This is a genomic window from Mesorhizobium sp. M0751 (assembly GCF_040320265.1).
GTDB lineage: Bacteria > Pseudomonadota > Alphaproteobacteria > Rhizobiales > Rhizobiaceae > Mesorhizobium.
Map to the genome: position 1 here is coordinate 1 of NZ_JAMYPH010000002.1, position 55,216 is coordinate 55,216.

At 63.4% G+C, this 55,216-nt stretch carries 57 protein-coding genes and 1 riboswitch (1 of these 58 cut by a window edge); of the genes, 31 read left to right on the forward strand and 26 right to left on the reverse strand.

The window, feature by feature from the left end; genetic code table 11:
• The first annotated feature begins 292 nt into the window (after nt 1–292).
• On the forward strand, nt 293–1,168 hold the full coding sequence (locus NKI19_RS02535; RefSeq protein ID WP_352489438.1) for a DMT family transporter: 876 nt from the start codon (nt 293–295) through the stop codon (nt 1,166–1,168).
• Between the two features lie 44 nt (nt 1,169–1,212).
• Here NKI19_RS02535 and NKI19_RS02540 read toward each other — a convergent pair whose 3' ends face one another.
• Nucleotides 1,213–2,064: a YihY/virulence factor BrkB family protein gene (locus NKI19_RS02540; protein ID WP_352489437.1), complete on the reverse strand. Its 852-nt coding sequence runs from the start codon at nt 2,062–2,064 to the stop codon at nt 1,213–1,215.
• A 57-nt stretch (nt 2,065–2,121) separates the two neighbouring features.
• Between NKI19_RS02540 and NKI19_RS02545 the strand changes: the two genes are divergently transcribed.
• The 7 genes from NKI19_RS02545 to NKI19_RS02575 all read left to right on the forward strand — a co-directional run bounded on the left by NKI19_RS02545 (nt 2,122) and on the right by NKI19_RS02575 (nt 7,680).
• Entirely contained in the window at nt 2,122–2,988 is an 867-nt protein-coding gene (locus tag NKI19_RS02545; RefSeq protein WP_352489436.1) for an SDR family oxidoreductase, read from the forward strand.
• 22 nt (nt 2,989–3,010) lie between these two features.
• Nucleotides 3,011–3,202 carry a twin transmembrane helix small protein gene (locus tag NKI19_RS02550; protein WP_023677950.1) on the forward strand — a complete coding sequence of 64 codons (192 nt, stop codon included), beginning with the start codon at nt 3,011–3,013 and terminating at the stop codon, nt 3,200–3,202.
• A 29-nt stretch (nt 3,203–3,231) separates the two neighbouring features.
• Complete coding sequence (locus NKI19_RS02555; protein WP_023677949.1) at nt 3,232–3,813, forward strand: cob(I)yrinic acid a,c-diamide adenosyltransferase; 582 nt, start codon at nt 3,232–3,234, stop codon at nt 3,811–3,813.
• A gap of 25 nt (nt 3,814–3,838) precedes the next feature.
• Entirely contained in the window at nt 3,839–4,642 is an 804-nt protein-coding gene (locus NKI19_RS02560) for a rhomboid family intramembrane serine protease (protein WP_352489435.1), read from the forward strand.
• Between the two features lie 208 nt (nt 4,643–4,850).
• Nucleotides 4,851–5,600, forward strand: a complete 750-nt coding sequence (locus NKI19_RS02565) for an electron transfer flavoprotein subunit beta/FixA family protein (RefSeq protein ID WP_023677947.1) — start codon at nt 4,851–4,853, stop codon at nt 5,598–5,600.
• Nucleotides 5,601–5,757: 157 nt separating this feature from the next.
• Nucleotides 5,758–6,687, forward strand: coding sequence for an electron transfer flavoprotein subunit alpha/FixB family protein (locus tag NKI19_RS02570; protein WP_352489434.1), 930 nt, complete (start codon nt 5,758–5,760; stop codon nt 6,685–6,687).
• A gap of 114 nt (nt 6,688–6,801) precedes the next feature.
• A complete protein-coding gene (locus NKI19_RS02575) occupies nt 6,802–7,680 on the forward strand; it encodes a 3-hydroxybutyryl-CoA dehydrogenase (protein WP_023677945.1) in 879 nt (292 codons plus the stop codon).
• A gap of 9 nt (nt 7,681–7,689) precedes the next feature.
• Here NKI19_RS02575 and NKI19_RS02580 read toward each other — a convergent pair whose 3' ends face one another.
• Nucleotides 7,690–8,328: an NrsF family protein gene (locus NKI19_RS02580; protein WP_352567366.1), complete on the reverse strand. Its 639-nt coding sequence runs from the start codon at nt 8,326–8,328 to the stop codon at nt 7,690–7,692.
• A gap of 1 nt (nt 8,329) precedes the next feature.
• Nucleotides 8,330–8,872 (reverse strand): sigma-70 family RNA polymerase sigma factor, encoded by a 543-nt coding sequence (locus NKI19_RS02585; protein WP_352567368.1) that lies wholly within the window; start codon nt 8,870–8,872, stop codon nt 8,330–8,332.
• 202 nt (nt 8,873–9,074) lie between these two features.
• Between NKI19_RS02585 and NKI19_RS02590 the strand changes: the two genes are divergently transcribed.
• The 3 genes from NKI19_RS02590 to NKI19_RS02600 all read left to right on the forward strand — a co-directional run bounded on the left by NKI19_RS02590 (nt 9,075) and on the right by NKI19_RS02600 (nt 12,914).
• Nucleotides 9,075–10,082, forward strand: a complete 1,008-nt coding sequence (locus tag NKI19_RS02590; RefSeq protein ID WP_352567370.1) for an iron ABC transporter substrate-binding protein — start codon at nt 9,075–9,077, stop codon at nt 10,080–10,082.
• A gap of 169 nt (nt 10,083–10,251) precedes the next feature.
• The gene (locus NKI19_RS02595) at nt 10,252–11,835 is read left to right on the forward strand and encodes an ABC transporter permease (protein WP_352567372.1); all 1,584 of its coding nucleotides are present in this window, start codon (nt 10,252–10,254) and stop codon (nt 11,833–11,835) included.
• On the forward strand, nt 11,832–12,914 hold the full coding sequence (locus NKI19_RS02600; protein ID WP_352567374.1) for an ABC transporter ATP-binding protein: 1,083 nt from the start codon (nt 11,832–11,834) through the stop codon (nt 12,912–12,914). The genes NKI19_RS02595 and NKI19_RS02600 overlap by 4 nt, the downstream gene beginning before the upstream one ends.
• Nucleotides 12,915–12,962: 48 nt before the next feature.
• On the opposite strand, the gene ugpC is transcribed toward NKI19_RS02600, so the two are convergent.
• The 4 genes from ugpC to ugpB form a co-directional block, all read right to left on the reverse strand.
• The gene (gene ugpC, locus NKI19_RS02605) at nt 12,963–14,030 is read right to left on the reverse strand and encodes a sn-glycerol-3-phosphate ABC transporter ATP-binding protein UgpC (protein ID WP_352567376.1); all 1,068 of its coding nucleotides are present in this window, start codon (nt 14,028–14,030) and stop codon (nt 12,963–12,965) included.
• Nucleotides 14,031–14,037: 7 nt separating this feature from the next.
• Entirely contained in the window at nt 14,038–14,886 is an 849-nt protein-coding gene (ugpE, locus tag NKI19_RS02610) for a sn-glycerol-3-phosphate ABC transporter permease UgpE (protein ID WP_352567378.1), read from the reverse strand.
• An 8-nt stretch (nt 14,887–14,894) separates the two neighbouring features.
• On the reverse strand, nt 14,895–15,779 hold the full coding sequence (ugpA, locus tag NKI19_RS02615) for a sn-glycerol-3-phosphate ABC transporter permease UgpA (RefSeq protein WP_352567396.1): 885 nt from the start codon (nt 15,777–15,779) through the stop codon (nt 14,895–14,897).
• Between the two features lie 81 nt (nt 15,780–15,860).
• Nucleotides 15,861–17,171, reverse strand: a complete 1,311-nt coding sequence (gene ugpB / locus NKI19_RS02620; RefSeq protein ID WP_352567380.1) for a sn-glycerol-3-phosphate ABC transporter substrate-binding protein UgpB — start codon at nt 17,169–17,171, stop codon at nt 15,861–15,863.
• Nucleotides 17,172–17,464: 293 nt separating this feature from the next.
• Here ugpB and NKI19_RS02625 point away from each other — a divergent pair, with 293 nt between their 5' ends.
• Nucleotides 17,465–19,897: a bifunctional diguanylate cyclase/phosphodiesterase gene (locus NKI19_RS02625; protein WP_352567382.1), complete on the forward strand. Its 2,433-nt coding sequence runs from the start codon at nt 17,465–17,467 to the stop codon at nt 19,895–19,897.
• Nucleotides 19,898–19,899: 2 nt separating this feature from the next.
• Here the strand turns inward: NKI19_RS02625 and tlpA are convergent, their stop codons facing one another.
• Nucleotides 19,900–20,580 carry a thiol:disulfide interchange protein TlpA gene (gene tlpA / locus NKI19_RS02630; RefSeq protein WP_352567384.1) on the reverse strand — a complete coding sequence of 227 codons (681 nt, stop codon included), beginning with the start codon at nt 20,578–20,580 and terminating at the stop codon, nt 19,900–19,902.
• 35 nt (nt 20,581–20,615) lie between these two features.
• Here tlpA and argH point away from each other — a divergent pair, with 35 nt between their 5' ends.
• From argH to lysA, 3 genes are all read left to right on the forward strand, one after another.
• Nucleotides 20,616–22,016, forward strand: a complete 1,401-nt coding sequence (argH, locus tag NKI19_RS02635) for an argininosuccinate lyase (RefSeq protein ID WP_352567386.1) — start codon at nt 20,616–20,618, stop codon at nt 22,014–22,016.
• Between the two features lie 71 nt (nt 22,017–22,087).
• Nucleotides 22,088–22,294 (forward strand): hypothetical protein, encoded by a 207-nt coding sequence (locus NKI19_RS02640; protein WP_023677931.1) that lies wholly within the window; start codon nt 22,088–22,090, stop codon nt 22,292–22,294.
• Between the two features lie 18 nt (nt 22,295–22,312).
• Nucleotides 22,313–23,581, forward strand: coding sequence for a diaminopimelate decarboxylase (lysA, locus tag NKI19_RS02645; protein ID WP_352567388.1), 1,269 nt, complete (start codon nt 22,313–22,315; stop codon nt 23,579–23,581).
• Nucleotides 23,582–23,591: 10 nt separating this feature from the next.
• Here the strand turns inward: lysA and NKI19_RS02650 are convergent, their stop codons facing one another.
• On the reverse strand, nt 23,592–23,894 hold the full coding sequence (locus tag NKI19_RS02650; RefSeq protein WP_023677929.1) for an ArsR/SmtB family transcription factor: 303 nt from the start codon (nt 23,892–23,894) through the stop codon (nt 23,592–23,594).
• Nucleotides 23,895–23,958: 64 nt separating this feature from the next.
• Between NKI19_RS02650 and NKI19_RS02655 the strand changes: the two genes are divergently transcribed.
• Both NKI19_RS02655 and NKI19_RS02660 read left to right on the forward strand, forming a co-directional pair.
• Complete coding sequence (locus NKI19_RS02655) at nt 23,959–24,900, forward strand: threonine/serine dehydratase (protein WP_352567389.1); 942 nt, start codon at nt 23,959–23,961, stop codon at nt 24,898–24,900.
• A gap of 212 nt (nt 24,901–25,112) precedes the next feature.
• Entirely contained in the window at nt 25,113–27,728 is a 2,616-nt protein-coding gene (locus NKI19_RS02660) for a TIGR02302 family protein (RefSeq protein ID WP_352567390.1), read from the forward strand.
• A gap of 71 nt (nt 27,729–27,799) precedes the next feature.
• On the opposite strand, the gene NKI19_RS02665 is transcribed toward NKI19_RS02660, so the two are convergent.
• Nucleotides 27,800–28,657 (reverse strand): LysR family transcriptional regulator, encoded by an 858-nt coding sequence (locus NKI19_RS02665; RefSeq protein ID WP_352489421.1) that lies wholly within the window; start codon nt 28,655–28,657, stop codon nt 27,800–27,802.
• Between the two features lie 223 nt (nt 28,658–28,880).
• Here NKI19_RS02665 and NKI19_RS02670 point away from each other — a divergent pair, with 223 nt between their 5' ends.
• Nucleotides 28,881–29,831 carry a DMT family transporter gene (locus NKI19_RS02670; protein WP_352489420.1) on the forward strand — a complete coding sequence of 317 codons (951 nt, stop codon included), beginning with the start codon at nt 28,881–28,883 and terminating at the stop codon, nt 29,829–29,831.
• 124 nt (nt 29,832–29,955) lie between these two features.
• Here the strand turns inward: NKI19_RS02670 and NKI19_RS02675 are convergent, their stop codons facing one another.
• The 3 genes from NKI19_RS02675 to NKI19_RS02685 all read right to left on the reverse strand — a co-directional run bounded on the left by NKI19_RS02675 (nt 29,956) and on the right by NKI19_RS02685 (nt 31,405).
• Nucleotides 29,956–30,327 (reverse strand): response regulator, encoded by a 372-nt coding sequence (locus NKI19_RS02675; protein WP_352467556.1) that lies wholly within the window; start codon nt 30,325–30,327, stop codon nt 29,956–29,958.
• Between the two features lie 61 nt (nt 30,328–30,388).
• Nucleotides 30,389–30,931 (reverse strand): hypoxanthine phosphoribosyltransferase, encoded by a 543-nt coding sequence (gene hpt, locus NKI19_RS02680; protein ID WP_254816654.1) that lies wholly within the window; start codon nt 30,929–30,931, stop codon nt 30,389–30,391.
• A 183-nt stretch (nt 30,932–31,114) separates the two neighbouring features.
• On the reverse strand, nt 31,115–31,405 hold the full coding sequence (locus NKI19_RS02685; RefSeq protein ID WP_352489419.1) for a hypothetical protein: 291 nt from the start codon (nt 31,403–31,405) through the stop codon (nt 31,115–31,117).
• 236 nt (nt 31,406–31,641) lie between these two features.
• Here NKI19_RS02685 and ftsE point away from each other — a divergent pair, with 236 nt between their 5' ends.
• The 3 genes from ftsE (at nt 31,642) to NKI19_RS02700 (ending at nt 34,127) form a co-directional block, all read left to right on the forward strand.
• Nucleotides 31,642–32,301, forward strand: a complete 660-nt coding sequence (ftsE, locus tag NKI19_RS02690) for a cell division ATP-binding protein FtsE (protein WP_023677923.1) — start codon at nt 31,642–31,644, stop codon at nt 32,299–32,301.
• Nucleotides 32,294–33,277: a cell division protein FtsX gene (locus NKI19_RS02695; protein WP_352567392.1), complete on the forward strand. Its 984-nt coding sequence runs from the start codon at nt 32,294–32,296 to the stop codon at nt 33,275–33,277. The genes ftsE and NKI19_RS02695 overlap by 8 nt, the downstream gene beginning before the upstream one ends.
• 88 nt (nt 33,278–33,365) lie before the next feature.
• Complete coding sequence (locus tag NKI19_RS02700; RefSeq protein ID WP_352489417.1) at nt 33,366–34,127, forward strand: YdcF family protein; 762 nt, start codon at nt 33,366–33,368, stop codon at nt 34,125–34,127.
• A 30-nt stretch (nt 34,128–34,157) separates the two neighbouring features.
• Here NKI19_RS02700 and NKI19_RS02705 read toward each other — a convergent pair whose 3' ends face one another.
• On the reverse strand, nt 34,158–34,778 hold the full coding sequence (locus tag NKI19_RS02705; protein WP_352489416.1) for a pyridoxamine 5'-phosphate oxidase family protein: 621 nt from the start codon (nt 34,776–34,778) through the stop codon (nt 34,158–34,160).
• A gap of 132 nt (nt 34,779–34,910) precedes the next feature.
• Between NKI19_RS02705 and NKI19_RS02710 the strand changes: the two genes are divergently transcribed.
• The gene (locus tag NKI19_RS02710; RefSeq protein ID WP_352489415.1) at nt 34,911–35,819 is read left to right on the forward strand and encodes a LysR family transcriptional regulator; all 909 of its coding nucleotides are present in this window, start codon (nt 34,911–34,913) and stop codon (nt 35,817–35,819) included.
• Nucleotides 35,820–35,926: 107 nt separating this feature from the next.
• Nucleotides 35,927–36,727 carry a lysophospholipid acyltransferase family protein gene (locus tag NKI19_RS02715; RefSeq protein WP_352489414.1) on the forward strand — a complete coding sequence of 267 codons (801 nt, stop codon included), beginning with the start codon at nt 35,927–35,929 and terminating at the stop codon, nt 36,725–36,727.
• Nucleotides 36,728–36,755: 28 nt separating this feature from the next.
• Here NKI19_RS02715 and NKI19_RS02720 read toward each other — a convergent pair whose 3' ends face one another.
• Nucleotides 36,756–37,376 (reverse strand): LysE family transporter, encoded by a 621-nt coding sequence (locus NKI19_RS02720; protein WP_352951082.1) that lies wholly within the window; start codon nt 37,374–37,376, stop codon nt 36,756–36,758.
• Nucleotides 37,377–37,454: 78 nt separating this feature from the next.
• On the reverse strand, nt 37,455–38,402 hold the full coding sequence (locus tag NKI19_RS02725) for an aldo/keto reductase (protein WP_352489412.1): 948 nt from the start codon (nt 38,400–38,402) through the stop codon (nt 37,455–37,457).
• Between the two features lie 324 nt (nt 38,403–38,726).
• On the opposite strand from NKI19_RS02725, the gene NKI19_RS02730 reads away from it, so the two are divergent.
• A complete protein-coding gene (locus NKI19_RS02730; RefSeq protein WP_352489411.1) occupies nt 38,727–39,704 on the forward strand; it encodes a quinone oxidoreductase family protein in 978 nt (325 codons plus the stop codon).
• 20 nt (nt 39,705–39,724) lie between these two features.
• Here NKI19_RS02730 and NKI19_RS02735 read toward each other — a convergent pair whose 3' ends face one another.
• The gene (locus NKI19_RS02735) at nt 39,725–40,258 is read right to left on the reverse strand and encodes a gamma-glutamylcyclotransferase (protein ID WP_352489410.1); all 534 of its coding nucleotides are present in this window, start codon (nt 40,256–40,258) and stop codon (nt 39,725–39,727) included.
• A gap of 114 nt (nt 40,259–40,372) precedes the next feature.
• Between NKI19_RS02735 and NKI19_RS02740 the strand changes: the two genes are divergently transcribed.
• Nucleotides 40,373–41,374 carry a DUF2125 domain-containing protein gene (locus NKI19_RS02740; protein ID WP_352489409.1) on the forward strand — a complete coding sequence of 334 codons (1,002 nt, stop codon included), beginning with the start codon at nt 40,373–40,375 and terminating at the stop codon, nt 41,372–41,374.
• A gap of 116 nt (nt 41,375–41,490) precedes the next feature.
• On the opposite strand, the gene NKI19_RS02745 is transcribed toward NKI19_RS02740, so the two are convergent.
• Both NKI19_RS02745 and hisC read right to left on the reverse strand, forming a co-directional pair.
• Nucleotides 41,491–42,426: a prephenate/arogenate dehydrogenase family protein gene (locus NKI19_RS02745; protein WP_352489408.1), complete on the reverse strand. Its 936-nt coding sequence runs from the start codon at nt 42,424–42,426 to the stop codon at nt 41,491–41,493.
• Between the two features lie 6 nt (nt 42,427–42,432).
• On the reverse strand, nt 42,433–43,542 hold the full coding sequence (gene hisC / locus NKI19_RS02750) for a histidinol-phosphate transaminase (protein WP_352489407.1): 1,110 nt from the start codon (nt 43,540–43,542) through the stop codon (nt 42,433–42,435).
• 138 nt (nt 43,543–43,680) lie between these two features.
• Nucleotides 43,681–43,758, forward strand: a riboswitch (SAM riboswitch).
• Nucleotides 43,759–43,850: 92 nt separating this feature from the next.
• On the opposite strand from hisC, the gene metX reads away from it, so the two are divergent.
• Together metX and metW are read left to right on the forward strand one after the other, a co-directional pair.
• Nucleotides 43,851–45,020, forward strand: coding sequence for a homoserine O-acetyltransferase MetX (gene metX, locus NKI19_RS02755; RefSeq protein WP_352467542.1), 1,170 nt, complete (start codon nt 43,851–43,853; stop codon nt 45,018–45,020).
• Between the two features lie 115 nt (nt 45,021–45,135).
• Nucleotides 45,136–45,750, forward strand: coding sequence for a methionine biosynthesis protein MetW (metW, locus tag NKI19_RS02760; RefSeq protein ID WP_352489406.1), 615 nt, complete (start codon nt 45,136–45,138; stop codon nt 45,748–45,750).
• Nucleotides 45,751–45,775: 25 nt separating this feature from the next.
• On the opposite strand, the gene NKI19_RS02765 is transcribed toward metW, so the two are convergent.
• Nucleotides 45,776–46,096: a DUF1330 domain-containing protein gene (locus tag NKI19_RS02765; protein ID WP_352489405.1), complete on the reverse strand. Its 321-nt coding sequence runs from the start codon at nt 46,094–46,096 to the stop codon at nt 45,776–45,778.
• A 236-nt stretch (nt 46,097–46,332) separates the two neighbouring features.
• Here NKI19_RS02765 and NKI19_RS02770 point away from each other — a divergent pair, with 236 nt between their 5' ends.
• Nucleotides 46,333–47,079, forward strand: coding sequence for an SDR family NAD(P)-dependent oxidoreductase (locus tag NKI19_RS02770; protein WP_352489404.1), 747 nt, complete (start codon nt 46,333–46,335; stop codon nt 47,077–47,079).
• 42 nt (nt 47,080–47,121) lie between these two features.
• Nucleotides 47,122–48,147, forward strand: a complete 1,026-nt coding sequence (locus tag NKI19_RS02775) for an RNA polymerase subunit sigma-70 (protein ID WP_352489403.1) — start codon at nt 47,122–47,124, stop codon at nt 48,145–48,147.
• Nucleotides 48,148–48,165: 18 nt separating this feature from the next.
• Here the strand turns inward: NKI19_RS02775 and NKI19_RS02780 are convergent, their stop codons facing one another.
• The 3 genes from NKI19_RS02780 to NKI19_RS02790 form a co-directional block, all read right to left on the reverse strand.
• Nucleotides 48,166–48,972, reverse strand: coding sequence for a DUF1194 domain-containing protein (locus NKI19_RS02780; RefSeq protein WP_352489402.1), 807 nt, complete (start codon nt 48,970–48,972; stop codon nt 48,166–48,168).
• 76 nt (nt 48,973–49,048) lie between these two features.
• Nucleotides 49,049–50,881, reverse strand: coding sequence for an ABC transporter ATP-binding protein/permease (locus NKI19_RS02785; protein WP_352489401.1), 1,833 nt, complete (start codon nt 50,879–50,881; stop codon nt 49,049–49,051).
• A gap of 130 nt (nt 50,882–51,011) precedes the next feature.
• Nucleotides 51,012–51,782, reverse strand: coding sequence for a class I SAM-dependent methyltransferase (locus tag NKI19_RS02790; RefSeq protein WP_352489400.1), 771 nt, complete (start codon nt 51,780–51,782; stop codon nt 51,012–51,014).
• A 98-nt stretch (nt 51,783–51,880) separates the two neighbouring features.
• Between NKI19_RS02790 and gloB the strand changes: the two genes are divergently transcribed.
• Both gloB and NKI19_RS02800 read left to right on the forward strand, forming a co-directional pair.
• Nucleotides 51,881–52,648 carry a hydroxyacylglutathione hydrolase gene (gloB, locus tag NKI19_RS02795; protein WP_254816635.1) on the forward strand — a complete coding sequence of 256 codons (768 nt, stop codon included), beginning with the start codon at nt 51,881–51,883 and terminating at the stop codon, nt 52,646–52,648.
• A 21-nt stretch (nt 52,649–52,669) separates the two neighbouring features.
• The gene (locus tag NKI19_RS02800) at nt 52,670–53,098 is read left to right on the forward strand and encodes a cupin domain-containing protein (protein WP_352483497.1); all 429 of its coding nucleotides are present in this window, start codon (nt 52,670–52,672) and stop codon (nt 53,096–53,098) included.
• A 111-nt stretch (nt 53,099–53,209) separates the two neighbouring features.
• Here the strand turns inward: NKI19_RS02800 and NKI19_RS02805 are convergent, their stop codons facing one another.
• The 3 genes in view from NKI19_RS02805 to NKI19_RS02815 are tightly spaced (at most 39 nt apart) and all read right to left on the reverse strand, a layout consistent with a single transcriptional unit that may run on beyond the window.
• Entirely contained in the window at nt 53,210–53,881 is a 672-nt protein-coding gene (locus NKI19_RS02805; protein WP_352489399.1) for a lysoplasmalogenase family protein, read from the reverse strand.
• On the reverse strand, nt 53,878–54,765 hold the full coding sequence (yddG, locus tag NKI19_RS02810; RefSeq protein WP_352489398.1) for an aromatic amino acid exporter YddG: 888 nt from the start codon (nt 54,763–54,765) through the stop codon (nt 53,878–53,880). Before yddG ends, NKI19_RS02805 begins: the two co-directional genes overlap by 4 nt.
• 39 nt (nt 54,766–54,804) lie before the next feature.
• Nucleotides 54,805–55,216, reverse strand: partial view of a DUF3108 domain-containing protein gene (locus NKI19_RS02815; protein ID WP_352564552.1) — the 3' portion only. Its footprint extends 377 nt past the window's final position; 412 of the gene's 789 nt are visible here — the last part of the coding sequence; its start codon lies beyond the right edge, outside the window; the stop codon is at nt 54,805–54,807.

Below are 55,216 nucleotides of genomic sequence, written 5' to 3' on the forward strand. Positions count from 1 at the left end.
GCGTGCGGCTGATAGTGCTGACCACGCTATCTTGTCGACGGTCAGCGCCCGTGATCCCATCCATCCCGTCGCTAAGGCGACCCAGCCTAGCATAAACCTCTGTAAACGCTGCGAAATACACGTGTTTGTGGACGGAAACTAGACTAGATCGGTGAGCTGACGGCCATCAACGGCGCTCCTTCAATTCAAATGACTCTATGGATCAACCGTTTGGTTTTGCTTGCCGGCCCGAACGGCATTAAGCAGTCGCCACAGTCGATCCCTCACCCGAATTCACCGCGGCCTCCGGAAAATGCACAGCCTCAAGCGGTTCATCCCCGCCTCTTTCGTCGTCCTGTGGGCGACCGGCTTCATCGGCGCACGCTATGCCATGCCGTGGGCGGAGCCTTTTGCGTTCCTGGCCGCGCGCTTTGTCCTGGCCGCAATCCTGCTTGTCGCTTTGATGGCCGCACTTGGTTCGAGCCGCGCCACCCGCGATGAGGCGCTGCACGCGACCGGTGCCGGCATCCTGATGCATGGCATCTATCTCGGCGGCGTGTTCTGGGCAATCCACAGGGGCATGCCCGCCGGGCTTTCAGCCTTGATCGTCGGCCTGCAGCCGCTGATCACGGCAGTGCTCGCCGGCCGGCTTCTGGGCGAGGCCATCCTGCCGCGCCACTGGGCCGGTCTCGGTCTCGGGTTGATCGGCGTGGTGATCGTGCTCTGGCCGAAGCTCGGCGCGCTCGGCGGCGGCGTGACGGCCGAAACGCTGGGCGCCTCGCTGGTCTCCGTACTCGGCATGAGCGCCGGCACGATCTGGCAGAAGCGATTCGCCTCCGGCGGCGATCTGGTGGCTGCCACGTTCTGGCAATATGTCGGCGGCGCATCGGTAATGGCTCTGGCCTCGCTCGCCTTCGAGACCCGAACGGTCATCGTCAATGGCGAACTGATCTTTGCTATGGCCTGGCTCGTGCTGGTGCTGTCGATCGGCGCCATCTTCCTGTTGATGGTGATGATCCGCGACGGCGAAATGTCGAAGGTCGCCTCGCTGTTTTACCTCGTGCCGGCCGTCACAGCGGTCATCGCCTGGGCATTGTTCGGTGAGCAATTGAGCCCGCTCCAGATCGCCGGCATGGCGATCGCGACGCTCGGCGTCGGGCTGGCGACGGCTCAGCCGCCAAAAGCATGATCCCGAAAAGTGGGAACCGGTTTTCGGAAAAGATCATGCTTTACTCAGCCGACTCTCGCACGTGCCTCTAAATAGCGGCTGATCGCGGCGTTGAGCTCGCCACCGAGGATGAAGATCGCCGAGACGATATAGAGGAAGACGACGGCGATCATGATCGAGGCGAGGCCGGCATAGGTCGTCACATAAGACGAGAAATGATCGAGATAGGCGGCGAAGATGGTCGACCCGATGAGCCAGCCGACCAGCGTGAAGATGATGCCAGGCACGATCGAAACGAAGCGGCGCTTGCCGGCCGGCAACCAGAAATGCACGGCGAACAGACCGCCGATGATGACGACCGAGGCGATGACGTAACGCCACAGCGTGATCGTGCCCATATAGGGTTTTATCCATTCAAAATGGGATTCAGCCAGCCGTGCCAGCAATGGCGCGAAGACCAGCAGCACGCTGATCGCCAAAAACCCGGCCGTCGCGATCAGCACGAAGATGATACTCTGCACCCGCCGGTAGATGATGCCGCGCGTTTCCGAGACACGATAGGCCCGGTTGAGCGAAGTGCGCAGCGCCTCGATGCCGTTCGAGGCGAAGTATCCGGCAAGCACGATACCGTAGGTCAACAGGTCGCTGCGACGGACGGTAAGCACGTTGAGCACTTCGCGCGCGATCGGTTTGGCGATCTGCTCGGGCCATGTGTCGAACACAAGGTGCACGGCGGTGTCGGCGAAAGCCTGTGCGCCGAAAAAACTCGCCAGCGTCGTGGCGAAGATCAGGAAAGGAAAAAGCGCCATAAGCGCGGTGATCGCCAGATGGCTGGCCATTGCCCAGCCGTCGTCGGTGTTGAAATGGCCGAGCGCGTCGTAGAGGACGCGTTTGAGGGCTACGATCTTCCGCAACAAGAACCGCGTTCCCTTCGATTGTCCCGACGCCGCGAATATGGGAAGGGTTTGCGGTAAATGACAACCCTAGGTCAAACCACCATTCCTCCCGGCGAAGAGTTGCGCACCATCATTGTCACAGGTGCCTCTTCCGGTATAGGCGCCTATTGCGCCCATGCTCTTAAGAAGGAAGGCTGGCGGGTGTTCGCAACGGCACGAAAGCCCGAAGATATCGCCGCCCTAGAGGCCGACGGCATCGAGGCCTTTTATCTGGACTACACCGAGCCCGGATCGATCGAGGCGCTGGTGACGTCGGTGCTGGAACGGACCGGCGGCCGGCTCGATGCGCTCTTCAACAACGGCGCCTACGGACAGCCCGGCGCCGTCGAGGACCTGCCGGTCGAGGCTTTACGGCAGCAGTTCGAGGCCAATGTCTTTGGCTGGCATGATCTCACTCGCCGTGTCGTACCGGTGATGCGCCGCCAGGGCCATGGTCGTCTCGTTCATTGCTCATCGATCCTCGGCCTCGCGCCGGTGCCTTTTCGCGGCGCCTACTCGGCATCGAAGCACGCTATCGAAGGGCTGATGCTGTCCCTCTATCAAGAGCTCCTCGGCAGCGGCATCCATGTTTCGCTGATTGAGCCGGGGCCGGTGAAATCGAAGATCGCTAGCAACAGCCTCGCATGGTTCCTGGCGAATATCGATCACGAGAATTCCGTTCATCGCCTCGCCTATGCGGCGCAACTCAAACGGCTGCGGGCCGGCGGCAGCACATCGCGGCTGAAGCCCGGGCCGGAGGTGGTTTATGCCGCCTTGCACCATGCGCTTCTGTCGCGGCGCCCGCGCCCGCATTATGTGGTAACGGTGCCGGCCAGGATCGGCGCCATCCTCAAACGCATCCTGCCGTCATCGGTACTCTATCGTCTGCTCGCCAAACGCGCCTGAACGCAATTCAACTGGACACACCATGGCAACCGTCTTCAATATCCTCGCCGTTCTCGTCATGGTCGCCGTGGTGATCGTGCTGATCCGCGGTCTCATCAACATGATGCGCGGCGGCTCCAGCATGACTTCCAACAAGCTGATGCAGACGCGCGTGCTATTGCAGTTCGTGGCCTTGGTGCTGATCATGCTGGCGGTGTATTTCACCCGTAAGTGACGCAGCAGCCACCAGCCGGGAGGTAACCCGTGGTCAAGCTCAATAAGATTTACACCCGCACCGGCGACGATGGCACCACCGGCCTCGGCTCTGGTGAGCGGCGGCTGAAATCCGACCTTCGCATCGACGCCTACGGCACGGTCGACGAGGCCAATGCCTGCATCGGCATGGCTCGCATTCATACAGCTGCGGTAAATCCGGCGATCGATGCGATGCTCGGCCGCATCCAGAACGACCTTTTCGATCTCGGCGCCGATCTGGCAGTCCCCGACAATGGCAAGCCTCTCGACTACGAGCCGCTGCGCATCATCGCTTCGCAGACCGACCGCATCGAACAGGATATCGACCTCCTCAACAAGGACCTTGAGCCGCTCAAATCCTTCGTGCTCAACGGCGGTACGCCGGCAGCGGCTGCCCTTCACCTCGCCCGTACGGTGGCCCGCCGCGCCGAGCGCATCATGGTGGCGCTGTCGCAAGACCCGGACGAGCACGTCAACCGCGAGGCGATAAGATACATCAACCGTGTCTCGGACTTTCTGTTCGTCGCCGCACGCGCGGTCAATGACAATGGAAATGCCGACGTGCTATGGGTTCCCGGCAAGAACCGCTGAATCCGCCGGAAGCGGGAGAGGCCCGATGTTCATCCCGCTTTACGACACCAACCGGCTGCGGCACATCAAGCTGCAATATGTGACGATCAGCCTGATCGCGCTAAACGTGCTGATCTACTTTGTCACAACGCTTGGCGGGGAGGACTTCGCCAACGCCGCGGTGCTGGGCCTCGGCTTCATCCCGTCGGTTGTGCATGACAGCGTCGAACTCGCTCCGCAATTTGTCATCATTCCGGAGAGCCTGAGCTATCTGACCTATTCCTTCCTGCACGCGGATATCTTCCACCTCGGCGGCAACATGCTGTTCCTGTGGGTGTTCGGCGACAATGTCGAGGATGCACTCGGCCACGTCCGCTACTTCGTCTTCTACCTGCTTTGCGCCATTGCCGGCGCTTTCTTCCAGGGTCTGGTTGCCTGGGATTCACCAGTGCCGCTGATCGGCGCGTCGGGCGCCATCGCCGGTGTGGTCGCTGCCTACCTGATCCTTTATCCGCGGGTGAAGGTATGGGTGCTGGTCTTCGCACGCATCCCGTTGCGCATCCCGGCCTTCATCCCGCTCATCCTGTGGATCCTGTTCCAGATATTCATGTTTGCCCAAGGGGGCGAGGATCAGGTTTCCTGGGCCTGCCATATCGGCGGCATCATCGCTGGAGCCGTGCTGGTGCTTGTCTTGCGCAGCCGCGGCGTACCGCTACTCGCCGGCGCAGACGAGGAGCCGGCCGTGGTCGCCGGCTCGGTGCCCGTAGCCGTGGAGCCGGCGCCAAGCGAGCCACAACCTGCGCAGCCGGCGCCGCGCTGGGGCCGGGGGACCGTTTCCGGTCCGGACTGAACCGATTTGAGTGCTTCGCCAAAGATCCGAGTGCGCCCCGGATATTGACGCGCGAGGTCGCCGCAACTACGGAAGCGCCACCCTACTGGCGTGGCGAAGACCAGAATTCCGTCCGGAATGTCGGCTTTCGACAACTCTGAAGAGGTGCACGCTGCTATAGCGCGCCCGACGAGCGTGAAGAGACTATCGTGAAAGAGGTGACAGGCAAATGAAGATCCTTGTGCCCGTGAAGCGGGTTGTGGATGCGAACGTCAAGGTCCGGGTGAAGGCGGACGGTTCGGCGGTGGAACTCGCCAACGTCAAGATGGCGATGAACCCGTTCGACGAGATCGCGGTGGAAGAGGCGATCCGGCTGAAGGAAGCTGGCAAGGCCGAAGAGATCATCGTCGTGTCGATCGGGCCGCAGCAGGCACAGGAGACCTTGCGCACGGCGCTCGCCATGGGCGCCGACCGCGCCATCCTGGTCAAGACCGACGAGCAGACCGAGCCGCTCGGCGTCGCCAAGGTGCTGAAGGGCGTCGTCGAGGCAGAACAGCCCGGCCTGGTCATTCTCGGCAAGCAGGCGATCGACGACGATTCCAACCAGACCGGCCAGATGCTGGCCGCACTTCTCGGCTGGGCGCAGGGCACCTTCGCCTCCAAGATCGTGCTCGACGGTGACAAGGCCACGGTGACGCGCGAGGTCGATGGCGGCCTGCAGACGCTGGAACTGAAGATGCCGGCAATCGTCACGGCCGATTTGCGGCTGAACCAGCCACGCTACGCGTCGCTGCCCAACATCATGAAGGCCAAGAAGAAGCCGCTCGACGAGAAGAGCCCTGCCGACTACGGCGCCGACGTCAAGCCGCGGCTCAAAGTAATCAAGACCGAGGAGCCGGGCGGCCGCAAGGCGGGCGTCAAGGTCAAGAGTGTCGCCGAACTGGTAGACAAGCTGAAGAACGAAGCCGGCGTGCTGTAGGAATTCAGGTGATGCCGGCCTGCAAACGGCAGGGTTCTCCGCTTCCGGTGCTCACGTACTGAAGTACGCTCCGCTCCGGTTCTCGAACCCAACCGTTTTCGACTCGGCCTGACATGAATTCGAACGTCGCCACTGAAGTGGATCAAGGAATAAAGAGATGACAATTCTTCTGATTGCCGAACACGACAACGCTGCGCTTTCCGACCAGACCGCCAAGGCGCTTTCGGCGGCGCTGCAGATCGGTTCGGACGTGCATGTGCTGGTTGCCGGCAAAGCTGCCAAGCCGGCAGCGGACGCCGCCGCCAAGCTCAAGGGCGTCACCAAGGTGCTGCTCGCCGACGCTGACGAACTGACCGAGCGTCTCGCCGAACCGCTGGCGGCACTCGTCGTTTCGCTTGCTGAGCCATACGAGACGATCATCGCGCCGGCGACCTCGTCGGGCAAGAACGTCGCGCCCCGCGTGGCGGCGCTGCTCGATGTCGCCCAGATATCGGAAATCATCGAAGTCGTGTCGCCCGACACCTTCAAGCGGCCGATCTATGCCGGCAACGCTATCCAGACGGTGCAGTCGAGTGACGCCAAGAAGGTGATCACGGTGCGCACTGCTTCCTTCCAGGCAGCACCCGACGGCGGTTCCGCACCGGTCGAGACGGTCCAGGCGGCGGCCAATCCCGGCCTGTCGAGCTTTGTCGAGAACAAGCTCTCCGAGACCGACCGTCCAGAGCTGACCTCGGCTAGGATCATCATCTCGGGCGGCCGTGCGCTGGGCTCCTCCGAGAAGTTCCAGGAGGTCATCCTGCCGGTCGCCGACAAGCTCGGTGCGGCGGTTGGCGCATCTCGCGCCGCCGTCGATGCCGGCTATGCGCCGAACGACTGGCAGGTCGGCCAGACCGGCAAGGTGGTAGCGCCCGACCTTTATATTGCCGTCGGCATCTCCGGTGCCATCCAGCACCTTGCCGGCATGAAGGATTCGAAGGTGATCGTTGCCATCAACAAGGACGAGGAAGCGCCGATCTTCCAGGTCGCCGACTACGGTCTCGTCGGCGATCTCTTCGTCATTCTGCCGGAACTGCAAAAGGCGCTTTGACGCCTTCTGCCAAAGCGTATTAAATTCTGAGGGGTGGGGTAGACGAAGTCGCCCCGCCCTTTTAGTTTGCACTGCACAAAAAACGGGCCGCAAAGGCCTCGACGGGATCGGGTAATGAGCAAGATCGAGACGATCGGCATCATCGGCGCGGGCCAGATGGGTGGCGGCATCGCCCATGTGTCGGCGCTGGCGGGCTATAAGGTGCTGGTTTACGATATTTCGCCCGACCGCATCGAAAAGGGCATCGCTACGATCAGCGGCAACATGGCCCGTCAGGTCGGCTCCGGCAAACTCGAGGAAAAGCTGCGCAATGAGGCCATGGCGCGCATTTCGGCGGCACCGGCCATGGCCGACCTTGCTGGCGCCGATCTGGTGATCGAAGCAGCGACAGAGGACGAGACGGTCAAGCGCAAGATCTATGCCCAGCTGTGCCCGCAGCTCAACCCCGAGGCTATCCTGGCGACGAACACGTCATCGATCTCGATCACGCGGCTGGCTTCGCAGACCGACCGCCCTGAACGCTTCATCGGCATACATTTCATGAATCCGGTTCCGGTGATGAAGCTGGTCGAACTGGTGCGCGGCATCGCCACCGAGGACCAGACCTTCGAAGCGGCAAAAACCTATGTGAAGCAGCTCGACAAGACGATCACCGTCTCGGAGGATTTCCCGGCCTTCATCGTCAACCGCATCCTGCTGCCGATGATCAACGAAGCGATCTACACGCTCTATGAAGGTGTCGGCTCGGTCGACGCCATCGATACCGCTATGAAGCTCGGCGCCAACCATCCGATGGGGCCGCTGCAGCTTGCCGATTTCATCGGGCTCGATACTTGCCTGTCGATCATGCAGGTGCTGCATGACGGGCTGTCGGATTCGAAATACCGCCCCTGCCCGCTGCTGGTCAAATATGTCGAGGCCGGCTGGCTCGGCCGCAAGACCGGGCGCGGCTTCTACGACTATCGCGGCGAGCACCCCGTTCCGACGCGTTGATCGGCGTCACTACCAGCGCACGAAAAGTCGTCCGCCGACCGCCCCGAGCACGGCAAGGCCGGCGATCGCGATCGTATACCAGGTGCCGACAAAAAGCGGCGAATCGTCGAAGCAATGCGCTGCATAGAAGGTCGCCGCCAGCCCGCCGGCAAGCAGGCCTGCCGCCGCACCGGCAAGCACCGGCCGTGTCGGCGCGCCATGACGCAGCACCGCGAGAAAGACGGCAAGCGGGCCGATGCCGATCAACGGAATAAAGGTCAGGCAGACGACCATGTTCGTCCCGACCAGGCGTGTGCCCCAGTCGGACGCAGGCACGGCGAAGAGTTCGAGAATCACGGCCACAATCACCAGCAGCGGCGCGGCGACCATCCAGCTCGCCACCCGGCCGGTCGATGCACCGGGCATCGACAGCGCACGCACCAGGGCAAAGGCGCTGGCGGCAAGAGCGATCGTGAAGACGAATTTGGACAGGAACCGCATCGTGTGCATGGCGATCGCAATGTCGGGGCGCGGGCCGATCGTCAGCCAGAAAACCGCGGCCGCGATCACGATGGCCGCGCCGGCGGCAACCCACCAGGCGGCGCCCAGCGGCAGCGCCTCGCTGCGGGCATCGGCGTCGAGCGCCTTGATGAGATCTTCGGTCCTCATGTTATTCCCGCCCCGCCCTGAACCGTTTGGCAATGGCGGCAAGCCCGCGGTGCAGTGACACCCGCACAGCCGTCTCGCTGATGCCGAATTTGGCTGCGGTCTCACCGATTGACCGGCCTTCGACCGATACGGCAGCGACGACGGAACGTTGTGCCGGCGAGAGGCTGTCGAGCGCCCGGTTGACGTCGCGCTCGCTCACCGTCTCTGATTCCGGCTCGGCAAAGGTCTCGGCGATTTCGTCGATCTCGACCTCGATCCGCCGGCCGCGCCGCCGGAACGCATCGATCAGCTTGAAACGGGCTATTGCATAGACCCAAGGCAGCACCGGCGCATCACGGCGCCAGGTGTGTCGTTTCACATGAATGGCCAGCAAGGTTTCCTGCACGACATCCTCGGGATCCACCCCGCCCTGCACGATCTTACGCCGGGCAAAGCCACGAACGAGCGCGGCGATCCGGTGCAGAAAGTCGGCATAGGCCCTTTCGTCTCCGGCGATCGCGGCCCGCAGCAGCCGTGAAAGCTCGGCCTCGTCCTTGCCGCTCACAAGAGTTCACTCCCCGATATTCGCGTCTCGGCGCTGATTTGTTACGGGGCCGGCGAAATAATGTCCAAGGCAAATTAGCTGAGCATCACGAAAGTTTGCTCCTTTTGAGCAATTGAGTGGGCCAGCAATGTTGACTGCGCTAGTCATGTATTGATAGGTGCAGCGTGCCAAGCCAAAGACCATCGAAATCGAGGACGACGCCATGAAGTATGCACTTTCCGCCCTTGCCAGTGCGACAGCACTTGCAATCAGCCTGATCGCCGGCCCGGCAATAGCAGAGGACGAGGGCATCGTCGTCTACAACGCCCAGCACGAAAACCTGACCAAGGCCTGGGCGGAGGGATTCACCAAGGAAACCGGCATCAAGGTCACCGTCCGCAATGGCGGCGACAGCGATTTCTCCAATCAGATCGTTGCGGAAGGCACCGCTTCGCCCGCCGATGTGTTCCTGACGGAGAATTCGCCGGCCATGGCGCTGGTCGAGGCGGCCGGCCTGTTCGCACCGGTCGACACCGAGACGCTGGCCCAGGTTCCGCAGGAGTACCAGCCGGCGAGCGGCAAATGGGTCGGCGTCGCCGCGCGCAGCACCGTCTTTGCCTACAACAAGACCAAGCTGACCGCCAACCAGCTGCCCAAATCGCTGCTCGATCTCGCCGATCCGAGCTGGAAGGGCCGTTGGGCCGCTTCGCCCTCCGGCGCCGATTTCCAGGCGATCGTCAGCGCGCTTCTGCAGCTCAAGGGTGAGGCAGCGACGGCCGAATGGCTGAAGGCGATGAAGGAGAATTTTACCGCCTATAAGGGCAACAGCACGGTGATGAAGGCGGTCAATGCCGGCGAGGTCGAAGGCGGCGTGATCTATCACTATTACTACTATGGCGATCAGGCCAAGACCGGCGAGAACAGCAAGAACGTCGAGTTGCACTATTTCAAGCACCAGGATCCCGGCGCTTTCGTCTCGGTTTCCGGCGGTGGCGTGCTGGCCTCGAGCAAGCACCCGAAGGAAGCGCAGGCTTTCCTGACATGGGTCACCGGCAAGGGCGGCCAGGACGTGCTGAAAACAGGCGATTCCTTCGAATACGCGGTCGGCAAGGGCGCCGAGTCCAATCCGAAGCTGGTGCCGTTGGCCGATCTGCAGGCGCCGAAAGTCGACGCGACGACGCTGAACTCGAAGAAGGTGACCGACCTGATGACGGCGGCCGGCTTGCTTTAGCCGGCGTTCGTCCTAAAAGGGCAACCGACTGCGCTCCTGTGGGAATTCGCTTTCCGCGGGAGCGCTCTGTTTTCAAGATGGCATTTGCCTATGACCACAAGCTACTCGCGAGATTATCCGCCGCCGATCGTTTCCGCCTCCGGGCGGAAACGGCACAACGTATGATCTGATGCAGTCGGCGATCGATCTCGCACCTTCAGGCTTGCCAGCCGACACCACGGCCGTGCGGGCACGTCGTTGGTCGGTCTCATGGATTTCGCTGGTCGCCGTCTTTGTCTCGCTTTTTGCGCTGCTGCCGCTTGCCTTCATCGTCTGGGTGGCCGTGCAGACCGGCTGGGAAACGGTGGCGGCGCTCGTGTTCAGGCCGCGCGTCGGCGAGCTTCTGGTCAACACCAGCCTGCTGGTGGTGCTGGCGGTGCCGATCTCGATCGTGCTGTCGGTGGCGCTGGCCTGGCTGACCGAGCGCAGCGATCTGCCGGGTGCCCGCTTATGGGCCTGGCTGTCGGTGGCGCCGCTCGCCATTCCCGCCTTCGTCCACAGTTACGCCTGGATCACCATGGTGCCCAGACTGCACGGCCTGTGGGCCGGCGTGCTTGTGTCGGTCATCGCCTATTTCCCGTTCCTCTATCTGCCGGTGGCGGCGGCATTGCGCCGGCTCGATCCCGCTCTCGAGGATGCAGCGGCAGCCCTTGGTCTCGGCCCGTGGCGTGTGTTCAGGCGTGTCGTGCTGCCGCAGCTCCGGCTCGCCATTTGCGGCGGCTCCCTGCTGGTCGGCCTGCATCTCCTGGCCGAATACGGGCTCTATGTCTTCATCCGCTTCGACACCTTCACCACCGCGATCGTCGACCAGTTTCAGTCGACCTTCAACGGTCCCGCCGCCAACATGCTGGCCGGCGTGCTGGTGACCTGCTGCCTTGTGCTGCTCGGGCTGGAGGTGCTGGTGCGTGGCGAGGAGCGCTATGCCCGCGTCGGCTCGGGTGCTGCGCGCCACCAGCAGCGCACGAACCTTGGGCGCGCCACCATTCCTTGCCTGCTGCTGCCCGCCATCACCACGCTGCTGGCGCTCGGCGTGCCGTTCGTCACTATCGGCCGCTGGCTCATCGCCGGCGGCGCCGACGTCTGGCGGTTCGACGAGATCGGCCTGGCGCTTGGCCAGACGCTGTTCCTGGCGATTGCCGGGGCGCTGCTTGCCACCGTCGCGGCAATGCCGATGGCGTGGATCTCGATTCGCTCGCCGGGAAGGCTGCAACGCGCCCTGGAGGGCTGCAACTATATCGTCGGCGCATTGCCCGGCGTCGTCATCGCGCTGGCGCTGGTCACCATCGCCGTGCGTATTGCCATGCCGCTCTACCAGACCCTGTTCACCATCCTGGTCGCCTATGCGCTGATGTTCCTGCCGCGCGCCCTGATTAGCCTCAGGGCGTCGATCGCACAGGCGCCGGTCGAGCTCGAACGCGCCGCCTCCAGCCTCGGCCGGTCGCCGCTCAAGGCGCTGTGGTCGACGACCATCCGCCTGTCGGCGCCGGGCGCCGCAGCCGGTATGGCGTTGGTCGCGCTCGGCATCATGAACGAATTGACCGCAACCCAGATGCTGGCGCCCAACGGCACCCGCACGCTGGCGATGGCGTTCTGGTCCTATAGCGGCGAGATCGACTATGCATCGGCGGCGCCTTATGCCCTGATCATGGTGGCGATGTCACTGCCTTTGACCTGGCTGCTCTATGTCCAGTCGAAGCGGATGGCCGGGCGATGAGCTTTCTCGAGCTGAGCGGCATCCACAAGCACTACGGGCCCGTCGCAGCACTTGCCGGCGTCGACCTCAGCGTGGCCAGCGGCAGCCGTACGGCAATCGTCGGGCCGTCCGGTTGCGGCAAGACCACGTTGCTGCGGCTGATCGCCGGCTTCGAGGCGCCGGACCAGGGCCGCATCGTGCTCGATGGCGAGGTGCTGGCCGATGGCGACACGGCCGTGCCGGCGCATCGCCGCGGCATCGGGCTGGTGGCGCAGGACGGCGCTCTATTCCCGCATCTGAGCATCGCCGCCAATATCGGCTTCGGCATGGGGCGTCACGAGGAAAAGCGCAGTGAGCGCATCGCCGAGCTCGCCTATGTCGTCGGGCTCGACAAAGGGATCCTGAAGCGCCGCCCGCACGAACTTTCGGGTGGCCAGCAGCAGCGCGTCGCGCTCGCCCGCGCCATGGCCATGAAGCCGCGGCTGATGCTGCTCGACGAGCCGTTCTCGGCGCTCGACACCGGCCTGCGCGCCTCGATGCGCAAGGCCGTGGCCGAGCTCCTTGAAACCGCCGGCATCACCACCATCCTGGTCACCCACGACCAGGCCGAGGCGCTGTCATTCGCCAGCCAGGTCGCGGTGATGCGCGACGGCAACTTCTCGCAGGTCGGCACGCCACGTGAGCTCTATTTCAAGCCGAAGGACAGGATGGTCGCCGAGTTCCTCGGCGACGCCATCGTCCTGCCGGCGAGGATCGCCGATGGCTTCGCCATCTCGCCGCTCGGCCGCATCGCCGTCGACAGCCCGGAGCGGCGCGACGTCGCCCGCATCATGCTGCGGCCGGAGCAGGTGTTGCTGAAACGCACATCGCGTGAAGGCATGTCCGGCACGCCGGACATGCTGTTCGGCGAGGTGACGGAATCGGAGTTCGCCGGCTCGATGTGCACCATCGCGGTGCGTCTGTTGAACAGCCCCGATCCGCCCGACGCCGCGGCCATCGGCAACACGCCGTTGATCCTGCGCAAGCCGGGCATGGACGCGCCGGCGATCGGCGAGATCGTCCGGCTGACCGTGTCGGGCAAGGCGCATGTGTTTGCCTGAACGATTTTGGGCACGCATAGCACCACTCGGCAGGATGAAAGACCAGTCTCAATCGACCCGTTTACCCGCCAGATCGAACCAATGCAGCTTTTCGGACCTGGCCACGACGCGCAATTGGTCGCCTGGCTTGGCGCTGGCGCGGCCTGAGACGCGCACCACGATGCGGCTGCCGGCTGCCACGCAATGGAGAAAGCTTTCGGCACCGACCGGTTCGACCGCTTCCACTGTCGCCGGCAGGGCGAGCGCGCCGGCCGGCGCCTCTGCCGCGAAGGTGATATCGGCGTCCTCCGGACGAAAGCCGAGTGTCACCGCCTTGCCCTGTCGAGGCGCCAAGCCAATCACAGTACCGTCCGCCAATACCAAGCTTGGGAAGGCCCCTGTGAGCGTCAGCAGATTCATCGGCGGTGCGCCTATGAACGAAGCGACGAAGGTCGAGGCCGGCTTCTCGTACACATCAAGCGGCGCGCCGGTCTGCTCGACCAGTCCGGCGTTCATGACGACGAGAATGTCGGCCAGCGTCATCGCCTCAAGCTGGTCGTGCGTGACATAAACCGAGGTTACGCCAAGCGAGCGCTGCAGATTCTTGATCTCGATGCGCATCTGCCCGCGCAATTTCGCATCGAGGTTGGACAGTGGTTCGTCGAACAGGAAGACCTTCGGGTTGCGCACGATGGCGCGACCCATGGCGACGCGCTGGCGCTGACCGCCGGAAAGCTCGCGCGGGCGCCGATCGAGCAGCGCGGACAGCTCCAGCACCTTGGCAGTCGAGCGTACCCTGCTGTCGATCTCGTCCTTCGGCGTGCCGCGGTTGCGCAGGCCATAGGCCATGTTGTCATAGACCTTCATATGCGGGTAGAGCGCATAGTTCTGGAACACCATGGCGATGTCACGTTCAGTCGGGCCAATGGCGTTGACCACCTTGCCGTCGATGGCGACTGTACCGGCCGAAATCGTCTCCAGCCCGGCGATCATCCTCAGCAGCGTGGACTTGCCGCAGCCGGAGGGGCCGACCAGCACGCAAAGCTCTTTGTCGGGAATGGCGATGGAGACGCCCTTCACGGCTTCGACGCCGCTGGGATAGACCTTCTTCACGTCCTTCAGATCGACGGTCGCCATCGGCTTCTCACTTTTCGGATTCGACCAGGCCGCGCACGAACCAGCGTTGCATCAGCACGACAACCAGGATCGGCGGTACGATGGCAAGCATCGCGGTGACCATGACCAGGTGCCATTGGGTGTCGGCATCGGCGAAGGAAACCATCTTTCTCAGCGCGATGACGATGGTGTTCATGTCGTTGCTGTTGGTGACGAGCAGCGGCCAAAGATACTGCGTCCAGCCATAGATGAAGAGGATCACGAACAGCGCGGCGATGTTTGTCCGCGACAGCGGTACCAGAATATCGAAAAAGAAGCGCCATGGCCCGGCACCGTCGACACGCGCCGCCTCGACCAATTCACCCGGTATGGTCATGAAGAACTGGCGAAATAGCAGCGTTGCGGTGGCCGAGGCGATCAGCGGGATGATCAGGCCGGCATAGGTGTCGATCATGCCGAGATCGACCATCACCTTGTAGGTCGGCAGGATGCGCACCTCGACTGGAAGCATCAAGGTGATGAAGATTAGCCAGAAGAAGGTCATGCGCAGCGGAAAGCGGAAGAACACGATCGCGTAGGCCGACAGGATCGAGATGAAGATCTTTCCCACCGCGACGCCGAGCGCCATGATTGTGGTGTTGAGGAGCAGCCTGCCGACGCTGACCCCGCCAATACGACCAATGCCGCCGAACAACGCCTCGCTGTAATTGTTCAATAGCTGGCCGCCGGGCAAGAGCGGCAGCGGCGGCCTGAGGATCGTTTGCAGCGTGTGTGTCGAGGCCACGAAGGTGTAGTAGATCGGAAAAGCCACGATCAATATGCCAAGGATGAGCACGGCATGGGCGATGAAGGTGCGGAGCGGGGACTGGCCGATCATCGCTGCCCTCAGCCGTAGTGGACTTTGCGTTCCACATAGCGGAACTGGATCGCTGTGAGCGCGATGACGATGGCCATCAGGATGACCGACTGCGCCGCCGAATCGCCCAGGATCAGATTGACGAAGCCGTCATTGTAGACCTTGTAGACCAGCGTCTCGGTCGTCTTGCCCGGCCCGCCGCCGGTGACGGCATGAACGATGCCGAACGTGTCGAACAGGGCATAGACGGTGTTGACGACCAGCAGGAAAAAGGTTGTCGGCGCAAGCAGCGGGAAGACGATGGTCCAGAAGCGCTTGGTTTCGCCGGCGCCGTCCATGGCCGCCGCCTCGATCAGCGTTTTCGGCACCGCCTGCAGGCCGGCGACGAAGAACAGGAAGTTGTAGCTGATCTGCTTCCAGGCAGCAGCCGACACCAGCAGGATCATGGCGTGGTTGCCGTTGAGCAGTGGGTCCCATGCGATGCCGAGGCTTCTCAGCAAATAGGCCAACGAGCCGATCGAAGGATTGAACAGAAAAAGCCAAAGCATGCCGGCAATCGCCGGCGCCACGGCATAAGGCCATATCAACAGTGTGCGGTAGAGGCCTTTGCCGCGCACGGCCTTCTCGGCCATGACCGCGAGAAGCAGGGCCACAACCATGGCAACGATCGCGGTCGCAAGCGAGAACACCACCGTGACCTTGATCGAGTTGAGGTAGGCCGGATCGGCCAGCACCTTCCGGAAATTGGCAAACCAGACGAACCTGCTCTTCAGCCCGAACGGGTCTTGCCTGAGCATCGACTGGTAAAGCGCCTGACCGGCCGGCCAGTAGAAGAAAACCAGGGTGATGGCGAGTTGTGGTGCCACCAGCAGGTAGGGCAGGATCTTGTTGGGAAAGACGATGCGTGCAGACAGGCTGAATTCCCTCGCTATCCAGGCATCGCCCACGCGCGCTCGCGTGGGCGATATTCCAACCGACTAACCGAAATGATCTCGTTAGTTGTCCAGGGCTTCCTTGATCGCGGCGTTGCCGCGCGCGACCGCATTGTCGAGCGCCTGCTGGGCGGTTTGCTGGCCGGCCAGCATCTTCTCCAGCTCCTCGTTCTGGATATCGCGCACCTGCGGCAGATTCGGCAGGCGCACGCCCTTCGAATTGTCCGTCGGCGACTTTCCGATCATCTGCAGGATAGGTGTCTCGCGGCCGGGGTTCTTGTCATAGAAGCCTGATTTCTTGGTCGCCTCGTACGCGGCGAGCGTCACAGGCAGGTATCCCGACTTCTGGTGCAGATATTCCTGCACATCGGTCTTGGACAGATAGGCAAAGAAGGCGGCAACGCCCTTGTATTCCTCGTCCGACTTGTTGCCGAATACCCACAGGCTGGCACCGCCCGGCGTCGTGTTCTGCGGGGCACCCTTGGCGTCACTGTCGTAAGGAAGCTGGCCGATGCCATAGTTCATGCCGGACTTGACGATATCGCCGAGGCCGCCCGAAGATTCGGTGAAGATGCCGCATTCGCCGGCGAGGAATATCTGCTTGGCTTCGGAGGTGCGTCCGCCATATTTGAATGTGCCGTCCTTGGCCAGGTCAGCGAGCGCCTGGAAGTGGTTGACGAAAATCGGCGCATTGATCTTGAGTTCGACGTCACCGCCGGCCAGGCCATTCTGTTGGCTGGCCCAAGGCACGTCATTCCACGCCGCGAAATTCTCCAGGTGGATCCAGGTCAGCCAGGTCGAGGTATAGCCGCAAGAGGCGGCGCCGCTCGTCTTGATCTTCTTGGCAGCCTCCCAAACCTCGTTCCAGGTCTTGGGCGGATTGTTCACGTCGAGGCCTGCCTTCTGGAAGATGTCCTTGTTGTAGTAAAGGATCGGCGAGGAGGAGTTGTAGGGGAACGACAGCATGGTGCCGTCCGGCTTCGAATAATAGCCGACGATGCCGGGCAGATACTGGCTCTTGTCGAAGGTCATCCCAGCACCGGTCATCACATCGGCCACCGGCTTGATCGCACCCTCGGCCGCCATCATCACGCCGGTGCCGACATCGAACACCTGGAGGATATCGGGCGCTTGGCCGGCGCGGAAGGCAGCGATGCCCGCATTCAGCGTCTCCGGATAGGTGCCCTTGAACACCGGAACGAGCTCATAGTCGCTCTGGCTGGCGTTGAAATCCTTGGAGATCTTGTCGACGACCTCGGCGTTGGCGCCGGTCATGGCGTGCCACCAGCTGATCTGCGTGACGGCGAAGGCGGAGGTGGTGGAAAGCAGGGTCAAGGTGGCGGCGATACCGGCCGCGAAGCCGAGGAACTTCATGTTTCATCTCCCGTTTGTCATTGGCGAAAGGGGCACTTCCGCAAAGCCAATATGTGGCGCTGATGACAATCGGACAACGGTTTTGTTGCGGATCAATGAACATCATTTCCTACTAAACTGCAGTCCCCGAAACGCGGCGTCAGAAACTACATCACCGCCTTTTCGGCGCAGCAGCGTCGGTTTTCCCCCGAAAAGACCCGCCTCATGGCCCGCGGGTTAACCATTCGTTAAAATCTCCAAGAGCTAATCAGTCACACCTCCCCTGTTAGTTTTGGCAGACCGAGTGAACCAGGATGCTGACGGTCTATAATTGTATTGTAAGTCAGCACGATCCGAGACTGGTTGCGCTTGCCGCACTCGTCTGTGGAATTTCTTGCTTCTCAGCGGTTAATCTCCTTAAGCATGTCGGCCGATCGACCGAGCGAAACCGGCTTGTCTGGCTGATGATTGCCGCTGCCTCGACCGGGTTCGGCATATGGGCGACGCATTTCATCGCCATGACCGCGTTTACGCCGGGAATACCGAACGCATACAACCCGGCATTATCCGCCTTTTCGCTTGCCGCCGCCGTCATCCTGACCGCGCTTGGGATGTGGGTCGCCACTTTGCGCCGCGGCATCGACCATTTCCTCGTCGGTGGCGCCATCCTGGGCGGCGCCATCGCGACGATGCACTACATCGGCATGGCCGCTTTCGAGGTCGAAGGCCGGGTCGTATGGAACCTGCTCCTTGTCGCGATATCGCTTCTGGCCGGCGTGACCCTTGCGGCACTGGCCCTTCTTGTAGTCTTGCGCCGCCCGTCAGCGCTCGCGACACTTGGCGGCGCCGCGCTTTTGACGCTGGCGATCTGCAGCTTGCATTTCATCGCGATGGCCGCGGTGTCGATCATTCCGGATTCCTCGATTGAAATATCGGCACATTCAATCGATCCCGTTTCCCAGGCCTTTGCCGCAGCGGTCGCCAGCCTGATAATCCTTGTGCTGTCGGGCACCGCCCTGTGGATCGACCTGCGCTTTCGCCGCCAGAAGCTCGAGGCCGATCGCATGCACGATCTCGCCAATGCGGCGGTGGAAGGTCTGATCGTTTGCGATGGCACCCGCATCGTCAGCGCCAATGACAGTATGGCGCAGCTGACCGGAACAGCGACAGCCACCCTCAACACGATGCAATTCGGCGAGCTTTTCGACGGACAGGGCGCAGCCGATATGTCCGGCTTCGGCGAACAGGCGCAGGAAGCGAAATTAAGGGGCAGCGACGGAGCGAGAATTCCTGTCGAACTGATCGCCAGGAAGATCACCTACTGCGGCAGGCCTCATACGGTGCTTGCCGTCCGCGACATCCGTGAGCGCAAGAAGGCGGAAGAGGAGATCCTCCGCCTCGCGCATTTCGACCCACTTACCGGGCTTGCGAATCGGCGGAGCTTTTCTTCCCGGCTGGAAGCAGAATTCGCCTCGATGGATCGTGGCGGCAAGGATGGATATCTGGCGCTCCTGCTGCTTGACCTCGACCGGTTCAAGCAGGTCAACGACCTCCACGGCCACGGCGCCGGCGACGCCATGTTGCAGAAGCTGGCGCACTGCATTGCCGGCATCCCGCGCCAAGGGCAGTTGCTCGCGCGTCTCGGCGGCGACGAATTTGCCATCATAGCGCCGAACCTCCCCGACCCCCTGGCCGCAGGTCGGATAGCCGAGGACTTGCTGGCGGCGATCCGGGAGGAAAACAGGGTTTCAGTCGGCTCCGGCCTTGTCTCGGCCAGCATCGGCATCGCTTTCTTTCCGCTGGATGCCGAAGACCAGGCCGGCCTGATCAGCCACGCCGACACGGCACTCCATCGCGCCAAAACCGAAGGCAGGGACACTTACCGGTTTTTCGAGATAGCCATGGGCACCGCGGCCCGCGACAAGCGCGTGATGGAGCATGAATTGCGCCAGGCGATCGCCCGCAAGGAGTTCCACCTCGTCTACCAGCCCCAGAAGGAGATCCGCGGCGGCAGGATGATCGGCTTCGAAGCCCTGGTCCGTTGGCAGCATCCGGAGCGGGGTGACATTTCTCCGGCCGTTTTCATCCCCGTGGCAGAGGACAGTGGCGCGATCGCCCAGATCGGCGACTGGGTGCTGACGACGGCCTGTAACGATGCTGCTCGCTGGACAAACCCGCTAATGGTCGCCGTCAACGTCTCCGCCGTGCAACTTCACAATCCGAACTTCAGCCGCAAGGTGCACGACGCATTGTCGAGATCCGGCCTGGCCCCCGGCAGACTCGAACTGGAGATCACCGAAACGGCCCTGGTGAAGGACATGCCGCGCGCGCTGGCAACCTTGAGGCAGGTCAAGGCGCTTGGCGTGCATGTGGCGATGGACGATTTTGGCACCGGCTATTCTTCGCTGTCCAACCTTAGCGCCTTTCCCTTCGACAAGATCAAGATCGACGGGTCGTTCATCAAATCGGTCGACAAGAACGCCCAGTTCGCGGCGATCGTTCGCGCCGTGCTGGGGCTTGGACGCGGTCTCGGCCTGCCAGTCCTTGCGGAGGGCATCGAGACGCCGGGTGAATTGCAGTTCCTGGACGCCGAGGCTTGCGAGATTGGGCAAGGCTATTACCTCGGCAAACCGGCTCCGATCGAAACATTCGGCGAACTGACGGGCGTGGCCGCTCCGGCAATCCGCACCGCCAGCCGACGCGGCGCAAGCATTGCCGTGCTCAAGCCGCGCCTGCGCACGGTCTGAGCCTATCCTGGCTGAAGCGCCGCCTCGACCAGACGCTTGGCATCCGGCCCCGACCATTCGGCCGGGCCGTTCATATGGGCGATCAGGCAGCCTTGCCCATCGATCAGCATGGTGACGGGCAGACCGAGCGCAAGGCCACGCGTCTTGACGTCGTTGAACACCGCCATGGTGGCGTCGCGATAGTAGCCGAGCGACTTGACGCCGGTGTCCTCCAGGAACTTCTTCGGTTTGGCATCGTCGCCGGCATCGACGTTGACGGCAACAACCTGAAACGCATCGCTGCCCATCTCCTTCTGCAGCGCATCGAGCGCCGGCATTTCGGCGCGGCAAGGTGCACACCATGTCGCCCACAGATTGAGCAGCACCGTCTTGCCGGCATGATCGGCGATCGTCGTCGGCTTGCCGTCGGGGCCGTTGAAGGCAAGGCTTTTCAGCGATTGCGGCGGATCCGCCGGCAAAAGCGCGGCAACTTGGCCGGTAGCAGCGGCGGCGATCATCTTGGCACGGTCGGTCTTGGCGGCGCAGGCGACGTCGTCCTTGCCGCCGGCGGCCACTTGCACGGGCGCCTTGTTGCCAGAACTGCTTTCCCTGACATATACCGCGACCGCGCCGGCCAGCACGCCCGCAACCAAAGCGGCGAGGATGAGACGCAAAGCCGGGAAAAATCTATTGCCGTCTGCCATTTTTGAAAAACTGCTCCGGAGCACGGGTTATAGCGATGAACGACAAGAAGGCCAGCAACCAGATGTGGGGCGGACGTTTTGCCTCGGGTCCGGCCGCAATCATGGAAGCGATCAACGCGTCGATCTCGTTCGACCGCAAGCTCTATGCGCAGGATATTCGCGGCTCGATCGCCCATAGCCAGATGCTGGCGCAAACGGGCATTATTTCGGCGGCCGATCAAGAAAAAATCACTCACGGGCTGAACACGATCCTGGCAGAGATCGAGGCCGGCACATTCGAGTTCTCGACCAGGCTGGAAGACATCCACATGAATGTCGAGGCCCGTCTGGCCGATTTGATCGGCCCCGCCGCCGGCCGCCTGCATACCGCCCGCTCGCGCAACGACCAGGTGGCGGTCGACCTCAGGCTGTGGGTCAAGGACGAGTGCTTTCGCGTCGCCGAGGCGCTGAAGGGCCTGATCACGGCGTTCCTGGAACGGGCCGAGGAGCATGCGGCAACGGTCATGCCGGGCTTCACCCACATGCAGGCAGCGCAGCCGGTGACCTTCGGCCACCACTGCATGGCCTATGTCGAGATGTTTGCGCGCGACCTGTCGCGTGTTCGCGACGCGATCGAGCGGATGGATGAAAGCCCGCTCGGCGCTGCCGCCCTCGCCGGCACCAGCTTTCCCATCGACCGGCACCAGACGGCGAAGGCGCTTGGCTTCCGCGAGCCGATGCGCAATTCGCTCGACAGCGTTTCGGACCGCGATTTTGCGCTCGAGTTCCTGGGCGTAGCAGCGATCTGCGCGACGCATCTGTCGCGGCTGGCCGAAGAGATCATCATCTGGTCGACGCCGCAATTCGGCTTCGTCAGGCTGTCGGATAGTTTCTCGACGGGTTCGTCGATCATGCCGCAGAAGAAGAACCCCGACGCTGCCGAACTGGTGCGCGGCAAGACCGGCCGCGTCACCGGCCATCTGGTCGGTCTGCTGACGGTGATGAAGGGCATGCCGCTGACCTATGGCAAGGACATGCAGGAAGACAAGGAATCCGTCTTCGACACGGCAGAGACGCTCGACCTGATGCTGGCGGCGATGACCGGCATGGTGCGCGACATGACAGTGAACACCGCGGCGATGAAGAAGGCGGCCGGCGCCGGCTATTCGACTGCGACCGACCTCGCCGACTGGCTGGTGCGCACGCTCGGCCTGCCGTTCCGCGAGGCGCACCATATCACTGGCCGGGCGGTGGCGCTGGCCGAGGACAGGAAGATCGGGCTCGACAGGCTTTCGCTGGAGGACCTGCAGTCCATTCACCCCGGTATCAGCGCCGACGTATTTTCGGTTCTCGCCGTGCAGAATTCTGTAATGAGCCGCACGAGCTTCGGCGGCACCGCGCCGTCCGAGGTGCGCAAGCAGATCCGCTACTGGAAAAAGCGGCTCGCCAAGGCGTAAGACGCGGGGTGCAATGGCCGCAAAACTCGGCTAGAAGCGGCTGCGGGCAACAGTTTCGGACGGATGGCACGATGACCGGAAGCAGGATTTTGGTGACGCTGACGCTGCTGGCAGCAATGGCCACCGTTGCGGCTTGCGGCAGGAAGGCTGCGCTCGATACGCCCTACGCGGCAGCCGTGCAGGCCCGCAAGGACGCCGAGAAGGCCAAGCAACCTTTGCCGCCGGAGCCGGAAAAACCTGTCGAGGACAAGAAATTCATCCTCGACCCGCTGCTCTGATTTTTCGGACCAAATCTCGTGAACCATTTCGACTACCGCGACGGCGCGCTGCATGCCGAGGACGTGGCGATATCAGACATCGCCGCCAGCGTCGGCACGCCGTTCTATTGTTATTCGACGGCGACGCTGACCAGGCATTTTCGCGTCTTCACAGAGGCCTTTGCCGGGCTCGACGCTCTCGTCTGCTATGCCATGAAGGCGAATTCCAACCAGGCCGTGCTGACGGTGCTGGCAAGGCTCGGCGCCGGCGCCGACGTGGTCTCGGAGGGCGAATTGCGCCGCGCTTTGGCGGCCGGCATCCCGGCAAGCAAGATCCTGTTTTCGGGCGTCGGCAAGACCGCGCGCGAAATGGATTTTGCGCTCTCGGCCGGCATTCTCTGTTTCAACGTCGAATCCGAACCGGAGCTGGAGCTGCTGTCGGCTCGCGCCACCGCGCTGGGCAAGATCGCGCCGATCTCGCTGCGCATCAATCCGGATGTCGACGCCAGGACGCACAAGAAGATTTCGACTGGGAAGGCCGAGAACAAGTTCGGCATTCCCTGGCAACAGGCGCGGAAGGTCTATTCCCGCGCGGCTGAGCTGCCGGGCATCAAGGTAACCGGCATAGACACCCATATCGGCAGTCAGATCACCGAATTGCAGCCCTTCGACGACGCCTTTGCGCTGCTGGTGGAGCTGGTCGGCGCCTTGCGCTCCGACGGTCATGCCATCGAGCACATCGATGTCGGCGGCGGCCTTGGCATTCCCTACCGCGTCGACAACAACCCGCCGCCTTTGCCCGATGCCTATGCCCAGATCGTCAGGAAGCATGTTGCCAAACTTGGGCTGAAAGTGATGTTCGAGCCAGGCCGGCTGATCGTCGGCAATGCCGGCATACTGGTCTCGCAGGTGATCTTCGTGAAGGACGGCGACGCCAAGAACTTCCTCGTCGTCGACGCTGCGATGAACGATCTGATCCGGCCGACGCTTTACGACGCTTTCCACGACATCAGGCCGGTGGCGCAGCAGCCGGCCGCAGCACCACGCATGAAGGTCGACGTCGTTGGCCCGGTCTGCGAGACCGGCGACTATCTCGGGCTCGACCGTGACCTGCCCCGGCTGAAATCCGGCGACCTGATCGCGGTCTCCACCGCCGGCGCCTATGGCGCCGTCCAGGCCGGCACCTACAATACCAGGCTGCTGGTACCGGAAGTGCTGGTCGACGGCGACCGCTTCCACGTTGTGCGCCCGCGCCAGACCTATGACGAGCTGATCGGACTGGATTCGGTGCCGGACTGGTTGAAGTAGAACTCTGCAGCTACAGCCGGTGCTGAATGAGCGCCCTGGTCTCGGCGATTCTGTCCTCGTTTCGGCGATAGAATATCCACTGCTTGATGCGCTTGCTGCGCAAAAGCCCTGCCTGGGTGAGCACGCGCATATGCTCGCTGAGCGTTGCCTGGGTGATCCCCAGCTTTTCCGCGATCAGCAGCGCGCAGACGCCGTCCTCGACCAGATCGCCGTCCGTCTGCGGCGGAAAATGCGCGCGCGGGTCCTTGAGCCAATCGAGGATCTGCAGCCTGCGCTCGTTGGCAATCGCTTTGAAGACGTCGACCTCTTGCATTTAGGTACTTTGCCAAGTTACTAAGTAATGTCAACTCTGAATGTCAGCTCTGGGGAGTGAAAGCATGCTGCACGGCCACACGATCACACGCGAGCGCATCGCTGCAATGGAGCCGCGCATCCGGCCCTACGTGCGCCACACGCCGGTGCTGCGCGTCGACATGGCCGATTTCGGCCGCCCGCCTCTACCTGTCGACCTGAAGCTTGAGTGCTTGCAGCATTCCGGCTCGTTCAAGGCGCGTGGTGCGTTCACCAATCTCCTCGAACGGCCGGTTCCTGCGGCCGGCGTCGTCGCCGCATCGGGCGGCAACCACGGCGCCGCCGTTGCCTATGCGGCCATGCGGCTCGGCCACAAGGCGACCATCTTTGTTCCCGACGTGAGCCCGCCGGCCAAGCTGGACCGCATCCGCGGTTACGGCGCCGAGCTGATCGTCGGCGGCGCCCGTTATGCCGAGGCGCTGGCCGCCAGCGAGAGCTTCGCCGAAAAATCCGGCGCGCTGCAGATCCACGCCTTCAACCAGGAGGAGACGCTGGTCGGGCAAGGCACGCTCGGCCTCGAGATCGAGGCCGACCTGCCGAAGCTCGACACCCTGCTGGTCGCCGTCGGTGGGGGCGGCCTGATCGGCGGCATCGCCGCCTGGTTTTCCGGCCGCATCAGGATCATCGCCGTCGAACCGGAGGGTGCGCCGACGCTTCATCGCGCCTTCGAGGCGGGCCGACCCGTCGACGCGCCGGCGGAGGGCATCGCCGCCGATTCGCTCGCGCCGAAACGTGTCGGCGAAATGATGTTTCCTATCGCCGAGGCATTCGTCGAGCGCTCGATCCTGGTCGGCGACGACGACATTATCGCCGCCCAGGCGGCGCTCTGGGACCGAGTGCGAATCATCTCCGAGCCGGGTGGTGCGGCCGCCTTCGCGGCGCTACTGTCCGGCCGCTACGCACCGGCTGCAGGCGAGCGCGTTGCCGTACTGGTCTGCGGCGCAAACGCCAATCCGGCGAAATTCTGACAATATCCGGGGCATTATTGTTCACGTTTTGGGGAACCGCCTCGCCTTCGCCGTGTTTGTTGGTATCCTTAGGACGATGTGCATCCGCTTGGACGCACGAAGTACGCGCTAAGATTTTAGGTCTTCGCATCGTGCTTCCCGAAAATCGACTTTTCGGGCCCGTGCGATAGACTCGTGAGGCCTGGGCTATCCCGCCCGGCCAGGAAGGGCCGATGACACAACGACCCATTTTCACCAGCGATCGCAGTCTGGCCAGGCGCCTTGCCTTGAGCCGGCTGGGGACGCAGGTCTCGATAATCGTCGAACGCGGCTGGCCATTGCTGCTGCCACTGATCGTCGTCGCCAGCCTGTTCCTCAGCATCTCGTGGCTCGGCCTGTTCCCATTTTTGCCCGATCTGGCGCGGATCGGTCTCATCACGGCATTCGGCGTCGCAGCGCTTGCCGCACTCTACCCGCTGCGTTTCTTCCGCACGCCATCCAGTGCCGAGGTCGACCGCCGCATCGAGGCGGCCAACCGATTGCTGCACAGCCCGGTGCAGGTCCAGACCGATCGCCCGAGCGGCAAGGAAAGCATTTTTTCGCAAGCCCTGTGGCGCGAGCATCAGCGGCGCATGGCGGACCGGCTGGGTGAGCTTGGCGGCGACGTGCCGCGCACACGCGTGCCGGAACGCGACCCGTGGGCGCTGCGCGCCGTTGCCGCGCTTTTGTTGGTCACTGCCTTTGCCTTCTCCTTTGGGCCATCGGGCGGCAGGCTGAGCGACGGTTTTGTTGCCCGTGCCGCCCGCGACGTCGTGCCGCCGCGCATTGATGCCTGGGTGACGCCGCCGGCCTATACCGGCAGGCCGCCGGTATTCCTGAACGCCCCGGCCCTGGCCAACAACGCCACTCAAGCGGCGCCGACCTTCACGGTTCCGGAGGGCAGCGACGTGTCCCTGCGCGTCACCGGCGGTTCGGGCGAGGAAACGCTGAGCTACGCCGACACCGGCGGCAACACCCGCGCCATCGATCCGACCGGGCCGCAAGCCGCCAAGACTGAGGCAAGTCCGGCAACGCCTTCCACCGTGCGCCAGTTCAGCGGCAAGTTGACGGCCGACGGCACGCTGACGCTGCAGTCCGGCGACGGCGAGCTCGGCCGCTGGGCCTTCGCCATAATTCCCGACAAGCCGCCGCAGATCCGCTTTGTCGGCGAGCCGAAACGCGCCGTCAACGGTGCTTTCGAGCTCAACTACCAGATCGACGACGACTATGGCGCGGCCTCCGCAAAGGCGGTTTTCGCACTGGCCGATCCGCAAGTGCCCAACGCGCATCCGCTCTATGGCCCGCCGGAAATGCCGCTGACGTTACCGCGCCGCGGCGGCAAGGCCAATGCCGCCAGGACGACGAAGGACCTGACCAACCATGTCTGGGCCGGCGGCACCGTCAAGCTGTCGCTTGTCGCCACCGACGGTGCCGGACACACGGCGACCAGCGAAACCAAGACGCTGGTGATGCCGGAGCGGCCATTCTCCAATCCGTTGGCGCGGGCGGTGGTCGAGCAGCGCCGCATACTGGCGCTCGACGCCTATGCCAAGGACCGCGTGCTCGACCTGATGGATGCGATCACGCTCAGGCCCGAAGACACGTTCGACAACATGGCGCACTACCTCGCCATCATGAGCGCCCGCACCCGGCTGAAGATGGCCGACAGCGACGACCAGTTGCGCGACGAGGTCGCTTACCTCTGGGAGATCGCGCTCGGTATCGAGGAAGGCAATCTTTCGGCGGCCGAAAAGCGGCTCCGCCAGGCGCAGCAGGCGCTGCAGGATGCGATCAAGAACGGCGCCAGCGACCAAGAGATCGAGAAGGCGATGAAGGAACTGCGCGAGGCTATGAACCAGTTCCTGCAGGAATTCGCGGCGCGGGCGCAGCAGAATCCGAATGCGCCACAGATGCAGCAGAACGGCCAGGAACTGCGCCAGAGCGACATCGACCGCATGATGGACCAGATCGAGAACCTGGCGAAGTCCGGCAATCGCGACCAGGCGCAGCAATTGCTGTCCGAGCTGCAGGACATGATGAACAATCTGCAGGCAGGCCGCCAGCAGCAAGGCGGCCAGCAGGACAGCGAGATGCGCCAGCAGATGGACAAGCTGGGCGAGATCATGCGGCGCCAGCAGGAGATGATGAACGACACTTTCCGTATGGACCAGTTGCAGCGCGGCCAGCAACAGCGCGGGCAGAACCGCGACGAGCAGCTCGGCGAGAACGGTGAGCCGGGCCCGATGGACGAACAGGGCAAGCCCGGACCGAGTGACGACCGCGATCCGCTCGGCCGGCCGAAGCCGATGACGCCGCAGGAATTTGCCGATGCGCTGAAGCAATTGCAGGAAGGCCAGGGCAAGCTGCAGAGCGAGCTCGATCAATTGAGGAAGAGCCTCGAAGGGATGGGCCTCGACCCCAATGAAGGGTTTGGCGAGGCCGGTAAATCCATGGGCAATGCCGAACAGGAGCTCGGCGAGGGCGAAGGCGACCAGGCGGTCGGTCACCAGGGCCGCGCATTGGAAGCCTTGCGCAGGGGCGCCAAGGACATGATGAAACAATTGCAGGCGATGCAAGGCGACCAGGGTGGCAACGGGCAGGGCGGACGCCAGCAGAATGCCGATCGTGACCCGCTCGGGCGGCCCCGCACCAGCGAAGGTCCCGATGACGGAAGTTCGGTGAGGGTGCCTGATGAGATCGACGTTCAGCGTGCCCGCCAAATCCTCGAAGCGATCCGCAAGCGGCTCGGCAATGCGCTCAGCCCCGATATCGAGCGCAGCTATCTGGAGCGGTTGCTGGAGCTGAAGTAAGGCTGCCTATATTCGGAAGATCGCCGCGCGCGGTCCGTGGTGGCCGCCACCGCCGGACTGAGCGGCACGTTTTAACGGTTGGTGAACGCTTCGCGGATCGCCTCTTCCATGCCGTCAATGGCCTCGCCGGAAGCATTCGGATTGCGCCGCAGCACCACGTTCGAGGAATCGATGTCGCCGAACCCGTCGGCGGCCGTAAGCTCGCGGCAGCCGGCCGGGATGTTGCTGCGCGAGATCGGCGCAATCGCCAGCCCGGAGGTGACGGCGAGCCGCAGGCCGCCATTGGTATCGCTAGTGTAGGCGACACGATAGGCGAGATCGCGCTGTTCCAGCGACTTTATCGCGAAATCCTTGCACCACCCCGCACGGTTGTAGAGCGCGATCGGCACCGGCCGCTCCTCATGCATGTGATGCAGCTCCGACGTCACCCATACGGTTGGGTCGTGCATCAGCACCTCACCGCCCGACAGATCCTGCCATTCGAACACCACCGCCAGATCGAGCTCGCCGGCGGCGAGCGCCGCGATCTGCGCACCGGAATGCGCATAGCGGACGGTGATGTCGACCTGAGGATGGCGCTTGGCAAAGGCGCCGAGCGCGCGCGACAGGATCGCGTGGCCATATTCCTCTGGGATACCGATGCGCACCGGCCCGCCAAGCGGCGCCGCGACCATCGATGCCGCCGTCTCGTCGAGCAGTGAAACGATGCGCCTGGCGTTGGCGACGAGCTCGCCGCCGCGCCGCGTCAGCGCCACACCGCGCGAGCCGCGCTCGAACAGACTGTCGCCGACCATGCCTTCGAGCTTCTTCATCTGCATCGAGACCGCCGACTGGGTGCGGCCGGCCCGCTCCGCCGCCTTGGTGAAATTGCCGGTGTCGGCGACCGCCACGAAGGTGCGCAACAGGTCGCTGTCGAGATTGGGTCGCATGTGCCCACCATAAGGAAATCTGATTGCTGGCATCATTCCAATTCGTTTGCAACATGTCAAACGGCGGACGATAGTCGCCTTACCCATTGGATATGCGGCCGCGAAATCGGCTGCGGACCAATCAAAAGTCCTCACTCGTACCCGCTGCCCGAAACGGTGGCGGGTTCTTTTTACCCGGATGCAGGCCTGCTTTCGGCCGCGCACGCGGAAGACAGGAGCGCCTATGCAGAATCGGCTTGTGCTCGGCATCCTCAGCCTCTGTCTCGGCGTGCTGGTCTTTTCGCTGCAGGACCCGCTGGTCAAGGCGGTGTCGAGCCACTATCCGGTCACCGAGGTGATGGCGATCCGCTCGATCGTCGCCCTGCCGATCCTGGTTTTCCTTGTCCACGCCGATGTCGGATTGCAGGCGATCCTGTCGAAGCGATTCGGCATGCTGACGATGCGCGCCTTCATCCAGTTCACCTCCTATACGGCCTACTATCTGGCAATCGCCGCCCTGCCGCTGGCTGACGCGGTGGCGCTCTATTTCATGGCGCCGCTGTTCATCATGGCGTTGGCCGGCCCCTATCTCGGCGAACGCGTGTCCTGGCAGGCGCTCGCCACCGTCCTGGTCGGCATGCTCGGCGTGCTGGTGATGGTGCGCCCGGGTGCCGGCTTGTTCGACTGGGCAGCGCTGCTGTCGCTAGGCTCGGCTCTGCTCTACGGTTTCTCGCAGCTGATGGCCCGCAAGATCGGCGACACCGAATCCTCGACTGTCATGGCGTTCTATCAGAACGGCGCCTATCTGGTCGGCGCCGCCTTGGTGGCGGGATTGTTTTGGCTGGCAGGCATTGACCATGCCGTGCATCCGAGCCTCGAATTCCTCGTCCGGCCATGGGTCTGGCCGACGACGCCGGATCTGCTCAAGATGGGAGCATGCGGCTTCGTTGCCTCGGCCGGCATGATCCTGTTGTCGCAGGCCTACCGGCTGGCGCCCGCCAACAGCGTCGCCACCTTCGAATACACCGGTATCATCTGGTCGCCGCTATGGGGTTTTCTGTTCTTTGCCGAAGTGCCGCGACCAGCGACGGCGGCCGGCGTAGCCCTCATCATCGGCGCCGGCCTGTTTGCCCTCAATGCCAGCCGGCACCGGAGCGGCGCGCCAGCTATTGCGGCGACCTGCGACCCTGCCTGAAGGCGGTCGGCCTTGGGCTTTAACGCATGTCGCGCAAAAGTGTGCAGCGGTTTTGCGATAACGACATGCATAAAAAAGAAGAACCTAAAGCGAGTCGCATGAGGCCGATCGAACGCGACGCGCTTTAGGCGAAGCAGGCGAGCGCCTGTTCGACGCGGGCGCGGATTTCAGCCAGCGTGAACGGCTTTTGCACGACGTCCAGAATAATGCCGTTCAATTCCTCGGCGCGCTCGCGCTGGTCGGCATAGCCGGTCATCAGCATGATCTTCATCGCCGGGAACAGCGCCGCTGCCGCCTTGGCCATCTCGATGCCGTCCATTTCCGGCATGCGGATGTCGGACAGCACAAGGTCATAGCTCCCTTGCGCCGCCCGGATCAGAGAAAGGCCATGTGCGCCGTCGGCGGCAACAGTGACATTATGCCCGGCGCGTTCGAGCGCACGAGCGGCGAGAGTGCGGACGGATTCATCATCCTCGACGATCAGGAGCTTTGCCATGGGCAGGATATTTGGCGGGGAAAAGTTGATGTTTCCTGAACCGCGAGCGGCGACAACCCAACTAGGCGTCGCCCTTGACGATGCCGACAAAAGGCAATTCGCGAAACGCGTGGGCGACGTCCATGCCATAACCGACGACGAAATAATCGGGGCAGTCGAAGCCGACATAGTCGGCGTTGAGCGTGGTCTGGCGGCGCATGCGCTTGTCGAGCAGCACGGCGATGGCACAGCTCCGCGCGCCGCGCGACAGCATGAGGTCGCGGGTGAAACTCAGCGTCTTGCCGGATTCCAGAATGTCGTCGATCAAAAGCACGTCGCGACCGGCGACCTCGTTGTCGATGTCGCGCAGCACTCTCACCTCACCGCTGGTCGTGCCGGCGCCATAGCTGGAGATGAAGATGAACTCGACCTCCGGCGACAGGCCGACATCGTGCATGGCACGGATAAGATCGGCGGCGAAGATGAACGATCCCTTCAGCACCGAGATTACCAGAAGGTCGTGATAGTCGTGCCCGGCGATCTCCTTGGCAAGTTCCAGGTTCCGCCGCGCGATGGCGGACGCCGAAAACAGGACTTCGATGTCCTTGCCGCGCACAACTGGCATTGGCTGCCTTTCCAGAAATGATCGCCTTTGCAGGCGAAGCCGACCGAAACGGTCTTCAACCCGTTTCTAGGCCTGTCGTTCCATCTGGCAAGGCCAATCTTTCGCAGGGCGCCCGCGAACGGTCGGATATCCCAGCGCGTCGCGAATCGCTTATCTGGTGACCGTTGATTTTCTGGCGCCGCTCTAACGAACCAGCGCATGCCCGCCCGATATCCAGAAGGCGGCAAAGGCGGCACCGACGCCGACAATCCAGAAGATCGGCCCACCATGCACCCACAACGGCCGGTCGACGGCGGTTTCGGGCTTGCGCAACATGTCCATGCCTTCGATCGAAGGCGTGGAAATCATGCGCGCAGGCGGCGGCGCAAAGTCTGGATGTATAAAATGGCGGGGCAGCACCTCATAATCGGCATCGATGACGTCGGCGGTCACGTCGCGCACGATGCGTTCCGGCTCGGCGGCCGGATCGGTCATGATTTCGCCGGAAATCGGGCGCGCGGTTCGATCCTCAGCCGTCATGGCCCAACACTACGCCACCTGTTCGCTGTTCGTTTCTTTTGGGTAAACGGAAATGGTTAACGCTTCCCCACCGGAACCTCTGTGACTCGCTCGAAAAGCCCCCAAATTAACCGTCGGTTAACCATGCCGGCCGATGGTCTTTCCACAGAAAGGGCTGGCATCTTGCCGCCGAGAATTTCAGGTCGTCGAAAGTGATCCGCTTCGAAAATGTCGGCCTCCGCTATGGCATGGGTCCGGAGATTCTCCGCGACATCTCCTTGCACATTCCGGAGCGCTCCTTTCAGTTCCTGAGCGGACCTTCAGGCGCCGGCAAGACGACGTTGCTGCGGCTTTTGTTCATGTCGCTGAAGCCGACGCGCGGCCTGATCACCATTTTCGGCAAGGACCGCTCGCGCATCTCGCGAACCGAATTGCCGCATCTGAGACGACGCATCGGCGTGGTATTCCAGGATTTTCGCCTGCTCGACCATATGACCACCTACGAGAACGTGGCCTTGCCGCTGCGCGTGCGCGGCCGCGAGGAGGCGACCTACCGCACCGACGTCACCGAGCTGCTGAAATGGGTTGGCCTCGGCGAGCGCATGCATGTGCTGCCGCCGGTGCTGTCTGGCGGCGAGAAGCAGCGCGCCGCCATCGCCCGGGCGTTGATCGAGCAGCCCGAGATCCTGCTCGCCGACGAGCCGACCGGCAATGTCGACCCGCCGCTGGCGCGACGCTTGCTGCGGTTGTTCATCGAGCTCAACCGGCTGGGAACCGCCGTGGTGATCGCCACACACGACCTCGGCCTGATGGAACAGGTCGACGCACGGCGAATGATCCTGGCCGGCGGAAGGCTGGACATCTATGACTGAGCTCTCCGTCGAACATTTCGAGGGTCAGGACGCCGCGGCGGCAAAGCCCCGCGTCCAGCGCAAAATGGCGCCGATCGTGCCGGCGCAGAACATCGCCGGCCGGGCGCTGGTGCTGGTCATCGCCATCATGACGTTTCTGTCCTGCCTGACGTTTGGCGCAGTCACGCTGGTGCGTGACACCGCCTCCGTCTGGGAGAACCAGATCTCGCGCGAAGCGACCATCCAGATCAAGCCGGTCGACGGCCTCGACATGGAGGCCGCACTTGCGCTGGCCTCGCAGATCGCCGGCGAATTCCCTGGCGTGAAAAGCGCCAGGATCGTCGATCGCGAAGCAACGGCCCGGCTGCTCGAGCCTTGGCTGGGCTCGGGCCTGAACATCGATGAGCTGCCGGTGCCGCGCCTGATCATCATCACCATCGATGAGAACAACCCGCCCGATTTCGCCGCACTGCGCGCGGCGATCACGCCGAAGCTGCCGAGTGCCTCGCTCGACGATCATCGCACCTGGGTCGACCGGCTGGTTGCCATGGCCCGCACCACGGTAACAATCGGTATCGCAGTGCTGGCGCTGATGCTGTCTGCGACGGTGCTGACCGTGGTGTTCGCAACGCGCGGCGCCATGGCCGGCAATGGTCACATCATCGAGGTGCTGCATTTTGTCGGCGCCGAGGCGCGCTTCATCGCGCGCGAATTCCGCCGGCATTTTCTGGTCACCGGCATGAAGGGCGCCGCGGCAGGCGGCGCCGCGGCGATCCTCGTCTTCATCGTCTTCTCCTGGTGGTCGTCACGCAACATGGCAACGCCGCAGGCCGACCAGGCGACCGCCCTGTTCGGCAATTTCGCCATCGGCTCGGCGGGTTATCTCGGGGTCGCTGTCATGGTGCTGGTGATCGGCGCGCTGACGGCGGCAACCTCCCATTTCACCGTGGTTACCTATCTCAGCGACATCGACATTCGCCAGCCGGACGCCGGCTAAAGGAAAGATCGATCACGGATGAAAACGCATCGTCACGAAAATTGCATTTTTTTCCTACCAAAGGCTGTATTTCGGGATTAACCATTTCATGATGGACGTTCGGGACTCGACCGATACCGGTGGGTGCATGCCAGTGCTGGTTGCGCGTCCGCCTGTATTCGCCGAGCCTGATGAATTTGCCAAGCCGGATCAGTTCGCCAAACACGGGCGGCTGCTGGCAGCCCGCTCGTTGCGCATCTCGGCTCTCCTTCTGCTCGCCTCTATGGCGCTGTTTGTCGCCGGCTTCGGCTGGTTCGCCAATACCGTCAGCCGTCTGACTACGCCCGCCAATCCGGCAAGGGCCGACGCTATCATCGTGCTGACCGGCGGCCAGTCGCGCCTCGACGCCGCAATGGGCCTGCTTGCATCAGGCAAGGGCGAGCGGCTGCTGATCAGCGGCGTCCATCCTTCCGCCAGCCGGCGCCAGCTTCAGGCCGCGACCGGCGGCGACAAGAGGCTGTTTTCCTGCTGCGTCGACATCGACCGCGCCGCGCTCGACACGATCGGCAATGCCGAGGAAAGCGCCAAATGGGTCGAGGACCATGCCTACGGCACCGTCATTCTCGTCACCAACAATTATCACATGCCGCGCAGCCTGCTGGAAATGGGCCGGCTGCTGCACGGCGCCAGGCTCGAGCCCTATCCGGTGGTCAACACCAACCTCGAGAATGGCGGCTGGCTGACCAAGCCCGAAGCGCTGCGCGTGCTGTTCACCGAATACAACAAATACCTGCTGGCGCTGGCGCGCGGTATCATGCCGATGAAGCGAACCGACAGCGTGACGCTGGCCGACGCCGCAGGCGGAAGCTGAACGGCACCGGCACTTTTTATTCCCTGGCTCTTATTCCCTGGCTGCTGCATCCGATCGCAAGCGTGCGATCTCCTGTTCGAGCCGTTCGATGCGCTTGTCGCGTTCGGCCAGCGCCGCCGCCACGTCGGCCGCTTCGAAACGCTGCGGGATGTGCTGCGAGCAATTTGAATCCCAAGCCGAAATCGTAAACAGGATGACCTGCTCGGGTCGCGCCTTATAGTCTTGCGGCATCAGCTTTGCCGTCAGCTCGGCATCGCCCTCGACGACTTGCGCCTTGCCCCAGATCTTGATGCGCTGCCGGTGCGCATAATCGATCAGGAACAGGAAAGCCTGCGGGTTGTCGCTGAGGTTGCCTTGGGTGATGAACTGCCTGTTTCCGGAAAAATCGGCAAAGCCGATCGTCCGCTGGTCGAGTACCTTGAGGAAACCGGCCGGCCCACCGCGATGCTGAATGTAAGGCTGCCCGTCCGTATTGGCGGTCGACAGAAAGACGCTGGTCTGCGCCTCGATGAAGGCAGCGAGATCGGGCGTGATTGCCGCCTGCCAGCCGCCACGCTCCTCGACACGGGCATAGGCCTGGCGCGAGCCCTTGCGGGCCTGGATCGCCTTTACCGTCGGGGTAAAGGCGACATCGCTGGTGTGAGCGTTCATGAAAACCCTCCTTACGCGCCGACGCGCGCTGCATTGTTCAGACCCGAAATAGGGCCTTCCGTCTTCGAGATGCAGATGCCATATCTGCAAGCTATCCTTCCATTTTTCGGAAAGAAAATTTTCGGGAGAACTATGGATCGCCTCCAGTCCATGTCGCTTTTCGTTGCCGCAGCGGAGACAGGCAGCCTCTCGGCTGCCGGGCGCCGCTTCGGCATTCCGCTGACGACGGTCAGCCGTAAGGTTTCGGACCTGGAAAAGCACCTGAAGACACGGCTGTTGAACCGCTCGGCGCGGCAGATGTCGCTGACCGATGCAGGCCACGCCTATCTCGCCGCCTGTCGTCGCATTCTCGATGAGGTCGGCGAGGCCGAGCGAATAGCCGCCGGGGAATACAGCGCCCCGACCGGCGAACTGATCGTCACTGCGCCGATCGTCTTCGGCCGCCTGCATGTGCTGCCGGTCGTCACCGGCTTCCTCTCCGTCTATCCTGAGGTAAGTGTGCGGCTGACACTCGCCGACCGGATAACCCAGTTGGTCGAAGAGCACATCGATCTCGCCATCCGCATCGGCGAGCTTGCCGATTCGAGCCTGATCGCCACCCGCCTGGGTTCGATCCGCCGCGTCGTTTGCGCGAGCCCGGCCTATCTCGCCGAGCACGGCACACCGAAAACGCCGCAAGAGCTTGCAGGACACAGTGCCATCACCTTCGAAGGGCTCACCGCCGCAGCCTGGAGCTTCGCCACCGGCAAGACCGAATTCAGCGTGCCGGTCCGCTCCAGGTTACGGGTCAACACGGCTGAGGCAGCAATCGATGCGGCGATTGCCGGCGTCGGCGTGACGAGGCTGCTTTCCTACCAGATCGCCACCGCAGTCCGGTCGGGTACGCTGCGCCCGGTGCTGCAAGAGTTTGAGCCAGACCCATGGCCGGTGAGCCTCGTCCATGCCGGCCAGGGGCTACTGCCGGTGAAGCTGCGCGCATTCCTCGACTTCGCCGCCCCGCGCCTGAGACAGCGCCTGCTTCAGGCGGCGTGGCAAACGTGACGAAGACGGCCCATCGCAAGACCGGGCCGATCGCCCGCCTCGCAGCGTTTCCTTTTTGCCGGCGCTTGGTGTAACCAACGCACACCTCCTCACCGGGCACTTGCTGTATGCTCTATTTCCGCTCGCTGGCGTTCAATCTCGCCTTCTACCTCAATTTGATCGTCCAGATGATTCTCTGGACCCCGTATTATTTCCTGTCGCCGCGCCATCGCGCCTGGTTCGTGCCGAAATTCTGGTCGCGCACCAGCATGTGGCTCTACGACAAGATCGCGGGCACCAGAAGTGAGATCACCGGCCAGGAAAACCTGCCTGAAGGTTCCTTCATCCTGGCGCCGAAGCACCAGTCCTTCTGGGACACGATCGCTTTCCTGCCGTATCTCGACGATCCCGTTTACATATTGAAGCGGGAGCTGACCTGGATCCCGTTCTTCGGTTGGTACATTTTGAAGATGCGGATGATTCCTGTCGACCGCGGCAGCCGCTCGAAGGCATTGAAGACGGTGATCGCCGCGACCAAACAGGAATTGGCGCGCAATCCGCGCCAGCTGATCATCTATCCCGAGGGCACGCGCCGGGCGCCGGGCGACGAACCGGTCTACAAATACGGCATCGTTGAACTCTATGCGCAACTTGGCATTCCGGTGGTGCCGGTCGCTCACGTCGCCGGCCTCTATTGGCCGCGCCGCAAATTCCTGCGCTATCCTGGTACGATCAAGGCGCGCTTCCTGCCGCCGATCCCGCCCGGCCTCGGCAAGGAGGAATTCATGCAACGGCTGGTCGGCGAGACGGAAGCCGCCTGCGACCAGCTCCTCGTCGAGGCGTCGCAGACGCCGAACCCGCCGCCGATGCCGCCGACGGCGGTGAAAAGGCTTGGTGAGCTGGACGCGAAATCTGAATTGAAAGGCTGAGACACACCGCCGCGAATGCCGGAAGGGCTCACGGCAAGGCAGCCAGGGCGGCTGTTGCAATCAGCGCCACGGCAAACACCAGATTGATTATGCGCGACGCCAGCGGTTTGCGCAGCAAACGTGCAAAAGCCGCGCCGGCGAGAAGCCACAAGAGATGAATGGCAACGATCATCAAGGCGAGGACCGCCAGCTTGGCTGAAATAGCAAGACCGCCGGCGCCGGAAGACGCGCCGGCAAACACGGCGGCAATCGCCACATAGGCTTTCGGATTGGCAACGGCCAGAAGGAACCCGCCAAGGAAAGTGGGAAGCGCCGCCCCACCAACGCGCGCCGCCAGTGGCGGCGCCGTCGCTATCTTGAACGCCAGGTAGAGGATGTAGGCCGCCGAGACGACCGCCAGCAGCGCTGCGAGCTTCGGCAGCGCGGTGAGAACGGCCATGATGCCCGTCGCCACCACCAAAAGCACGAGGACCGTACCAACAACGATCCCCGAGGCATAGCGGAGCGAATCGCGCAGGCCGAACGCGGCGCCGACCGCGGTGACACTTATCGTCGCCGGCCCCGGGCTGCCCATGACGATGGCCGATGCCAGCACAAGCGCCAGCAATTGCTGCCATAGCTGCTGATCGAGAAGAACCTGTCCGGCCATGCGGCGTCCCTGCATCCTGCGACGATGCAGGGACGGTAGGGCAAGGCAGCGGCGCCGGTCTTGAACGATCGTGCGCGGCTATGCGCTGGCTTTGTCGAGCTCGGCGATATCGTCCGGGCTGAGCTGCAACGACGCGGCACGCACCAGGCTGTCGAGCTGGACGAGCGTCGTCGCGCTGGCGATCGGAGCGGTGACGCCGGGCCGCGCCATGACCCAGGCAAGCGCCACTTCCGCCGGCTTGGCCGAATGTCTGGCCGACACGGTATCGAGCGCTGAGAGGATGCGCATGCCGCGCGAATTGAGGTACGCTTTCACACCGCCGCCGCGCGGGCTTTTGCCGAGGTCGGCTTCGCTGCGGTACTTGCCGCTCAAAAATCCCTTGGCGAGGCTGAAATAGGTGATGACGCCGATGTCCTCGGCCACGCACAGATCGCGCAGCGGACCATCGAAGGACGAGCGGTCGTAGAGGTTGTATTCCGGCTGCAGCACCTCGTAGCGCGGCAGGCCGCGCAGGCTTGCTACGTCGAGTGCAGCGCGCAACTGGGCGGCGTCGAGGTTGGAGGCGCCGGCATAGCGGATTTTTCCTTTGCCGAGCAGTTTCTGGTAAGCGCCGAACGTTTCCTCATAAGGGGTCGCCGGGTCGGGCCAGTGCGACAGATAGAGATCGACGCTGTCGACCTGCAGCCGCTTCAACGAGGCGTCGATGGCCTTTTCGATATAGGCAGCGGACAGGTCCCTTTTGCCCTGCCCCATATCCGAGCCGACCTTGGTGATGACGACGACCTTGTCGCGGTTGCCGCGGCTCTTCATCCATCTGCCGATGATGGTTTCGGATTCGCCGCCCTGGTGGCCGGCAATCCAGCGCGAATAGGAATCGGCCGTATCGATGGCGTTGAAACCGGCGTCGACAAAGCGGTCGAGCAAGTCGAACGAGGTTTTCTCATCGGCGGTCCAGCCGAACACATTGCCGCCCAGAACCAACGGCGCGATGGATAGGTCGGTGCGACCGAGACGACGTTTCTGCAAGGCTGATCTCCATGATGATTCATGCTGGGGCGGGTGGGAGCCGCCGACCGGGCTAACCTATGTCGCGCCGCGACGACGTCAAACGCATAGCCTCCTTTCCAACCCACCGGCGCTTCACAAAACCGCGACCCGCCGCGCCACGTCCGGGATATCCAAACCAGCAGCCTCTGAAGAAACGATGTGGCAAGTTTAGCACATAGATTGTCAAATCTGCCAATTCTGACTTTTGCCGGCCGACCGTAGGTTCCGCCGCGCCGACGCAAGTCTCGGCACGTCGGCTGGGCTCAGACTGTTGGCCTCGGATCGTTTGTTATGGAGAACGGCATGAAAGCAATTGTATTTGACGCCATCGGTTCGCCGCGCGACGTGCTCTACGTGGATGACCTGCCGATGCCGCGGATCGGCGACGGCGATGTGCTGGTCAGGATGGTCTCGGCCTCGATCAATCCGGGCGACTTCCTGTTTATCCAGAACCTCTACCCCGAACCGAAGAAGCCGCATTTTCCCCGGCAGATCGCCGGAAACCATGGCGCCGGCATCGTCGAAGCCGTTGGCGCAAACGTCTTGCTGGAACCGGGCACGCTTGTCGCGTTCAGCTATTATGGCAGCTGGGCCGAGTACGCGGCCATTCCCGCCGAATGGCTGATCCCGTTGCCTGCTGGCTATCCAGTCGAACGCGCCGGGCAGATGGTGAACCCCATTACGGCGTGGGATCTGATGGTGGATTCCCGTGTGCGGCCCGGCCAGTGGCTGGCTATTACGGCCGGCTATTCGTCGATTTCGACAATGGTGATGCAGTTCGCCCAACGACGCGGCATCAACGTCATCGCGCTGGTGCGGCGCTCGCACCAAAGCTTCGATCTGAAGACGCTTGGCGCCGCCATTCTTGACCTTTCGGACTTGAAGGCAAGTATCCGGGAAGCGGTGATGGATATCACCGGCGGCGCCGGATTGAACGGGATTATCGACAATGTCGGCGGACCTGTCAGCGGCGAATTGATCCGCACCCTGGCGCTTGGCGGACAGATGGTGATCAATGGCGGCATGAGTACCGAGCGCTTCGAACTGCACAATTTCGATGTCTTGCTGAGCGGCGTCGAGATCAGGGCGAATATCTATCGCTATTTCTTTTCGCCGCCGGCCGAAGCCGACCGGCCTGTCCTACGCGAGATCATCGACACCTTCGGCCAGCCCGGCTTCCACGTTCCTGCCGGCGGTCTCCACGCGCTGACCGAGTTCAAGCTTGCCGTGGCAAACAGCCTGGATCGCGCCGATCTTGGGAAACAGATTTTCAGGATGTAGCACAGGCCACGACACCGAAGCTACGTCGCGATCCGTCTCGTCACGTTTTCCAGCCAGTGGTCGCTTATACCCAGTGCTTCGAGGTGCTCCAGCGTGCTGAACACATAATCCTCATTCCTCCCCGACTGGCCGACGGCGCCGCGAACGACGGTCGCCGCCTCGGCCGGGTCGAGCGCACCGGCATATTGCTCATGACTGCGGTCCACGACATAGGCGACGGCTTCGACCGTCTCGCCCCCATCCGTTTCACTCTTGTCGAGGCGAACACTGAGCACACGTTCGAGATAGACGTTGGTGACCAATTCGCGCTCGCGCAGATAGGTGATGACCTCGTTGCGCAGCTCGCCTGGAACCCGGAACGCCAGCCCGATGCAGGAGCCGCCGCGGTCGAGGCCGAGCACCAGGCCCGGCCGTTCGCGCGTGCCGCGATGCACGAAAGAATAGACGCAGAGCGAACGGCGGTAGCCATGCAGGCGGGCGCGCCGCGTCTCGACATGCGCGAAACCCGGCCGCCAGATCAGTGAGCCGTAGCCAAAAACCCAAAAATCGCCCATATCGCCAAGCCTGATTGTGACGAACCACTCCACCGGTGGTGTTTCAGTCCGTCTACCTGTTATTGCCGCAAGCGACAGCCTGCCCGTGCCACCCGCGTTAACGAAAGCCGCCGCATGACGTCAAGTGACGAGCGCCCGCCGCCCAGCCAACGTCGCCGCCTGTTGTGGCTTGCCGCTTTCGTTCTCGTGCTGTTCGGCATCTACAGCGCGGGCTGGTTTTACCTGGCGGACCTCGTCGAGAGCGCAACCGAAAAGGCGGTTGCCGATCTCGACGGCAAGGGCATCAAGGCCGACTGCGCCAATCTCGCGGTCAGCGGCTATCCCTTCAGCTTCACCCTTTCCTGCGACAGCCTGGCTTACGAGGACGACAGCCGCAACGTCGCGGCATCGACAGGCAAGATCAACGCCGCCACGCAGATCACGCGGCTTTTGTCGCCTGCCGCCGAGCTCAGGGGGCCGCTCAGGACCTCTGTTCCCGGCATGACCCCGCTGTGGATCGACTGGGATGATCTGCGGGCCGACATGAAGCTGTCCTGGCCGCTGCCGAGGCGGCTGTCGTTGCAGGCCGAAGGCCTGTCCGGCCAGACCGATCCGGCAGACGACACCGATCCCGTCTCGCTGTTCAGCGCCGGAACCGCCAGCGGACAATTGCGCCCGAACGGCCCGGATATCGACTATGCCGGCAATTTCACCGATCTTGAAATCGACGCGGCGGCCATCGACGGGCGCGTCTTGCCGCCGCTCGACGGCAGCGGCGACGTGACGCTGAAGAACGGCGTGACGCTGATCAAGGCAAATCCGAAGAGCCTGCGCGGCCAGGCGGCGGAAATCCACCAGCTCGATCTGTCGTCCGGAACTGCGCGCATCACCGTTTCCGGACCGCTGTCGGTCGATGACGACGGTCTCATAAATGCCGAGCTGACGATCAGGCTCAATGATCCAAAGGCCGTGGCGGCGATCCTCGCCACCGCCATCCCCGAGCAGAAGAAAGAGATCCAAACCGGCTTTGCCGGACTGGCGCTGCTCGGCAACCAGCCGTCGATGCCGCTGAAGATCGTCAGGGGCAAGGCCACGCTCGGCTTCATCCCGCTCGGCAAGATCAAGCCGCTCGACTAGTATGAAACGGTTTTCCGTCCGGAATTGCGTCAAAACAAAAAGATAGAGCGGTTCGGCGTTCCCGTGAAACGATGGACCGGTGTAGGCGGTCTGGCCTGCGACCGGCCTGCCGCGGCTTATCCCTTCGGCGGGTGTTCGACTGCCTGGCGACCGAAATCCGGTACGTCGATGTCCTGGCCGGCCTCGATGATCGAGCGGCGGACGGCGCGGGTGCGGGTGAACAGGTCGAACAGCTTTTCGCCGTCGCCCCAGCGGATCGCCCGCTGCAGCGAGGACAGATCCTCGGAAAACCGCGCCAGCATTTCGAGGATGGCGTCCTTGTTGTGCAGGCAGACGTCGCGCCACATGGTCGGGTCGGACGCCGCGAGACGGGTGAAGTCGCGAAAGCCGGAAGCCGAGTATTTGATGACCTCGGACTTGGTCACCGACTCCAGATCATCGGCGGTACCGACGATGTTATAGGCGATGATGTGCGGCAGGTGCGAAACGATGGCCAGCGTCATGTCGTGATGCTGCGGGTCCATCGTGTCGATGTTGGAGCCGCAGCGGCGCCAGAATTCCGAGAGCTTTTCCAGTGCGGCGGGATCGGTGCCGGGCAGCGGCGTGAAAATGCACCAGCGGTTCTCGAACAGTTCGGCAAAACCGGCATCCGGTCCCGATTTTTCGGTGCCGGCCAAAGGATGGCCGGGGATGAAGTGCACGCCATCAGGCACATGCGGCTGCATCTGCGCGATGACCGAGGCCTTCGTTGAGCCGACATCGGTGAGGATGGCGCCCTTTTTCAGCGCCGGTGCGATCTCCGCTGCGATGGCACCCGAAGAGCCGACCGGCACCGAAACGACAACCAGATCAGCGTCGCGAACCGCCTCTTTCGCATCCGTCGTGTAGGTGTCGCCAAGGCCGAGTTGGCTCGCCCGTGCCAGCGTCGCGTCGCTGCGCGTCGAAATCGCGACTTGGCCGGCGAGCCCCTCGCGGCGGATGACGCGGGCCAGCGACGAGCCGATCAGGCCGATGCCGACCAGCGCGATCTTTTCGAACATCGGTGACGTCATGGTGCTCTAGCTTTTCAGGAATGTCGCGAGTGCTGCGACAACGCCGCGATTGGCCTCTTCGGTGCCGATGCTCATGCGCAGCGCGTTGGGAAAACCGTAGCCGGAAACGCGTCGCAATATGTAGCCGCGCTGGCTGAGGTAGTCGTCGGCGGCCGCCGCCGAATGCTTTTTGTCCTCGGGAAAGTGTATGAGGATGAAATTGCCGACGCTCGGCGTCACCCGCAACCCAAGCCCCGCCAATTGCTCGCTCAGCCAAGCCAGCCAGGTCTCGTTATGCGCGACGCTGCGTTCGATGTGGGCGCGGTCGCGGATCGCCGCGATGCCCGCCTCGATCGCCGTCGCATTGACGTTGAAGGGTCCCCGCACGCGGTTGATCGCGTCGATGACGTGCATTGGCGCATACATCCAGCCGATCCGCGCGCCGCCCAGGCCCAATTTCGAGAAAGTGCGGGTCATGACCACGTTTTCCGCGCTGCCCACCAACTCGACGCCGGCTTCATAGTCGTTGCGCCGGACATATTCGGCGTAAGCTGCATCCAGCACCAGAAGCACGTTTCGCGGCAGGCCGGCATGCAGGCGGCGCACCTCATGGAACGGCACGTACGTGCCGGTTGGATTGTTTGGATTGGCAAGGAATATGACCCTGGTGTGCGGCGTCACCGCGGCGAGGATCGCATCGATATCGGCGCGTTCATCGGTCTCCTTGACCGTTACCGGGACGGCACCGGCCGACTGTATGTAGATCTTGTAGACCATGAAGCCATGTTCGGTGATGATGGCTTCATCGCCGGGCGCGAGGTAAGTCTGCGCCAGCAGGCCCAGAATCTCGTCGGAGCCGTTGGAGCAGACGATGTTCGCCGGGTTGAGCCCGTGCACCTCGGCGATCGCTTCCCTCAAGCGCCTGGCGCTGCCGTCGGGATAGACCGCGAGCTTGTCGGCGACCGCGCGCGCGGCCTCTATTGCCTTTGGCGAAGGACCGAGCGGGTTCTCGTTCGCCGACAATTTGTGGACCTTGGCGACACCTTCAGGCGCCGCGCTCTTGCCGGGCACATAGGCTTCGATGTCCATGATGCCGGCGCGGGGCCTTGGACGTGTCTGATCCGGTGTCTGGCTCATTTCATGAAATCCGTCGAGAGTGCCTCCATCCGGAAGCCGCAGCGGAAATACAAGCCGTGGCCCGGAATGTCGAGGGGCGGCAATTCGGGATCAAGAACTTGCCGTTGACGAAGCCATGCGTCGGTCCTAGAAGAGCAGCGAAAGTTCCGTGGTGATTTGGCCGGTCGGCTTGCAGCCACGTTAAACAACTTGCTAAAGGGCCGTTTGCATCTTGTAACCGGCTTTGCGAAGGCATGGCCGGTTTTTTGTTGCCCTGACTGGCTGTTGCCCAGACCGGTGGACAACTGAAGGCCGGGCAAGGAGATGTGATGGTCGCTTTGCGCGCGCGAAAAACCAACAACGAGGCCGACCAGCCGTCGAGCCCGGTGTTGCGTTTCGGCGCCGACAAGCCGCTCAAGCTCGACGCCGGCACGCTGCTGTCGCCGTTCCAGATCGCCTACCAGACCTATGGCACGCTCAACGATGCGCGCTCCAACGCCATCCTCGTCTGCCATGCGCTGACCGGCGACCAGCACGTCGCCAACACCAATCCCGTGACCGGCAAGCCAGGCTGGTGGGAAGTGCTGATCGGCCCCGGCAAGATCATCGACACCGATCGTTTCTTCGTCATCTCGTCAAACGTCATCGGCGGCTGCCTCGGCTCCACCGGCCCCGCCTCGACCAATCCCGCCACCGCCAAGCCTTACGGGCTCGACCTGCCGATCATCACCATCCGCGACATGGTGCGGGCGCAGCTGATGCTGGTCGAGCATTTCGGCATCGAACAGCTGTTCAGCGTGCTGGGCGGCTCGATGGGCGGCATGCAGGTGCTGCAATGGGCCTCCAGCTATCCCGAGCGCGTCTTCTCGGCGCTGCCGATCGCCACCGGCGCCCGCCATTCCTCGCAGAACATCGCTTTCCACGAGGTCGGCAGGCAGGCAGTGATGGCCGACCCCGACTGGCACGGCGGCAAATATTTCGAGCATGGCAAGCGGCCGGAAAAAGGGCTGGCGGTGGCGCGCATGGCCGCCCACATCACCTATCTGTCGGAAGCAGCGCTGCACCGCAAGTTCGGCCGCAACCTGCAGGACCGCGAAGCGCTGACCTTCGGCTTCGATGCCGACTTCCAGATCGAGAGCTATCTGCGCCATCAGGGCATGACCTTCGTCGATCGCTTCGATGCCAACTCCTATCTCTACATGACCCGGGCGATGGACTATTTCGATCTCGCCGCCGACCATGGCGGCCGGCTGGCCGATGCCTTCGCCGGCACCAAGACGCGCTTCTGCCTGGTTTCGTTCACCAGCGACTGGCTGTTCCCGACCGAGGAGAGCCGCTCGGTCGTGCACGCGCTGAACGCGGCCGGCGCCTCGGTCTCGTTCGTCGAGATCGAGACCGACCGCGGCCACGACGCCTTCCTGCTCGACGAGCCGGAACTGTTCGCCGCCATCAGAGGCTTCATCGCCTCGGCCGCGCGGGCGAGAGGGCTCGGCGCATGACCTCGGAAGGTTGCGGACTGTTCGGATCAGGACCATGCGCCAGGCATCAGCGCATGACCCCGACAAGTTGCAGACTTTTCGGATCAGGTCCATGCGCCAGGTAGGAGCCGAACGCATGAGCGTCAACCGCGCCCAGCGCGTCGACCTCGAAGTCGTCGCCGACCTCATCCCGCCGCAGTCGCGGGTGCTGGACGTCGGTTCCGGCGACGGCCTGCTGCTCGAATTGCTGCAGGAGACCAAGAAGGTCGACGGCCGCGGGCTGGAACTGTCGCAGCGCGGCGTCAACGAATGCGTGGCGCGGGGCCTGTCGGTCATCCAGGGCGATGCCGACAAGGATCTCCAATTCTATCCCGACAAGGGTTTTGATTTCGTCGTGTTGTCGCAGACCTTGCAGGCGACCCGCAATCCGAAGCTGGTGCTCGACGAGTTACTCCGGATCGGCAATCGCGCCATCGTCTCCTTCCCCAATTTCGGCCATTGGCGGGTGCGCTTTTCGCTGCTCTTCAACGGCCGCATGCCGGTGACCAAGGACCTGCCCTATTCCTGGTACGACACGCCCAACATCCATTTCTGCACCATTCGCGATTTCGTCAATCTATGCGACGAGCTTGGCGCGACGGTGGAAAAGGCCACCGCGCTGGACGCCAACGGCCAGCGGATCGGCTTCTCGATGCCTTGGTGGTTCTGGAACTTTTTCGGCCAGCAGGCGGTGTTCCTGTTGAAACGATAAAAGCCAACCTTAGCAGATCGTCCCCCTATTCGAGAACGTCGGTGGCCTTGTGCGGGTGCTGGACGCCGTCGACGAAGACCACATCGGACTGGGAATTCTCGGTGCGCAGCGGCAAGATCTCCTGATAGGCGGGCGAGCGGTACCATGCGCGCGCCTGCTGCCTGTCTGGAAACTCGATGATTATGAGGTAGCCCGGCCAGGTGTTTTCAACGACTTCCACCTCGCTGCCATGCACGATGAAGCGCCCGCCAAACGGCTCCAGCGTGGCATCGATCTTGTGCAGGTACTCGACGATCTGCGGCCCCGGTGTGACCTGGCGCATATGGGCGACGGCGTAGGCGGTCATGGCGTAACTCCCTGATGGTCGAAAGCCGGACAATCGGCTTGATGGGAGCAGTCTGCCGAGACGTCGCGCACAGGTCGATTACCCCCGAGGTAATGACACTGAATACAAAACCGACGCGCCGCTGCCGTCAGCTGAAAGATATTTCCGCCTGGCACCGATGATTTCCACCCACCTGCGCTGTCCTTATCGATGAGCGCGCCTGGATGGTCCGGCGCCCGGGAAAAAGAGAGTGATCCATGGGATCGTTGCGAAATCAGAATGTCGTCGTTGTCGGAGGCAGCCGTGGTGTCGGCCGCTCGATTGCAGAGGCTGCCCTCAAGGAGAGAGCGACGGTGCTGGCCGTTGCCCGCGGGAAACAGGCCCTGGCGCAATTTGCCTGGGAGGTTTCGGGCGTAAAGACGCTCGCGGTCGATGCGACAGTGGACTCCGCCCCCGACAAGGTCTTCGCCGCGCTGGAGCCGGACGTGCTGGTGATCTGCGCAGGTGCGCTGGCGCCTTCTGCGCCCGTGCATGAACAGAACTGGAAGGCGTTCTCGGCAAACTGGGACACGGACGTCAAGGCGTCGTTTCTGTTTTGCCGGGCCGCTCTGCGGCGTCCGCTCAAGCCGGGAACCCGGATCGTTCTGATCTCCAGCGGCGCGGCCTTGACCGGCGGACCACCGAACGCCGGTGGCTATGCCGGCGCAAAACGCATGCAGATGTTCCTCGCCGGTCATAGCCAGAAGGAGGCCGACCGGCTTGGCCTCGGCCTGCGCTTCATGGCGCTCGCGCCGATGCGCATCATGCCGGAGACCGGCGTCGGCAAGGCCGGCGTCGAAAGCATCGCGGCCTATATGGGCATCCAGCCGGCGGACTTCATCGCCGCCATGACCGACATGCAAACGCCGGCCGATGTCGGGCGGGCGGTGGTCGCACTCGCCACCGGCCAGCCGCAAGGCAGTTCCTTCATGGTGAGCGGGAGCGGGCTTGCCCCGGCCGCCTGAGGCGCGCGTAATGCAACGCTCACTCGTAACCGCACAAGCCGCATGACAGACGCTCAGCCGCCTCTGGAACCAGCAGGCCAGCCGATCCTCGATCGGCTGGCCTTCGAGAAGGTCACGGCGGCGCATCGCCGCGAGCTCAAGCTGCATTGCTATCGCATGATGGGTTCGCTGCACGAGGCCGACGACCTCGTCCAGGACACGTTGCTTCGCGCCTGGCGCGCCAGGTCGGAGTTCGACGGGCGGGGTTCGGTTCGCGGTTGGCTCTACATGATTGCCACCAACGCTTGCCTCAACGCCATCAAGGCGAGGTCGAGGGCGCGTCGCGTTCTCCGGGAACTCGGGCGGCCGCCCTCGCACGGGGCGGCCATAGGCGGGCCGGTAGCCGACATCGCCTGGCTGGAGCCCTACCCCGACGCCGAGCTTCCAGACATTGCCGGCAGCGAGCCAGGTCCGGAAGCCCGTTACGAGAGCCGCGAGGCCGTCCAGCTCGCCTTCGTCGCCGCCATCCAGGACCTGCCGCCCAGGCAGCGCGCCGCGCTGCTGCTTGCCGACGTCCTCGGATGGTCGGCTGTCGAGACGGCGCGTTTGCTGGGTGGATCGACGGCTTCGATCAACAGCGCGTTGCAGCGCGCCCGCGCAACGCTGGCGGCGCGCTATCCTCAGGGACGGCCGGCCAGCCGATCACGGCCCAGCCCCGAAGAAGGCCTGCTTCTCGAACGCTACATGCAGGCCTGGCAGGCCGCCAATCTCGACAGCTTGATCGAGCTGCTGCGCGAGGACGCCATCTATACAATGCCGCCCTGGCGCGAATGGTACCAAGGCCGCGAAGCGATCCGCGGTTTCTTCGAGACCGTCTGGCCGAGGTTTGGCGGCTTCCGCACGCTGGCCACCCGGGCCAATGCCCAGCCGGCGGTCGGGGTTTATTCCCGCAGCCACGATGGCCCTGAATGGCGGGCCCATTCCCTGCATGTGTTCGACGCAGCCGAGGGCGGGATCGCTTCCTTGACGATCTTCATAGGGCCGCTCGGGCCATCTCTGTTCCCGGCCTTCGGCCTGCCACCAGCCTAGCCTACGCCTGGGCCAGCCTCATCGGTCGAGTTCCGGGAAGTATGGGTCTGAGAAAAACCGCCGGTCGCGCTCGCCTTGCAGGCAGTCGATCGGTGCGTCGATGCGGATCGTCCTCGGATCCACCTTGGGATACTCGATTCCGCTGACCTCGAGGATCAGTTTGCGGCGAGTGGCGGTGGCGAATTCGGACGCAGCATAGATCGGCAGCACGAACGAGCCTGGCCCGCCGGTAACGCATTCGGCATAATACCGGTCGAGATGGCTGAAGGTGGGTGACGGGCTGATCAGGATCGGCAGCCCGTTGATGATAATACCCTTCGCCAGCGCCGCATCGCGTGCCGCTGTGACCGGCAAGCCGGTGTTGTTTGGGCCGTCGCCCGAGACGTCGATGACGCGGCGTTTGCCGGTGAAGGCCGTGCCGTTGAAAAGCTCGGCGCCGAAGGACACTGCACCGGAGATCGAGGTGCCGCGAAAGCTCCTGAACGGGCGGGCCGCGATCTTGTCGGCGAAAGCGTTGGCGCTTTCCTTGCTGTCGACGACCTGCCAGCCAATGACCCCATCGTCGCGGATGGTGCCGGCCCATTCGAAATAGGCGATGGCGATGCGGCCGGAGGTGCCGGCACGCACGGCGTTGATGAAGTCGGGGTGGCGCAGTGCCGCGACATAGCCGGCGCGCTGCAGGGCAAATTCCCTTTCATCCATCGACTGCGAGATGTCGACGGCCAGCACCAGCTCGACATCGACGGCAATTGCATTGGCCGGCGCGGCCGCAGGTGCCGCCGGGGTGCAGGCAAGGCAGGCGAGCAGGGCGAGAGCATCAAGCATGGCCGATCGGAACGTTCCCATCTGAAACGATCGCGACAGTTTTTCGCCGCGATCGCGGCGAAATAAAGCTTGCCTTCTATTTCTTTCGGCCAGCCGAAGCGATAGCCGGGGGCGGTTCGATGGCACCTGCCCTGATACGGGCCGGCTTGAGTGGCGGTTGGCCGGTATCCTTGACGATGGTCAACGCCCGCCGGAAGAAGCGGGCATTGTGCTGGCCGCGGCCGATATTGAGGATCGCGGCGTCGGGAAGGCGCTTTTCCAGCATCGACAGCACTTGCCTCAGCGTTGGGCCGTCGAACGCGTCCAGCGCCTCGTCGATGATCACCCATTTCGGCCGTCGCAAGGCCAACCTGGCAAAGGCCAGCAGACGCTGCTCGTCGTCGCTGAGCTCACGCTCCCAGCGCGCCGAGCGATCGAGCGAGGACGACAGGCGTTGCAGCCCGACATCGGCCAGCACCTCCGAAATCTGGGCATCGCTCGCCTCCGCCGCGCCGTCTGAATGGTTGAGCACCTCGCGCAGCTTGCCGAGCGGGAAATAGGGGGTACGCGGAACAAAGATCGGCGCTTCTCCGGCCGGCATGCCGATCCGTCCGCTGCCCCATGGCCACAGACCGGCAATGGCCCGGAAAAACAGCGTCTTGCCGGCGCCCGGATCTCCGGTGATCATGACCCGGTCGCCGGCGCGGATTTCGACATGCGGCTCGGCAAGCTTGGTGCATCCCTCCGGCGAGGCGATCTCGAGTTTCTCGAAGGTCAGGCTGCCGTCCGGGTTTTCGCCGAACGAAATGCGCCTTTCCGTATGGTGCAGCGCGTCGGTGTCGCCAAGCGCGATGCGGAAGTCGGCGACCCGCATCAGCGTAGCGCGCCAATCGGCGATGCCGCCGATATTGTTGATGAACCAGCGCAGCGAGGAATGCACCTGGTTGAAAGCGCCGACTGCCATCATCAAGCCGCCAAAGCTGATATCGCCGGCAAAATAGACTGGTGAGGCGACCAGGATCGGCGCGACGACAGTGATCCAGCCATAGGTGTCGGTAACCCAGGAAAGATTGATCTGGGCGCTGTAGATGCGCCGCATGGCGCCCAGCACCATGCCGAGATCGAATTCGAGCCGGCGCCTGGCATCGGCCTCGCCATGCGCCAGCGCGATGGCATCGACGTTCTCGTTGACGCGAACCACCGAGGAGCGCAGCTCCGCTTCACGCGTATAGCGATCGTTGTTGAAGCGGATCAGCGGCCGCCCGACCAGCCAGCTCAACCAGGAGGCGGTGCCGGCATAAAGGATCGCCGCCCAGACCATGTAGCCGGGTATGGCCAGCGAATGGCCGCCTATATGGAAGACGAAGCCGGAAGACAGCGACCACAGAACCCCAACAAAGGAGGCAAGCAGGATGCAGGACTGCAGCAGGCCGATGCCGAGGCCGGTGGAAAGATCGGAGAGATGCCCGGCATCCTGCTGCAGGCGCTGGTCGGGATTGACGCCGATGGCGCCGGCATGGGTCAGCCGGAAGGCACGCGCCGGCCGCATCCATTCGTCGATCAGGTCCAGCGTCAGCGCCTCGCGCAGCTTCAGGCGGAGCATCTGGTCGAGCCAGGTCTGGCCGACATTGAGCACCACAAGCCCGCCGGCGATGCCGGCAAAGACCAGAAGCTGATGCAGGAAAGCCGGCATGTCGCGCCGCGCCAGCGCGTCGTAGAAAGGCTGGTTCCAGCGATTGAGCAGAATCTGCCCGATCGAGCTCGCCACGATGACTGCGACGATGCCGATCGCGGCCCAAAACAATTGCTTTCGCACTGGCGAGGTGGTCAGCGCCAATTTGATTGTTGCCAGCTGCTCACGCAGGCTGCTGGCTTCAATCGACGTGGCAAGCTTCTGGGCACTGGCGTCGACATCCGGAAGATCAGCCATGAGTGGATCCTTGCATTCGGAAGCGGTGCTGAAACCCGGTCATAGAATCGACCGCGTATGCCTTCAATCGGGCAGCCAACCTGTCCGCGACAGATAGGTGAGAAAAAGCCTGCGTCGGATCACGAACGCGTCATCTTGGCGGCGCCAGACGTTCGGTCCGCGACAGCCGGCCAAGCGTCGGCGCGCCATGCGGCGAGAGAACCGGCACGAAGACACGGCGGGACGCGCGCTGGGCAACCGGCACGCCTTGATAGAGCCGCTTCTGCGCCTCGACGACGATAACGCCCGAAAAGATCGGCCAGAAGCGCCGGCCGGCGCGTTCCAGCACATTGTGAAACTGCATCATGAAACGTCGCGGCGACGGCGGGAAGAACAGCGCATCGGACCACGCCGCCGGCGTGAAATTCGCTTCGCGCAGCAATTCGGTGAGCTGGCCGCGCGAGAACGGTCGGCCATTGCCGAAAGGCGTATGCTCGAAGCGCGCCCAGACGCCGCGCCGGTTGGGCACGACGATGACGACACGGCCGGCCGGCGACAGCACCCGCCAGATCTCGTTCAGCGTCTCGCGCGGGTTCTCGACATGTTCGAGCGAATGGACGAGCAGCATGCGGTCGATGCAGGAATCGACCAACGGCAGTTCCTCGTCGAAGACCAGGGCGGTCGCCGTCGGCCCGGTCGCCGGCCAGACCACCGCGCCCTGCGTCGCCGGCATGAAGGCAAAGACACGCTCGGCATCGCTGCCGAAGCGCTCCAGCCACGGCAAGGTGTAGCCGAGGCCGACCAGCCGCTCGTTGGGCACGACGGCCCATATCGAGGACAGCGCCATGGTGATCGAGCGTTCGGCCAGGCGGCCGAGCGTGGTCGAATAAAACGAACGGAGATCGACAATGTCTGAATGCATGGGCGGAACGGTAGCTTCGAAGCAGTCCAAGTTCAACAAAGGCAGATGACATCGGCTGGCAGGCGCCCTATGTCTGCGCCTATAAACGGAGAGATATGATGCCGGTCGAGATCGAACAATTCATGTGCCGCAGCGACAATTTCGGTGTGCTGGTGCATGACCCCAAAAGCGGTCAGACGGCGCTCATCGATGCGCCCGAGGAGGCGCCGATCCTGGCAGCGATCAAGCGCACCGGCTGGACCCCGACGATGATCCTGACCACTCACCACCATCTCGACCATGTCGAGGCCAATCTGGCGCTGAAGGAGCGCTTCAAGCTGCGCATCGTCGGGCCGGAAGCCGAAAAGGCAAAGATTCCCGGCATTGACGAAACCGTCGAGCAAGGCTCGGTCGTCCACCTCGGCGACGAGCGGATCGAGGTCATCGCCACACCCGGCCATACCGCCGGCCATGTCACCTATCATCTGCCGGCGTCGAAAGTGGCATTCGCCGCCGACACTCTGTTTGCGCTCGGCTGTGGGCGGCTGCTCGAATGCAAGCCGCCGGTGATGTACGAATCCCTGAAGAAGCTCGCGGCGCTGCCGGCCGACACGGTCGTCTATTGCGGCCATGAGTATACGCTGGCCAACGCCCGTTTCGCGCTGACCGTCGACCCGACCAATTCGGCGCTGAAAGAGCGCGCCGCGAAAGTCGAGGCGCTGCGCGCCGACGGCAAACCGACGCTGCCGACGACGATCGGCGAGGAACTGTCGACCAATCCGTTCCTGCGCTGGCACGATCCGGCGATCCGCAGGCATCTCGGCCTGGAGAAGGCCTCCGACGCCGAAGTGTTCGCCGAGATCCGCAAGCGCAAGGACAATTTCTGAGCGGCGCCAGGAGCTAGGGCCATGACCAGTTCCGCCGAAATCATCGCCCTGCTCGGCCTGAAGCCGCATCCTGAAGGCGGCTGGTATGCCGAGACCTTTCGCGACGGCGCGGCAGGCACCCGAGGCCATTCGACGGCGATCTATTTCCTCCTCGAGAAGGACCAATTGTCGGCCTGGCACCGGGTCAAGGACGCGGCCGAGGTCTGGCATTTCTATGACGGCGCGCCGCTGGCGCTGTCGATACATCGAGAAGGCGGTCCCGTCATCGAGGAGATCCTCGGTACGGCGCTTGCCGCTGGCGAGCGGCCGCAGATCGTCGTGCCGGCAGGCTGGTGGCAGTCGGCACGCAGCCTCGGCGAATGGACCCTGGTCGGCTGCACCGTGGCGCCGGGTTTCGATTTCGCCGCCTTCGAACTTGCCGAACCAGGCTGGCTGCCGGGAACGCCCTAATGTATGTCGCGCAAAAGTGTGCAGCGGTTTTGCGATAACGACATGCATTAAGAACAAGAACCTAAAGCGCGTCGCATGAAGCCGATCGAACGCGACGCGCTTTAGGCACACCTAGCCCAGCAGGAAACCCAGCGTGATCGCCAGCTGGCCGACGTAATACAGCGCCCAGATCCCATGGCGCATCCAGATGCGGCGCGGCGAGATGACGGGCAGCAGGAACTTTTCCGCGGCGAGCAGCCCGTCGGACAGCATGAGCAGGACGACGCCGCCGACGACCCCGACGCTGTTCAGGGTGAGCGCCGTAATGCCCATGGCAAGCAGTGCCGGGGCATGCACACCGATCGGCAAACGCAAGGCGGGGCCGACGCGGCGCCGGAGCGCGAAAAGCATGGTCAGCACCGACACGAACATCGCCAGCACGATCGCTGCCCGCCACGGCTCGGCCGAAAGCAGCCCGGGGCCGCCGCCGGCACGCAGGAACAGCACGACGTAAAGCATATGCGCGGCAAGAAAACTGGCGGTGCCGGCAAGAAATGCCTTCTCGCCGTCGCGTGACAGGAAGGCGTCGCCGACGGCGCTGACGCCGAGCGCGGCGACGAGCAGCCATGGGCCGCCCTGCTGCACGACCAGCACCGCCAACAGCGCAACCGCCAATGTCCTTGCCGCCGACCGCGAAAGACGCGGCCGCATGCCGAGGCTGAACGCGTAAATCACCGCCGCCGCCAGCGAAAATACCAGCGTCGCATTGGCATTGGCATCGATGCCGCCGGGAAACGGCATCATGCGTTTGCCTCGCTCGTGGCCCTCTTGCCCAGGAACAGCGATTTCGCCGCCAGTGCCGCGCCGCCGGTGATCAGCACGCAGGCGGCGAGGATGCGCCATGACGGCTCGGCGAAGCCGGCGGCGATCAGCACCAGGGTGGACAGCAGCGGCGCGGCATAGCTTGCTGCCCCCAGCACCTGGATGTTGCCGCGCTTGACGCCGATGTCCCAGGCATAGAACGCCGCCCCCACCGGCATCAGACCGAGGCCGAGCACGGCCAGCCACTGGCCGGCGCCGGCGGGCAGCACCGTCTGTTCAAGCAACAGATGGCAGACGAGCGAAAGGGCCGCGGTGGCGGCGCAGAACCAGGTGACGATGCTGGTCGGCACCGACGGGAAGCGCCGCGACAACAGCGAATAGGACGACCACAGCAGCGCACAGACGCCGGCCATGGCATAGCCGAAGGCATAACGCGCGTCGAAGGCAAGCCCGCCGCCCTTGGTGACGATCAGGACAGTGCCGGCAAGGCCGAGCAGCGCGCCGGCGACGTGATTCCAGGCCAGCCGCTCGCCCGGCATCAGCGCCGATCCGAGCACGATCAGCAGCGGCCACAGATAGGCGATCAGGCTGGCCTCGACGGCCGGCGCATTGCGCAGCGCGGTGAAATAGAAGAAGTGATAGCCGAACAGGCCGGCAATGCCGATCACCCAGACTTTGCGTGGTATCTTCGCGGCGCCGCCGGCTGCCGGCATGAACAGCCGGGCAACCAGCCCGACGCAGGTGCCGATCGTAAAGGTGATTGCCGAAAGCAGGAACGGCGGCACGGCGCCCGAAGCATCGGTAAGCAGCGCCAGCAGCGCCCACATGGCGACTGCGGAGAAGCCGATCAGTGTTGCGCGCGCCATACCCGTCGCCCCCATGCCGTTGGCGGCGCACCATCACGCCTATTCGTTCGCTTCGAACCGCTCCGCGCTGATCGTCAACGGGCCGATTTGCGTGCTGACCGTGGCGCGGATCGGCGCATATACGCCGCTTTGGCCGACCGGTGCAAACGTCACCATGATGCGGCTGCGTTTCTTCAGGTAGTTCAGCGCCTTTCGGTTCTTGCGGTAGCCGGCCATCGGCTCGAAGCCCAGCCTGCAGGTGACCGTATCGCCCTGGTAGCCGGCCACGGAGATCGAGCCTTTGGACTCGTAGGTCAGTTTCAGATCGGCACGCATTTCGCCGTCATAGAGCTTCACCGTGCGCCCGCAGACCTGGTCGAGGCTGTCGGCATGGATGACGGTGGCGGCCATCGGATCGAGGACCGATACGAGATGGCTGCCGGCCAGCGGTATCCAGTTGTTGGGATTGCGC

Coding starts and splice junctions, on each gene's coding strand:
- NKI19_RS02545 (WP_352489436.1), top strand. CDS start 2,122: ATGACAACCCTAGGTCAAACCACCATTCCTCCCGGCGAAGAGTTGCGC.
- NKI19_RS02720 (WP_352951082.1), bottom strand. CDS start 37,376: ATGGCCGGACAGGTTCTTCTCGATCAGCAGCTATGGCAGCAATTGCTG.
- hisC (WP_352489407.1), bottom strand. CDS start 43,542: ATGAGCCAGACACCGGATCAGACACGTCCAAGGCCCCGCGCCGGCATC.
- NKI19_RS02565 (WP_023677947.1), top strand. CDS start 4,851: ATGAAGATCCTTGTGCCCGTGAAGCGGGTTGTGGATGCGAACGTCAAG.
- NKI19_RS02550 (WP_023677950.1), top strand. CDS start 3,011: ATGGCAACCGTCTTCAATATCCTCGCCGTTCTCGTCATGGTCGCCGTG.
- NKI19_RS02805 (WP_352489399.1), bottom strand. CDS start 53,881: ATGATGCCGTTTCCCGGCGGCATCGATGCCAATGCCAATGCGACGCTG.
- NKI19_RS02570 (WP_352489434.1), top strand. CDS start 5,758: ATGACAATTCTTCTGATTGCCGAACACGACAACGCTGCGCTTTCCGAC.
- NKI19_RS02640 (WP_023677931.1), top strand. CDS start 22,088: ATGACCGGAAGCAGGATTTTGGTGACGCTGACGCTGCTGGCAGCAATG.
- NKI19_RS02580 (WP_352567366.1), bottom strand. CDS start 8,328: ATGAGGACCGAAGATCTCATCAAGGCGCTCGACGCCGATGCCCGCAGC.
- NKI19_RS02745 (WP_352489408.1), bottom strand. CDS start 42,426: ATGACGTCACCGATGTTCGAAAAGATCGCGCTGGTCGGCATCGGCCTG.
- NKI19_RS02560 (WP_352489435.1), top strand. CDS start 3,839: ATGTTCATCCCGCTTTACGACACCAACCGGCTGCGGCACATCAAGCTG.
- argH (WP_352567386.1), top strand. CDS start 20,616: ATGAACGACAAGAAGGCCAGCAACCAGATGTGGGGCGGACGTTTTGCC.
- NKI19_RS02670 (WP_352489420.1), top strand. CDS start 28,881: ATGCAGAATCGGCTTGTGCTCGGCATCCTCAGCCTCTGTCTCGGCGTG.
- NKI19_RS02685 (WP_352489419.1), bottom strand. CDS start 31,405: ATGACCGATCCGGCCGCCGAGCCGGAACGCATCGTGCGCGACGTGACC.
- NKI19_RS02660 (WP_352567390.1), top strand. CDS start 25,113: ATGACACAACGACCCATTTTCACCAGCGATCGCAGTCTGGCCAGGCGC.
- metW (WP_352489406.1), top strand. CDS start 45,136: ATGAGCGTCAACCGCGCCCAGCGCGTCGACCTCGAAGTCGTCGCCGAC.
- tlpA (WP_352567384.1), bottom strand. CDS start 20,580: ATGGCAGACGGCAATAGATTTTTCCCGGCTTTGCGTCTCATCCTCGCC.
- NKI19_RS02800 (WP_352483497.1), top strand. CDS start 52,670: ATGACCAGTTCCGCCGAAATCATCGCCCTGCTCGGCCTGAAGCCGCAT.
- NKI19_RS02735 (WP_352489410.1), bottom strand. CDS start 40,258: ATGGGCGATTTTTGGGTTTTTGGCTACGGCTCACTGATCTGGCGGCCG.
- NKI19_RS02705 (WP_352489416.1), bottom strand. CDS start 34,778: ATGAACGCTCACACCAGCGATGTCGCCTTTACCCCGACGGTAAAGGCG.
- gloB (WP_254816635.1), top strand. CDS start 51,881: ATGCCGGTCGAGATCGAACAATTCATGTGCCGCAGCGACAATTTCGGT.
- hpt (WP_254816654.1), bottom strand. CDS start 30,931: ATGCCAGTTGTGCGCGGCAAGGACATCGAAGTCCTGTTTTCGGCGTCC.
- NKI19_RS02765 (WP_352489405.1), bottom strand. CDS start 46,096: ATGACCGCCTACGCCGTCGCCCATATGCGCCAGGTCACACCGGGGCCG.
- NKI19_RS02785 (WP_352489401.1), bottom strand. CDS start 50,881: ATGGCTGATCTTCCGGATGTCGACGCCAGTGCCCAGAAGCTTGCCACG.
- ugpC (WP_352567376.1), bottom strand. CDS start 14,030: ATGGCGACCGTCGATCTGAAGGACGTGAAGAAGGTCTATCCCAGCGGC.
- NKI19_RS02790 (WP_352489400.1), bottom strand. CDS start 51,782: ATGCATTCAGACATTGTCGATCTCCGTTCGTTTTATTCGACCACGCTC.
- NKI19_RS02695 (WP_352567392.1), top strand. CDS start 32,294: ATGACTGAGCTCTCCGTCGAACATTTCGAGGGTCAGGACGCCGCGGCG.
- ugpE (WP_352567378.1), bottom strand. CDS start 14,886: ATGATCGGCCAGTCCCCGCTCCGCACCTTCATCGCCCATGCCGTGCTC.
- NKI19_RS02655 (WP_352567389.1), top strand. CDS start 23,959: ATGCTGCACGGCCACACGATCACACGCGAGCGCATCGCTGCAATGGAG.
- NKI19_RS02535 (WP_352489438.1), top strand. CDS start 293: ATGCACAGCCTCAAGCGGTTCATCCCCGCCTCTTTCGTCGTCCTGTGG.
- NKI19_RS02650 (WP_023677929.1), bottom strand. CDS start 23,894: ATGCAAGAGGTCGACGTCTTCAAAGCGATTGCCAACGAGCGCAGGCTG.
- NKI19_RS02665 (WP_352489421.1), bottom strand. CDS start 28,657: ATGCGACCCAATCTCGACAGCGACCTGTTGCGCACCTTCGTGGCGGTC.
- yddG (WP_352489398.1), bottom strand. CDS start 54,765: ATGGCGCGCGCAACACTGATCGGCTTCTCCGCAGTCGCCATGTGGGCG.
- NKI19_RS02780 (WP_352489402.1), bottom strand. CDS start 48,972: ATGCTTGATGCTCTCGCCCTGCTCGCCTGCCTTGCCTGCACCCCGGCG.
- NKI19_RS02715 (WP_352489414.1), top strand. CDS start 35,927: ATGCTCTATTTCCGCTCGCTGGCGTTCAATCTCGCCTTCTACCTCAAT.
- NKI19_RS02625 (WP_352567382.1), top strand. CDS start 17,465: ATGCTGACGGTCTATAATTGTATTGTAAGTCAGCACGATCCGAGACTG.
- NKI19_RS02710 (WP_352489415.1), top strand. CDS start 34,911: ATGGATCGCCTCCAGTCCATGTCGCTTTTCGTTGCCGCAGCGGAGACA.
- NKI19_RS02730 (WP_352489411.1), top strand. CDS start 38,727: ATGAAAGCAATTGTATTTGACGCCATCGGTTCGCCGCGCGACGTGCTC.
- NKI19_RS02575 (WP_023677945.1), top strand. CDS start 6,802: ATGAGCAAGATCGAGACGATCGGCATCATCGGCGCGGGCCAGATGGGT.
- NKI19_RS02595 (WP_352567372.1), top strand. CDS start 10,252: ATGCAGTCGGCGATCGATCTCGCACCTTCAGGCTTGCCAGCCGACACC.
- ugpB (WP_352567380.1), bottom strand. CDS start 17,171: ATGAAGTTCCTCGGCTTCGCGGCCGGTATCGCCGCCACCTTGACCCTG.
- NKI19_RS02740 (WP_352489409.1), top strand. CDS start 40,373: ATGACGTCAAGTGACGAGCGCCCGCCGCCCAGCCAACGTCGCCGCCTG.
- NKI19_RS02675 (WP_352467556.1), bottom strand. CDS start 30,327: ATGGCAAAGCTCCTGATCGTCGAGGATGATGAATCCGTCCGCACTCTC.
- NKI19_RS02600 (WP_352567374.1), top strand. CDS start 11,832: ATGAGCTTTCTCGAGCTGAGCGGCATCCACAAGCACTACGGGCCCGTC.
- NKI19_RS02590 (WP_352567370.1), top strand. CDS start 9,075: ATGAAGTATGCACTTTCCGCCCTTGCCAGTGCGACAGCACTTGCAATC.
- NKI19_RS02775 (WP_352489403.1), top strand. CDS start 47,122: ATGACAGACGCTCAGCCGCCTCTGGAACCAGCAGGCCAGCCGATCCTC.
- metX (WP_352467542.1), top strand. CDS start 43,851: ATGGTCGCTTTGCGCGCGCGAAAAACCAACAACGAGGCCGACCAGCCG.
- NKI19_RS02770 (WP_352489404.1), top strand. CDS start 46,333: ATGGGATCGTTGCGAAATCAGAATGTCGTCGTTGTCGGAGGCAGCCGT.
- NKI19_RS02700 (WP_352489417.1), top strand. CDS start 33,366: ATGATGGACGTTCGGGACTCGACCGATACCGGTGGGTGCATGCCAGTG.